Origin of the sequence: Sphingomonas sp., from assembly GCF_019635515.1 — a bacterium.
In the GTDB taxonomy this organism is placed as follows: Bacteria; Pseudomonadota; Alphaproteobacteria; order Sphingomonadales; family Sphingomonadaceae; genus Sphingomonas.
Genome location: NZ_JAHBZI010000002.1, coordinates 809,775 through 866,800 on the forward strand (window position 1 = coordinate 809,775; position 57,026 = coordinate 866,800).

General features: G+C 65.4%; 51 protein-coding genes and 1 tRNA gene (1 of these 52 only partly in view). 32 read left to right on the forward strand and 20 right to left on the reverse strand.

The window, feature by feature from the left end:
- Positions 1–516: 516 nt before the first annotated feature.
- The 3 genes from KF730_RS17810 to KF730_RS16320 all read right to left on the reverse strand — a co-directional run bounded on the left by KF730_RS17810 (position 517) and on the right by KF730_RS16320 (position 2,787).
- Entirely contained in the window at positions 517–2,091 is a 1,575-nt protein-coding gene (locus KF730_RS17810) for a DUF3597 domain-containing protein (protein ID WP_365973835.1), read from the reverse strand.
- A complete protein-coding gene (locus KF730_RS16315) occupies positions 2,088–2,300 on the reverse strand; it encodes a hypothetical protein (protein ID WP_294099210.1) in 213 nt (70 codons plus the stop codon). The genes KF730_RS17810 and KF730_RS16315 overlap by 4 nt, the downstream gene beginning before the upstream one ends.
- 91 nt (positions 2,301–2,391) lie before the next feature.
- Complete coding sequence (locus tag KF730_RS16320) at positions 2,392–2,787, reverse strand: cupin domain-containing protein (protein WP_294099212.1); 396 nt, start codon at positions 2,785–2,787, stop codon at positions 2,392–2,394.
- Positions 2,788–3,009: 222 nt separating this feature from the next.
- On the opposite strand from KF730_RS16320, the gene KF730_RS16325 reads away from it, so the two are divergent.
- Positions 3,010–4,485, forward strand: coding sequence for a hypothetical protein (locus KF730_RS16325; protein WP_294099213.1), 1,476 nt, complete (start codon positions 3,010–3,012; stop codon positions 4,483–4,485).
- 20 nt (positions 4,486–4,505) lie between these two features.
- On the opposite strand, the gene uvrA is transcribed toward KF730_RS16325, so the two are convergent.
- Complete coding sequence (gene uvrA, locus KF730_RS16330; RefSeq protein ID WP_294099214.1) at positions 4,506–7,433, reverse strand: excinuclease ABC subunit UvrA; 2,928 nt, start codon at positions 7,431–7,433, stop codon at positions 4,506–4,508.
- A 175-nt stretch (positions 7,434–7,608) separates the two neighbouring features.
- On the opposite strand from uvrA, the gene KF730_RS16335 reads away from it, so the two are divergent.
- Complete coding sequence (locus KF730_RS16335; protein WP_294099215.1) at positions 7,609–9,213, forward strand: DNA methyltransferase; 1,605 nt, start codon at positions 7,609–7,611, stop codon at positions 9,211–9,213.
- A gap of 1 nt (position 9,214) precedes the next feature.
- Here KF730_RS16335 and KF730_RS16340 read toward each other — a convergent pair whose 3' ends face one another.
- From KF730_RS16340 to KF730_RS16350, 3 genes are all read right to left on the reverse strand, one after another.
- Positions 9,215–9,538: a hypothetical protein gene (locus KF730_RS16340; RefSeq protein ID WP_294099216.1), complete on the reverse strand. Its 324-nt coding sequence runs from the start codon at positions 9,536–9,538 to the stop codon at positions 9,215–9,217.
- A gap of 1 nt (position 9,539) precedes the next feature.
- Positions 9,540–10,610, reverse strand: coding sequence for a hypothetical protein (locus tag KF730_RS16345; protein ID WP_294099217.1), 1,071 nt, complete (start codon positions 10,608–10,610; stop codon positions 9,540–9,542).
- Between the two features lie 143 nt (positions 10,611–10,753).
- On the reverse strand, positions 10,754–11,581 hold the full coding sequence (locus tag KF730_RS16350; protein WP_294099219.1) for an LD-carboxypeptidase: 828 nt from the start codon (positions 11,579–11,581) through the stop codon (positions 10,754–10,756).
- A 41-nt stretch (positions 11,582–11,622) separates the two neighbouring features.
- On the opposite strand from KF730_RS16350, the gene KF730_RS16355 reads away from it, so the two are divergent.
- The 5 genes from KF730_RS16355 to KF730_RS16375 all read left to right on the forward strand — a co-directional run bounded on the left by KF730_RS16355 (position 11,623) and on the right by KF730_RS16375 (position 15,379).
- Positions 11,623–13,014 (forward strand): Mur ligase family protein, encoded by a 1,392-nt coding sequence (locus tag KF730_RS16355; RefSeq protein ID WP_294099222.1) that lies wholly within the window; start codon positions 11,623–11,625, stop codon positions 13,012–13,014.
- A gap of 395 nt (positions 13,015–13,409) precedes the next feature.
- Entirely contained in the window at positions 13,410–13,628 is a 219-nt protein-coding gene (locus KF730_RS16360) for a hypothetical protein (protein WP_294099223.1), read from the forward strand.
- A gap of 176 nt (positions 13,629–13,804) precedes the next feature.
- Positions 13,805–14,224 (forward strand): hypothetical protein, encoded by a 420-nt coding sequence (locus KF730_RS16365; RefSeq protein WP_294099224.1) that lies wholly within the window; start codon positions 13,805–13,807, stop codon positions 14,222–14,224.
- On the forward strand, positions 14,217–14,426 hold the full coding sequence (locus KF730_RS16370) for a helix-turn-helix transcriptional regulator (RefSeq protein ID WP_294099226.1): 210 nt from the start codon (positions 14,217–14,219) through the stop codon (positions 14,424–14,426). The genes KF730_RS16365 and KF730_RS16370 overlap by 8 nt, the downstream gene beginning before the upstream one ends.
- Positions 14,423–15,379 carry an alpha/beta hydrolase gene (locus KF730_RS16375; RefSeq protein ID WP_294099228.1) on the forward strand — a complete coding sequence of 319 codons (957 nt, stop codon included), beginning with the start codon at positions 14,423–14,425 and terminating at the stop codon, positions 15,377–15,379. The genes KF730_RS16370 and KF730_RS16375 overlap by 4 nt, the downstream gene beginning before the upstream one ends.
- Positions 15,380–15,473: 94 nt before the next feature.
- Here KF730_RS16375 and KF730_RS16380 read toward each other — a convergent pair whose 3' ends face one another.
- Positions 15,474–16,298, reverse strand: coding sequence for a DUF2171 domain-containing protein (locus KF730_RS16380; RefSeq protein ID WP_294099231.1), 825 nt, complete (start codon positions 16,296–16,298; stop codon positions 15,474–15,476).
- Between the two features lie 198 nt (positions 16,299–16,496).
- Here KF730_RS16380 and KF730_RS16385 point away from each other — a divergent pair.
- Positions 16,497–16,572: transfer RNA gene (locus KF730_RS16385), tRNA-Ala, on the forward strand.
- 41 nt (positions 16,573–16,613) lie between these two features.
- Here the strand turns inward: KF730_RS16385 and KF730_RS16390 are convergent.
- From KF730_RS16390 to KF730_RS16400, 3 genes are all read right to left on the reverse strand, one after another.
- Positions 16,614–18,596, reverse strand: a complete 1,983-nt coding sequence (locus tag KF730_RS16390; RefSeq protein ID WP_294099233.1) for a phytase — start codon at positions 18,594–18,596, stop codon at positions 16,614–16,616.
- 24 nt (positions 18,597–18,620) lie between these two features.
- Positions 18,621–19,856 (reverse strand): histidine-type phosphatase, encoded by a 1,236-nt coding sequence (locus KF730_RS16395; protein WP_294099235.1) that lies wholly within the window; start codon positions 19,854–19,856, stop codon positions 18,621–18,623.
- Between the two features lie 79 nt (positions 19,857–19,935).
- Positions 19,936–21,951, reverse strand: coding sequence for a TonB-dependent receptor (locus tag KF730_RS16400; protein WP_294099237.1), 2,016 nt, complete (start codon positions 21,949–21,951; stop codon positions 19,936–19,938).
- An 87-nt stretch (positions 21,952–22,038) separates the two neighbouring features.
- Here KF730_RS16400 and KF730_RS16405 point away from each other — a divergent pair, with 87 nt between their 5' ends.
- The 4 genes from KF730_RS16405 to KF730_RS16420 all read left to right on the forward strand — a co-directional run bounded on the left by KF730_RS16405 (position 22,039) and on the right by KF730_RS16420 (position 27,182).
- The gene (locus KF730_RS16405; RefSeq protein ID WP_294099239.1) at positions 22,039–22,353 is read left to right on the forward strand and encodes a PepSY domain-containing protein; all 315 of its coding nucleotides are present in this window, start codon (positions 22,039–22,041) and stop codon (positions 22,351–22,353) included.
- Complete coding sequence (locus KF730_RS16410) at positions 22,354–23,019, forward strand: response regulator transcription factor (RefSeq protein ID WP_294099241.1); 666 nt, start codon at positions 22,354–22,356, stop codon at positions 23,017–23,019.
- Positions 23,016–24,359 carry a sensor histidine kinase gene (locus tag KF730_RS16415; protein ID WP_294099242.1) on the forward strand — a complete coding sequence of 448 codons (1,344 nt, stop codon included), beginning with the start codon at positions 23,016–23,018 and terminating at the stop codon, positions 24,357–24,359. The genes KF730_RS16410 and KF730_RS16415 overlap by 4 nt, the downstream gene beginning before the upstream one ends.
- A 189-nt stretch (positions 24,360–24,548) precedes the next feature.
- Entirely contained in the window at positions 24,549–27,182 is a 2,634-nt protein-coding gene (locus tag KF730_RS16420) for a TonB-dependent receptor (protein WP_294099245.1), read from the forward strand.
- 169 nt (positions 27,183–27,351) lie between these two features.
- Here the strand turns inward: KF730_RS16420 and iolG are convergent, their stop codons facing one another.
- Positions 27,352–28,338 (reverse strand): inositol 2-dehydrogenase, encoded by a 987-nt coding sequence (gene iolG / locus KF730_RS16425; RefSeq protein WP_294099248.1) that lies wholly within the window; start codon positions 28,336–28,338, stop codon positions 27,352–27,354.
- A gap of 121 nt (positions 28,339–28,459) precedes the next feature.
- Here iolG and KF730_RS16430 point away from each other — a divergent pair, with 121 nt between their 5' ends.
- From KF730_RS16430 to KF730_RS16475, 10 genes are all read left to right on the forward strand, one after another.
- A complete protein-coding gene (locus tag KF730_RS16430; RefSeq protein WP_294099251.1) occupies positions 28,460–29,329 on the forward strand; it encodes a MurR/RpiR family transcriptional regulator in 870 nt (289 codons plus the stop codon).
- Between the two features lie 110 nt (positions 29,330–29,439).
- A complete protein-coding gene (gene iolC, locus KF730_RS16435) occupies positions 29,440–31,383 on the forward strand; it encodes a 5-dehydro-2-deoxygluconokinase (RefSeq protein WP_294099258.1) in 1,944 nt (647 codons plus the stop codon).
- Positions 31,384–33,219: a 3D-(3,5/4)-trihydroxycyclohexane-1,2-dione acylhydrolase (decyclizing) gene (gene iolD / locus KF730_RS16440; protein ID WP_294099262.1), complete on the forward strand. Its 1,836-nt coding sequence runs from the start codon at positions 31,384–31,386 to the stop codon at positions 33,217–33,219.
- Entirely contained in the window at positions 33,216–34,109 is an 894-nt protein-coding gene (gene iolE / locus KF730_RS16445) for a myo-inosose-2 dehydratase (protein ID WP_294099264.1), read from the forward strand. Before iolD ends, iolE begins: the two co-directional genes overlap by 4 nt.
- Complete coding sequence (gene iolB, locus KF730_RS16450) at positions 34,109–34,897, forward strand: 5-deoxy-glucuronate isomerase (RefSeq protein ID WP_294099271.1); 789 nt, start codon at positions 34,109–34,111, stop codon at positions 34,895–34,897. Before iolE ends, iolB begins: the two co-directional genes overlap by 1 nt.
- Positions 34,898–34,907: 10 nt before the next feature.
- Complete coding sequence (locus tag KF730_RS16455; protein ID WP_294099273.1) at positions 34,908–36,401, forward strand: CoA-acylating methylmalonate-semialdehyde dehydrogenase; 1,494 nt, start codon at positions 34,908–34,910, stop codon at positions 36,399–36,401.
- Between the two features lie 77 nt (positions 36,402–36,478).
- Positions 36,479–37,825, forward strand: coding sequence for an MFS transporter (locus tag KF730_RS16460; RefSeq protein ID WP_294099275.1), 1,347 nt, complete (start codon positions 36,479–36,481; stop codon positions 37,823–37,825).
- A 9-nt stretch (positions 37,826–37,834) separates the two neighbouring features.
- A complete protein-coding gene (locus KF730_RS16465; RefSeq protein ID WP_294099276.1) occupies positions 37,835–39,244 on the forward strand; it encodes an alkaline phosphatase D family protein in 1,410 nt (469 codons plus the stop codon).
- Entirely contained in the window at positions 39,241–39,456 is a 216-nt protein-coding gene (locus KF730_RS16470; protein ID WP_294099279.1) for a hypothetical protein, read from the forward strand. The genes KF730_RS16465 and KF730_RS16470 overlap by 4 nt, the downstream gene beginning before the upstream one ends.
- Positions 39,453–40,568 carry a Gfo/Idh/MocA family oxidoreductase gene (locus tag KF730_RS16475; RefSeq protein ID WP_294099284.1) on the forward strand — a complete coding sequence of 372 codons (1,116 nt, stop codon included), beginning with the start codon at positions 39,453–39,455 and terminating at the stop codon, positions 40,566–40,568. Before KF730_RS16470 ends, KF730_RS16475 begins: the two co-directional genes overlap by 4 nt.
- Before the next feature lie 98 nt (positions 40,569–40,666).
- On the opposite strand, the gene KF730_RS16480 is transcribed toward KF730_RS16475, so the two are convergent.
- From KF730_RS16480 to purB, 3 genes are read right to left on the reverse strand one after another with little or no spacing between them, the layout of a single operon-like run.
- The gene (locus tag KF730_RS16480; protein ID WP_294099285.1) at positions 40,667–41,458 is read right to left on the reverse strand and encodes an inositol monophosphatase family protein; all 792 of its coding nucleotides are present in this window, start codon (positions 41,456–41,458) and stop codon (positions 40,667–40,669) included.
- Between the two features lie 52 nt (positions 41,459–41,510).
- Positions 41,511–42,317 carry a hypothetical protein gene (locus tag KF730_RS16485; protein ID WP_294099287.1) on the reverse strand — a complete coding sequence of 269 codons (807 nt, stop codon included), beginning with the start codon at positions 42,315–42,317 and terminating at the stop codon, positions 41,511–41,513.
- Positions 42,318–42,370: 53 nt separating this feature from the next.
- Positions 42,371–43,684 (reverse strand): adenylosuccinate lyase, encoded by a 1,314-nt coding sequence (gene purB, locus KF730_RS16490; protein WP_294099291.1) that lies wholly within the window; start codon positions 43,682–43,684, stop codon positions 42,371–42,373.
- Positions 43,685–43,980: 296 nt separating this feature from the next.
- On the opposite strand from purB, the gene KF730_RS16495 reads away from it, so the two are divergent.
- Positions 43,981–44,508: an EF-hand domain-containing protein gene (locus KF730_RS16495; protein WP_294099294.1), complete on the forward strand. Its 528-nt coding sequence runs from the start codon at positions 43,981–43,983 to the stop codon at positions 44,506–44,508.
- A 64-nt stretch (positions 44,509–44,572) separates the two neighbouring features.
- Here KF730_RS16495 and KF730_RS16500 read toward each other — a convergent pair whose 3' ends face one another.
- Both KF730_RS16500 and radC read right to left on the reverse strand, forming a co-directional pair.
- On the reverse strand, positions 44,573–45,268 hold the full coding sequence (locus KF730_RS16500; RefSeq protein ID WP_294099295.1) for a hypothetical protein: 696 nt from the start codon (positions 45,266–45,268) through the stop codon (positions 44,573–44,575).
- 16 nt (positions 45,269–45,284) lie between these two features.
- Positions 45,285–45,965: a DNA repair protein RadC gene (radC, locus tag KF730_RS16505; protein WP_294099296.1), complete on the reverse strand. Its 681-nt coding sequence runs from the start codon at positions 45,963–45,965 to the stop codon at positions 45,285–45,287.
- A gap of 183 nt (positions 45,966–46,148) precedes the next feature.
- On the opposite strand from radC, the gene KF730_RS16510 reads away from it, so the two are divergent.
- From KF730_RS16510 to KF730_RS16530, 5 genes are read left to right on the forward strand one after another with little or no spacing between them, the layout of a single operon-like run.
- Positions 46,149–46,466 (forward strand): AtpZ/AtpI family protein, encoded by a 318-nt coding sequence (locus KF730_RS16510; protein ID WP_294099297.1) that lies wholly within the window; start codon positions 46,149–46,151, stop codon positions 46,464–46,466.
- A 39-nt stretch (positions 46,467–46,505) separates the two neighbouring features.
- Positions 46,506–47,291, forward strand: coding sequence for a F0F1 ATP synthase subunit A (locus tag KF730_RS16515; RefSeq protein ID WP_294099302.1), 786 nt, complete (start codon positions 46,506–46,508; stop codon positions 47,289–47,291).
- A 42-nt stretch (positions 47,292–47,333) separates the two neighbouring features.
- Positions 47,334–47,561, forward strand: a complete 228-nt coding sequence (locus KF730_RS16520; protein WP_044330387.1) for a F0F1 ATP synthase subunit C — start codon at positions 47,334–47,336, stop codon at positions 47,559–47,561.
- A 55-nt stretch (positions 47,562–47,616) separates the two neighbouring features.
- Complete coding sequence (locus KF730_RS16525; RefSeq protein WP_294099323.1) at positions 47,617–48,108, forward strand: ATPase; 492 nt, start codon at positions 47,617–47,619, stop codon at positions 48,106–48,108.
- Positions 48,101–48,748: a F0F1 ATP synthase subunit B gene (locus KF730_RS16530; protein WP_294099325.1), complete on the forward strand. Its 648-nt coding sequence runs from the start codon at positions 48,101–48,103 to the stop codon at positions 48,746–48,748. The genes KF730_RS16525 and KF730_RS16530 overlap by 8 nt, the downstream gene beginning before the upstream one ends.
- A 141-nt stretch (positions 48,749–48,889) precedes the next feature.
- Here KF730_RS16530 and KF730_RS16535 read toward each other — a convergent pair whose 3' ends face one another.
- Together KF730_RS16535 and KF730_RS16540 are read right to left on the reverse strand one after the other, a co-directional pair.
- Positions 48,890–49,513 (reverse strand): DUF2272 domain-containing protein, encoded by a 624-nt coding sequence (locus KF730_RS16535; RefSeq protein WP_294099327.1) that lies wholly within the window; start codon positions 49,511–49,513, stop codon positions 48,890–48,892.
- Positions 49,514–49,560: 47 nt separating this feature from the next.
- A complete protein-coding gene (locus KF730_RS16540; protein WP_294099330.1) occupies positions 49,561–50,016 on the reverse strand; it encodes a surface-adhesin E family protein in 456 nt (151 codons plus the stop codon).
- A 118-nt stretch (positions 50,017–50,134) separates the two neighbouring features.
- On the opposite strand from KF730_RS16540, the gene KF730_RS16545 reads away from it, so the two are divergent.
- Positions 50,135–50,329, forward strand: coding sequence for a hypothetical protein (locus KF730_RS16545; RefSeq protein ID WP_294099333.1), 195 nt, complete (start codon positions 50,135–50,137; stop codon positions 50,327–50,329).
- A gap of 73 nt (positions 50,330–50,402) precedes the next feature.
- Here the strand turns inward: KF730_RS16545 and KF730_RS16550 are convergent, their stop codons facing one another.
- A complete protein-coding gene (locus KF730_RS16550; protein ID WP_294099335.1) occupies positions 50,403–51,140 on the reverse strand; it encodes a methyltransferase in 738 nt (245 codons plus the stop codon).
- A 95-nt stretch (positions 51,141–51,235) separates the two neighbouring features.
- On the opposite strand from KF730_RS16550, the gene uvrC reads away from it, so the two are divergent.
- From uvrC to KF730_RS16565, 3 genes are all read left to right on the forward strand, one after another.
- Complete coding sequence (gene uvrC / locus KF730_RS16555) at positions 51,236–53,158, forward strand: excinuclease ABC subunit UvrC (RefSeq protein ID WP_294099337.1); 1,923 nt, start codon at positions 51,236–51,238, stop codon at positions 53,156–53,158.
- 89 nt (positions 53,159–53,247) lie between these two features.
- Positions 53,248–56,052: a DUF3857 domain-containing protein gene (locus KF730_RS16560; RefSeq protein ID WP_294099339.1), complete on the forward strand. Its 2,805-nt coding sequence runs from the start codon at positions 53,248–53,250 to the stop codon at positions 56,050–56,052.
- A 51-nt stretch (positions 56,053–56,103) separates the two neighbouring features.
- Positions 56,104–57,026, forward strand: the 5' portion of a protein-coding gene (locus KF730_RS16565) for a polysaccharide deacetylase (RefSeq protein ID WP_294099340.1). The gene runs 34 nt beyond the window's last position; the window shows 923 of its 957 coding nt (coding positions 1–923); it begins with the start codon at positions 56,104–56,106; the stop codon falls past the right edge of the window.

Sequence of the window (57,026 nt, forward strand, 5' to 3'; positions counted from 1 at the left end):
CGGTTCGACCGATCAACACCTACGCGGCGGCGCTGTTCCGGGCAATCGTTACGGCGCCATCGTTTTTCGCAGGCCCCTTAGCCCGAGACGGGCTCGCGCGACGGATCGAGCGGGAAGAGGCGGCGATGGAGGGGAACCGCGCGGCGCGGCGCGAGGCGCGGCTGGCGATAGGGTCGTGAAATCTGGGTTTCGTGTACTTGATCGAAAAAATTCATTCGTTTTCCTGTGTTGTTGTTGTGGATCGAGCCGGTTCGGATGCAGGCAAAGGCGCCGCGAAGGGCGGGGTTGCGTGCTGGCGATCGGGCCGGGGCAATGCGCGTTCCGGGATGGAAGCCGCCGCGAGGGCGAGCATTGCCTGGATCCCATATAGCCGATCGGGGTTAAAAATTCAACCTTGCCCCGTCCGCGGCGCCGTCCGCGCCGGTCCGTTCCCCCGCGAAAGCAGGGGGCCCAGAGCCAGGCGGCGTCGCGTTCGCTTGCCCTGGACTCCCGCTTTCGCGGGCGCACAAGATCCGCTCAATCCGTCAGCTTCTCGGGCACCTTGGCGCCGTTGTTGACCAGTTCGAGCATCACCGCGTTGTGCAGCCAGATGTTCATCTCGGCCGAACCATCCTTGGCGCCGGCATAACCGAGCTCGGTGGCGAGCTCCTTGCGGTTCTCGAGGCTGGAATCGAGATCGAGCAGCTTCATCAGATCGACGATCGAGGTGCGCCAGTTGAGATCGGGATTGCCCTTGGCGGCGAGCTTCTCGGTCAGCACCCGCTCGACATCGACCGGCTCGGCGGAGGCGGCCGCCTGGTTCTGCGGCGTCGGCGCGGTCGCGGTCGGCTCGGAGGCGATGGTGTTGGCGGGGGCCTGGCCGGGATCCGGCGCGTCCTTGCCGAAGATGCCGCCGCCACGACCCATGATGGCGTCCTTGATCCTGCTCATGATGCTCATGTCTTCACTCCCTGCCGGGCGCGGAGTGCGCCGTGCGGGGGCTGAACGCTTCGCGGGCGCAGAGGGTTCAGGCGCAGGGGGCTCAGGCGTGGCGAGTTCGGGCAAGGCAGGCGGGGACATCTCGAAATAGGCGTCGCGCTCGGCGGTCTCGGCGGCGCGCCGCTCCTCGAGATCGGCGGCGACATCGGCCTCGATCACCATGCGCTCCGTCGGGCTCAGCTCGCGCGAATAATCGTCGCCGCCATAGTCGCCATTCTCGTCGCCGGTAAAGCCGGCGGGGGGCGGGAAATGGGTGCGCCAATCCTCGGCGCTATCGTCCCACCAGACCGGCGGATGCTCGAACGTCGCGCCATGCGAATGTTGAGGAAGTTTAGTGTTTTCGTCTTCCTCAACTTTCGCGGGCGGGGCGGGCTGAAACAGGCCGGCGGCGTCGGCGCGGCGCCATTGCTCGGCGGTCCAGTCGTCACGCCGGGCGGGATCGAGATCGCTGGTGTCGATCGGTTCGGCGAGATCGGTGCGGGTGCGCAGCCAGTGATCGGCGCGGGCGAGCGCGCGGACCGGGGCGAGATCGTCGGCGCCGGCGGGGGCGGCGCCATCGGCGCGGGCGCCGAGGCGGGTGCCGAGGAACAGGCCGGCGCGGGCCGGGCCGGCACCCTGGGCGATCATCTCCAGATATTGCTCGAAATCGCCGGCGACCAGCCGGGCGGCGGCATGGGTGGCCTCATAGCCGGGCTTGTTGGCGAGGCGATCGGCGCGATTGAGCATCTTGAAGGCGAGGTTGTTGTCATGGCGCTGATAGTGCGTCTCGCTGCCATCGGCGGAGAAATGGACGCAGCGGGTGCCGTTGCGGGCGCGATCCATGAGATCGTCGGCAAGGACTTCGCCGCACAGCATCACCGCCGCCTGCCAGCCGATCGCGAAGCTGGCTCCGCGCGCGGCGCGGCGAAAGGCATAGGCGGATTGCTCGCTGAGCCCGACCAGCTTGCAGGCATGGGCGACGCTGGACCCTTGCGACAGCGCTTCGAGAAAGGCGCGCTGGCGCTCGCCGGTCCAGCCATCGCGGCGGCGCGAGGGGGTGATATCGTGGAGGGGTTCGAGCGCGACGTCGCTGGCGCCGGCGGGCGAGGGCGGGATGATCTCGTGCCTGCTCATGCCGGCTCTCCCCGGCGGATGCGGGCGAAGAGGCGGGCGGTGGCGTCGCGATTGGCGGCGATTTCGGGTTTGGTGCGGACCGGCCTGCCGATGCGGCCGGCGTCGCGGTGCGCCTGCCATGCGTCGGCGATCGCGCTGGTGCGGGGCGCGCCGGGCTCGGCGAAGCGCGCGAGGCGAACGGCGGCGCGGGCGAAGGGGTTGTCGGGCATTGGTTGGTCCTCTCGATCCATGAAAGAGGACGAACCAGTTATAGGGTTCGGGGCGTGTAGGACAGGATTTTGTTCCCGGAGTGTTCCGGTATCAGCGCGGGCGGTGTTGGGTGCCGTGGCCGGCGGTGATGAAGATCGCGGTGGCGGTGACGCCTTCGGGGACATCGGCGGTGTGCCAGGTGCCGGGTGGGTTGATCGCGTAATCGCCGGGGGCGAGGGCGATGGTGTCGGCGGTGCCGTCGGCATGTTCTTGGTGGAGGGTGATCGCGCCGGCGGTGCAGATCACCATCTCGGCGCCGTGCGGGTGGACCTCCCACATCGCCCAGCTCTCGGCGAAGTCATATTGCGAGACGAGGCGGCCCTCGATCCCGTCGGCGGCGTGGCGGGTGGCGTAATCGGCGTACCATTCCATGCCGGTGAAGGGCGGCTCGACGGTGGCGGCGGCGCCGAGGCCGAGATGGGCGGGGGAAGTGGGGAGATGGGGCATGGCACAGCAGATGCTAGGATTTAGCGAAGGCTAAATCCAGCACCGCGCCAAAGGCGCGGGCAAGCCCGGTCGGCGGCGCTGCGAGCGCCGACCGACGACGCGGCTTTGCCGCGGCGGGATGGAGCACTTTGAAGCTTCTGCAACCTTAGCGTTTAGTTGCATCAACGCACAGTTGCCATCCTGTGGTGCGACAGTAAGTTCAAATTTAGGGGAGAGCGCACTATGGCCGATGAGCCATTTGGATTTTTCTTACGTCGCCGGGTCGATGGTAAATTTTCGGGATTTGCCTACGGTACCAAGTTAGATGATCTAAGGAAGATTGGAGATCCTCCAGTAAAGGAGGAAGAAAAACCCAAAGACTCATCGGATGGCGAAGCCGCCCTTCCACAGGATGAGACACACCCTTTAGAAAAATTGATGAAGGAGGCTGTCGCCTCCGGACTTTCTCAATTTGATCTGATTTGGGTATCTGCCGGCGCTAGAACTCTATTCGCTAACGCTTTCATGGAAAATGAAGTCCTTACAAAGGTCGATAACCATTGCAAAAAGTTCGAAGAGACGGAAAAGTATACAATCTGGACGGTGCCTGAGGATACGTATTTCGAAATAGCGGAAAGCCACGACCAACTAAAACAGCTGCGCCGAGGCTTGGAGACGTTGCCGGCGGCAGTGCTAATGAACATGGTTGCCACGTTCGACTCAACAGTTGTTGAGATAATACGGTCTATGTTCACTTTAAAAAGCGAATTATTTAAAGAGTTAGATAGGAGCGTTGACGTAAAGGATATACTTTCAGTAGCCTCATTAGAGGAACTGCAAGGCAAAATTATAGATCAAGAAGTTTACAAGTTCTCTCGTGGCAGCCATGACGAGCAAACGGCCTTTATCGAAAAAAATTTCCACGTTGAAATTAGGAAATCCTGGAAAAGGTGGGCAGATTTTATAGAAATATTTGAAAGACGTAACCTAATAGCTCACGGTGAAAAGGAGTTCAACAATAGGTATTCGTCGATATGTCAATCTAACGGCCATTCTGGATCAGAAAAGCTTCTAGGAGAAAAAATTGAGCTAAGAAGAGAGTATCTGGCTCAGTCTTGTGATATATTAATAGAATTTTCCGTTCTACTTATATTTTCATTGTGGAAAAAGCATTATACTGCTGATGAAGAAAAGGCTTTTGATCAGATCAACGATACTATTTTTAACCTGATCGGTCGAGGCAGGTACATGCTGGCTACCCGCCTTAGCGAGTATGTGCTTTCTTTAAAAGGCACGAAGATGACTGAGCTAGTGAGGCGCATGATAATAGTGAATAATGCCAGTGCATACCGACACGCTGGAAATAGAGACAAGTCCGACAAGGTTCTGAATGAAGTCGATTGGAGCGCGGCCTCGGACAACTTTAAAATTTGCGTGGCAGCCCTTAAGGACGACATGGATGAAGTAGAGCGCGTTATGCCGCTTGTCATCCAAGCGGACTCCATTGAGAAGAGTTCTTTCAGGTCGTGGCCTGTATTCAAGTTCGCTCGTGAAGATAAACGGTTCCAAGACGCGTTTGAAAAAGCATTCGGAGAAGCCCTCTTGCGTGGGAAGATAGAAGCGAAGGATTCCGAGGGAGACGTTGCGCAATCAGATGGCATGAAAGAGGGTCAGCAAGTGTCCGGCGAGACGTCAGAAGACATCAAGACCGTTCATTAGTACGCCGACAATCTTTCTAATCACTCCGCCGCCACCGTCTCGCGCACCCCCTTCCGCTCCAACAACGGCGCCAGATACCGCCCGGTAAAGCTGCGCGGCTCCTTCACCACCGCCTCCGGCGTACCCTCAGCAACGATCTCGCCGCCCTTCACCCCGCCTTCCGGGCCCAGGTCGAGAATCCAGTCCGCGGTCTTGATGACGTCGAGGTTGTGCTCGATCACCACCACGGTGTTGCCCTGTTCGACCAGTGCGTGGAGGACTTCGAGCAGCTTGCGGACGTCCTCGAAGTGGAGGCCGGTGGTGGGTTCGTCGAGGATGTAGAGCGTCTGGCCGGTGGCCCGCCGCGCCAGTTCCTTGGCGAGCTTGACGCGCTGGGCTTCGCCGCCGGAGAGGGTCGTCGCCTGCTGGCCGACCTTGACATAGCCGAGGCCGACCTCCGCCAGCATCGCCATCTTCTCGCGGATGGGCGGCACGGCCTTGAAGAATTCATGGGCGTCCTCGACGGTCATGTTGAGTACGTCGGCGATGCTCTTCCCCTTGAACTTCACTTCCAGCGTCTCGCGATTGTAGCGCGCGCCGTGGCAGACATCGCAGGTGACGTAGACGTCGGGGAGGAAGTGCATCTCGATCTTGAGCAGGCCGTCACCGGTGCAGGCTTCGCAGCGGCCGCCCTTGACGTTGAAGCTGAAGCGGCCGGGCTTGTAGCCGCGCGCCTGGCTTTCGGGGAGGCCGGCGAACCAGTCGCGGATCTGGGTGAAGGCGCCGGTATAGGTGGCGGGGTTCGAGCGCGGGGTGCGGCCGATAGGCGACTGATCGATGTCGATCACCTTGTCGAGATATTCGAGGCCGGTGACCTTGTCATGCTTGCCGGCGAGGATGCGGGCGCCGTTCAACTGGCGCGCGGCGGCGGCGTAGAGCGTGTCGATGGTGAAGCTCGACTTGCCCGAGCCGGAGACGCCGGTGATGCAGGTGAAGGTGCCGAGCGGGATGCTGGCGGTGATGCCGGTGAGGTTGTTGGCGGTGGCGTTGTGGACGGTCAGCTTCCTGCCATTGCCCTTGCGGCGCTTGTCCGGGAGCGGGACCATGCGGCGGCCGGCGAGATAATCGGCGGTGATGCTGGCCGTGTTGGCGAGGACCTGTTCGAACGTGCCTTGCGCGACGACCTCGCCGCCATGGACGCCGGCGCCGGGACCCATATCGATGACGTAATCGGCGGTGCGGATCGCGTCCTCGTCATGCTCGACGACCAGCACAGTGTTGCCGAGATCGCGCAGCCGCCGGAGGGTGGCGAGCAGCATGTCGTTGTCGCGCTGGTGGAGGCCGATGCTCGGCTCGTCGAGGACGTAGAGGACGCCGGACAGGCCGCTGCCGATCTGCGAGGCGAGGCGGATGCGCTGGGACTCGCCGCCCGAGAGGGTGCCGCTGGTGCGGTCGAGATTGAGATAATCGAGGCCGACATTGTTGAGGAAGCCGAGGCGCTCGTCGATCTCCTTGAGGATGGCGCGGGCGATCTCGCGCTGCTGGTCGGTGAGGGTGGCGGGGAGCGCCTTGAACCATTCCAGCGCGTCGACCACCGACAGGCGGGTGGCGTGGCTGATGTCCTCGCCGGCGATCTTGACCGCCAGCGCCTCGGGCTTGAGGCGGGCGCCGTGGCAGGTCTCGCAGGGGTGCGACGCCTGGTACTTCGACAGCTCCTCGCGCATCCACGCGCTCTCGGTGGAGAGCATGCGGCGGTTGAGGTTACCGATCACGCCCTCGAAAGGCTTGCGGACGTCGTAGCTCTTGCGACCGTCGACGAAAGTGAGCGTGACGGGCTTGCCGCGGGTGCCGTGGAGGATGGTGGTGCGATGCTCCTCGGGCAGGTCTTTCCACGCGGTATCGAGGCTGAAGCCGAACTCGCGGGCGAGGGAGCCCAACACCTGCATGTAATAGGGCGAAGGCGGGTTGGACTTGGCCCAGGGCACGATCGCGCCCTTCTTGATGGTCAGCTCGTGATTGGGGACGACGAGATCCTCGTCGAACACCAGCTTCTCGCCAAGGCCGTCGCACGCCGGGCAGGCGCCCTGGGGCGCGTTGAACGAGAACAGGCGCGGCTCGATCTCGGCGATGGTGAAGCCGCTGACCGGGCAGGCGAACTTTTCGGAGAAGACGATGCGATTGGCGGGGACGCCGGCGTTCTTCATCGCGCCGGCGTCCTGCGCCTCATGCTCGCGGCCGGGGGCGATAGCGTCGACCAGATCGACATAGGCCAGCCCCTCGGCGAGCTTGAGTGCCTGCTCGAAGCTTTCCGCCAAACGCGTGCCGATTTCGCCGCCGACCACCAGGCGATCGATCACCACCTCGATGTCATGCTTGTACTTCTTGTCGAGCGCCGGGGCTTCCTCGATCAGATAGGTCTCGCCATCGATGCGGACGCGCTGGAAGCCCATCTTCTGCCATTCGGCGAGTTCCTTGCGATACTCGCCCTTGCGGCCGCGGACGACCGGGGCGAGGAGCAGCAGGCGGGTGCCTTCGGGCAGCGCGAGGACGCGATCGACCATCTGGCTGACGGTCTGCGCGGCGATGGGGAGGCCGGTGACGGGCGAATAGGGCACGCCGACCCGCGCCCAGAGCAGGCGCATATAATCGTAGATCTCGGTGACCGTCGCGACCGTCGAGCGGGGGTTCCGCGAGGTGGTCTTCTGCTCGATCGAGATGGCGGGCGAGAGGCCCTCGATATGATCGACATCGGGCTTCTGCATCAGTTCGAGGAACTGGCGGGCATAGGCGGAGAGGCTCTCCACATAGCGGCGCTGGCCCTCGGCATAGATGGTGTCGAAAGCGAGGCTGGACTTGCCCGAGCCGGACAGGCCGGTGATGACCGTGAGGGTGTCGCGGGGGATGTCGATATCGACGTCCTTGAGGTTATGCTCGCGCGCGCCGCGGACGGAGATCTGGGTAAGGGCCATGCCGGGTGTTCTATCTTCGTTCTTTTGGGGATGCCAGAGGAATTGAAATAGGAACGCGGCTGGCTGGATGCCAGTCGCGGCGTCCCTCCAATTCGGAGGTCCGGAATCGACCAGCTTGTGCGAGCGGCCGCAATCCTGCGCGCTACGCTGCCCGCCTGCTTTGGGGGAGGCGGCGGTGAGCAAGCTCTATTACGGCGACAATCTCGATGTGCTGCGCGAGCGCATCGCCGATGCCAGTGTCGATCTGGTCTATCTGGACCCGCCATTCAATTCGAACGCCGGATACAATGTGCTGTTCAGGGCGGCGGACGGCGTCGGCACGGACGCCAGCATCCAGGCGTTCGACGACACCTGGACCTGGGGCGACGCTTCGAAAAACGCGTTGCTCGACATCGCCTCGGGTACCAATCGCCAGCTCCAGGTGATGATGGAGGCGATGCACGCGGCGATCGGCGAGAACCCGCTAATGGCGTACCTTTCGATGATGGCGGTGCGGCTGGTGGAATTGCACCGGGTGCTGAAGCCGACGGGAAGCCTGTATCTGCACTGCGATCCGACGGCCTCGCACTATCTCAAGCTGGTGCTGGATGCCGTGTTCGGGTCGGAGAATTTCGGAAACGAGATCATCTGGCAGCGACAAAACGCCAAAGGTCTGGCCTCGACAAGATTCGCCCGAAATCACGATGTGATTTTCCGGGTGACCAAATCAGGAAGCTGGATATGGAATCCGCAATATACGCCACATAACGATGGCTATGTAGCGGGATTCTATCGTCATTTGGATGAGGATTCGGGGCGGCGCTACCGGCTCGGCGATCTGACGAATCCGAACAAGAACCGGCCCAATCTCACCTATGAGTTTCTGGGGATCACGCGCGTGTGGCGCTGGACGAGAGAAAGGATGCAGGAGGCGTATGAAGCGGGCCTCGTTGTCCAGACCAAGCCGGGTGCCGTTCCGCAACTGAAGCGATATCTCGATGAGCAGGAAGGCAACCCGGTTGGGGATATCTGGACCGATATTCGACCGGTTCAGGCGCAATCGAAGGAAGATCGTCATCTCGGCTATCCGACGCAAAAGCCCCGCGCGCTGCTCGAACGCATCATATCGGCATCCTCCAATTCCGGCGATGTGATCCTCGATCCATTTTGCGGCTGCGGCACCGCGGTCGATGCCGCGCAGAAGCTCGGGCGCGATTGGATCGGGATCGACGTCACCCATATCGCCATCGGGATGATCGAGGACCGGATGCGCAGCGGCTATCCGGGGATCGAATTCGAGACGATCGGCGTGCCCAAGGACCTGGCCAGCGCCGAGCGGCTGGCCGAGGAGGACCCGCACCAGTTCCAGCAATGGGTGTCGTGGCAGGTCGGCGGCTTCCCGCGCGAAAAGAAGGGCGGGGACCGGGGTGTCGATGGCTGGTTCAACTATCTCGCCGCCAAGGGCCGGATCGAAACCGGCGTGATCAGCGTCAAGGCCGGCGGCAATGTCACGCCGACCATGGTGCGCGATCTCGGGCGGGTGATGGAGCGCGACAAGCACCGCTTCGGGCTGTTCGTGATGAAGGGGGCGCCGACCAAGGGCATGCGCGACGAAGCGGCCTCGCAGCCGGTGATCGAGACCGAATTCGGGCGGTTCCCAGCGTTGCAGTTCGTCACGCTTGAGGAGCTGTTCGACGGCCGCAAGCCGAAACTGCCGCCATTGATCAGCCCGGTGAAGAAGGCGTCGCGGGTCGAGACCCGGGCGTCGCATCAGCCGGGGGCGCAGGGCAGTCTGCTATAGGCTAGGCCGGGTTGGACAGAAGCTGCGACAATGCGTCCAGCCGGTCGCTCGCGGTGCGCAACGCGGCGAGGCGGGCGGCCTTGCTGGTGGCGGTGAAGAGCGCCGCGCGCGCGCCGTCGAGGCCCGATACCAGGGGGCCGTAGGAAGGCAGATTTGGCGGCAGCGCGGCCCAGGCCGATGTGCGCCGCATGATCTGATAGGACTGGCTGTATTCGGCATACCATTCGGTGATGATGCCGGCGACCGTCGCGGGATTGCGCATGCCTTCGCTGAGCGCGTGCATCATGTTCTGCGCGGCGATGCCAAGGTCGGTGCTGCTGGCCATATCAGGCTCCCTTGAACGAGAGGATCAATGCGGCGACGATGTCGAACGCCTTGGTCAGGCGATCGCGCAGGATGCGTGCGAGCTTCGCGCGTTCCTTGGCATCGAGGTTGGGGTGCTCGCCCAGCGTATCGCGGAGCTCCGCATCGGCTTCGGCAAGCGCGGTCAGAGCGGTGTCGAGCGCGGGAAACAGCTTGCCGCTTTCAATCTGCTCGGCGGCGCGATCATAATAGATTTCGGCCAGCTTGCGGCGCACTTCTCCGCTGACCGGGGCATTGTCCTTACCCTTGATGGTGATCATCGCCATATAGGCGCTGGTGGTCCGATGGTCCTGATCGGCATCGCGCGCCCATTCCCATGCGCGCAAATGGGTTATCAGATCCTCGACGAGCTTCTTGCGGTGCGGATCCTTCGCCACCAGCTTGCGCAGCTCCTCGACCTTGTGCTTCTCGTCCGCGAGGGCTTCGAGGAACTTCGCGAGTTCGCCAACCGCGGCAAGCCGCGCATCCTTGTCGTCGGGCACCAGCTTCGCGGCCTTGCCGACGCCGAGCGCCGCGAGCATCTTTTCGCCCGAGCGGAGCAATCCGATGGAATCGGTGAAGTCCTTCGAGAAGTCATCGCCATCATCGGCGAGAATCCTGTCGATCGCGCCGAAATAGGCGCTGAGCCCCTCGATCAGCCGCAGCGTCGGCTGAATTTCGCGCTCGGCCGGCGCCAGGGACAGGATGGCACGATCGCGACGGTCGGCATCGAGCGCCGCCGCTTCCTCGGCCGACAAGCATAGCCAGCCCGCCGCCTGGTCCGTGAAATTCCTGGCCGGGTCGAGCCGGGGCGGATCGCGCAGATACGCGATATCCGGATAGCAGTTGGGATCGAGGCCGATGATCTCGAGATTGGCCGCGCGCCGCGTCTTCGCCGCAGTGCCGAGATAGTCGCGCGCGAGCGTCATCGCCGCCTTGCCCTTGGCCGACACATCGCCCGCATATTCGACGCGAAGCGCGTTGAGCGCGCATCCCGACAGGGCGAATGCCAGCAACGGCAAGGTCGATTTGGCGACGAGCGATCTGGCCAGCATGTCCCGTTCCCGAAAATGGAGAGCGAATGGCGCACGCGACGCGGTACTAGGGCGCCAACAAGGCGAACCCGGCATATCTTCACATTTTCGTATAGATTTCGGCTTTTCGAGGAAATCCCGATTGCCGCCGATTTGGCGGTAATTCAGCCGTGGACGCTGACCCCGAACGGCACCACTCGGTTGAGCGCGACATGGCCGATCTCGCAGCGGCCGAGATAGGGCACGCCCATCTCCTTGCACCAGCGATGCATCATGAACTCGCCGGACTCGCCGAAATCGACGTCGTTGTCGACGACCGCGCTGATCGCGCCGAGGCGGACGCCGGCAAGGCCCTTGAGCTGGGTGGCATGGGCCATGGTGAACAGCATGCGATCGACGCGGTACATCGGCTCGCCGACCTCCTCGATCATCAGCACGTGATCGGTGAGATCGGGCATCCACGGCGTGCCGATCAGCGCGGTGAGGATCGAGAGGTTGAAGGCGGCGGCGGGCTTGCCGTCGAGCAGGCTCGGCTCGAGCCCGCTCTTGTCACGGTCGATCAGCCAGCTCAGCGCCCAGCCGGTATCGGCGCCCTTGTCGTTCTTGCCCATGCCGCTCGCCATCGAGGCGTGGCAGGGAAAACCGATGCGGCGGGCGTAGAGCGCGCCGAGCATGAAGCCCATGTCGGAGAAGCCCATATAGGTCTTGGTCCGCGCCGCCGGGCCGAGGTGCGGCATCACCATTTCGAGAATGCGGTTCGACCCATAGCCGCCGCGCGCGAACCAGATCGCGTCGAAGCCAGGATCGTTGGCGAATTCGAGGAAGGCGGCGGCGCGGACCTTGTCCGATCCGGCGAAGTGATTCTCGGTGACGAAGCATTGCGGGTGGAAGACGATATCATGCTGCGGATAGGTCAGCGCCATGAACGCGGCCATGCGCGCCGCGCTCTCCTGGCTGACCGTCCGTGCCGGTGCGACGACTCCGATGCGCATGTGCTTGCCCCTTCCCTTCAAACTGGCGATAGCGCGAGGGCATGGAACATCGCAAACCTTACTTCTTCGTCGGCATCGGCGGATCGGGCATGTTGCCGCTGGCGATGATCCTGGCGGGGCAGGGGGCGCGGGTTTCGGGTTCGGACCGCAGCCTCGATTCGGGACGGCTGCCGGCGAAGTTCGACGATCTGGCGAAGCGCGGCGTGGCGCTGTTTCCGCAGGACGGCAGCGGGATTTCGGGCGAGCAGATCGTGGTCGCCTCGGCGGCGATCGAGGACACGGTGGCGGACATGGTCGCGGCGGCGGCGGCGGGATGCGCGCGGATGACGCGGGCCGAGCTGCTCGCCAGCCTGTTCAACGCCGCGCCGATGTCGATCGGGGTGGCGGGGACCAGCGGCAAATCGACCGTCACCGGCATGATCGGCTGGATCCTCCATGCCATCGGCCGCGATCCGACGGTAATGAACGGCGCGGTGATGAAGAACTTCGCCAACCCCGAGGCGCCGTTCGCCAGCGCGCTGGTCGGGCAGGGGGCGGATTTCGTCAGCGAGGTGGACGAAAGCGATGGCTCGATCGCGCTCTATTGGCCGAAGGTGGCGGTGCTCAACAATGTCAGCCTCGATCACAAATCGCTGGAGGAGTTGCGCGACCTGTTCGGGGCGTTCGCGGCCAAGGCGGTGACGACGGTGGTCAATGTCGGCGATGCCGAGAGCGCGGCGCTGGCGATGGCGCTCGACCGCAAGCGCTGCCTCACCTTCGCGGTCGAGGCCGAGGCCGATCTCGTCGCGCGGAACCTGACGCCCGAGGCCTATGCGATCGGCTTCGATCTCGAGTACGGGGGCGAGACCCACCGCGTGTCGCTGGGGGTGCCGGGGCGGCACAATGTCGCCAACGCGCTGGCGGCGATCGGCGCGGCGATGGCGGCGGGGGTGCCGCTGGCGCGGGCGGCGAAGGCGATCGAGGGGTTTGCCGGGCTCAAGCGGCGCTTCGAACTGGTCGGCGAGGCGGGCGGTGTCGCCGTGATCGACGATTTCGGCCACAACCCCGACAAGATCGCCGCGACCATCGCGACGCTGCGCGCCTTTCCCGGGCGGCTGCTGCTGCTGTTCCAGCCGCACGGCTATGGGCCATTGAAGGTGATGCGGCGCGAACTGGTCGCGATGTTCGCCGGCAAGCTGGCGGCGGACGACCTGCTGGTGCTGCCCGACCCGGTCTATCATGGCGGGACGACGACGCGCGAAGTGACCAGCGCCGATATCGTCGCGGACGTGGCGGCGACGGGGCGGCAGGCGCTGCATATCCCCGATCGCGCGGCGGCGGCGGCGCATCTGGTGGCGAGCGCCCGACCCGGCGACCGCATCGTCGTGATGGGTGCGCGCGACGACACGCTGAGCCAGTTCGCGGCGGAGATGGCGGACACGCTCGCGCGCTGATTATGTCTGCATTGTTGCGCACGCATGGACTCTGCCACCCGATCGGTCCATTGTGGACTCACTCCATTGGGGAGCGTCACATGAAATTCATGCAGTTGCTGCATTGCATGCGAGGGAAGCATCAGCGGAGTCGCGGACGGGCCTGGCTTGACGGTGACGTGTACCGGTCGTTCTGCCTCGGATGCGGCAAGCCGATGTTGCGCACGTATAAGGGCTGGATCCTGACATCAAACGCCGAAGGCGGCGGCCCTGGGGGGCCGGGAGCGGTGAGTCGGACCTAGCGCGCCAGACGTCTCTGGAGCGAACGAGACAGAGGCGGTCGGCAACACCATATATTGCCGCCATGCGTCGTGCGTCACTTTATACATAGAATCCGAGCGATATGGGAATATTTGATGCATCTTGAACTGTTGCCCATCTGGTTTTTGCCGCTCATCGCCGTGGTGGCCAGCGCATTGTTGGTCTCGTTCGTCTGGGTGCGGGTCAAGGCGCGCCGGCGCAAGCAGCGCCAGCACGAGCGCCGCCGCAAGAACATCGCCCATGCCCGCGCCTGGGACTGGGTCATGGGCCGCCGAGCGCCGCGGCTGACCGATCAGCGCTCGGTTCCCGAATAGCGTTCTTGCATCGTTGCGCTTCGCGCTTCCAGACGTTTCGCCGACGCCCTTGCGACTGGCAATGCCCGGCGTGAGACGCGGTCATGTCTTGCTCGCTTTCCGATATGGAAAGCACCATTGACATAGCGCGATATCGTGCGTAAAGCTCCCTTTACTAATTCGAAAGGGGGCTTGACATGAATACCCGGAATCCCGCCCAACGCCGCTATGTCGCGCGGTTCGTGCCGGCGATGCTGGCCTATGTGATCGTGCTGTTCGCCTGCACCTGGGCGAATCGGGCGTATCAGCCCGAAGGCGCGGCGCTGTATGTGCTGTCGGTGCTGCCGTCATTGCCATTGCTCGCGGTGCTGGTGGTGATGGGGCTGTATCTGCGCGAGGAGCGGGACGAGTTCATCCGCAACCGGCTGGTCACGGCGATGATCGGTGGGATCGGCATCACGCTGGCGATCACATCGGTTTGGGGATTCCTCGAGGAAGGCGCGCATGTCGCGCACTTCCCGACCTTCCTCGCCTTCCCGATCTGGTGCGGTGCGTTCGGTTTCGTCCAATGCCTGGTGAGCCTGCGCGACCGGATGGCGGGAGGCGGCGATGCATAACCGCCTCCGTGTGCTGCGCGCCGAGCGGGCGTGGAGCCAGCAGGATCTGGCCGAGCGGCTCGAGGTGTCGCGCCAGAGCGTCAACGCCATCGAGACCGGCCGCTACGATCCTTCGCTGCCGCTCGCCTTCAAGATCGCCGACCTGTTCGGCATGGCGATCGAGGACATCTTCACCAACCCATCCAAGGGAACACCGCAATGATCCGCCGTCTTCGTACCGCCGCCTGCCGCAAGAGCCGGCTGCCGCTTGTCGCCATCATGGTCGCGATCTGGGCCGCCAATGGTTCGCCCGGAATCGATGGCCGTGCCCGCGCGCAGATCGCTCCCGCCGCCCATGATGCCGGCGCCGCGATGATCCAGACACTGCACATCTCGGTGCAGGTGATCGGCAAGGGCAGCCCGGTGATCCTGATCCCCGGCCTCTCCAGCCCGCGCGAGGTGTGGGACGGGATCGCCCCCGAACTGGCCAAGACGCACACGGTGTATCTGGTGCAGGTCAACGGCTTTGGCGGCGACGATCCGCGCGCCAATCTGAAGCCCGGCGTGATCGACGGGATGGTCGCGGACCTGCACGACCTGATCGTCAGCCGGAAGCTGAAAAAGCCCGCCGTGATCGGCCATTCGCTGGGCGGTCTCGCCACGCTGATGCTGGCCAAGGCGTATCCGGGCGATGTCGGCAAGGCGATGATCGTCGATGCCTTGCCCTTTGTCGGATCGGCATTCTTCCCCGGATCGACCGTGGAAAGCGTCAGGCCGCAGGCCGAAGCGATGCGCGCGCAGATGGCGGGACTGTACGGTCAGCCGGTGCCCGAGGCGGTGCTGAACGCGATCGCCAACCAGAATGCGCTGAAGCCCGCGTCGCGCGAGACGGTGAAGGGCTGGATGGCCAAGACCGACATGCGCGTGTCGGCGCAGGCGATGTACGAGGATCTGCAGATCGATCTGCGCGGACAACTGGCCGCGATCACCGCGCCGGTGACCGTGCTGGTGCCCTGGACCGGCGCCGAGGGCACGACCAAGACCGAGCTCTATCGCGGCGAATATGCCGGGACGGCGAAGCTGAAGATCCAGGGCGTGGCCGATAGCGGGCACTTCATCATGCTCGATCAGCCCGAGGCGTTCCGCGCCGCGCTGACGGCGTTCCTCGCCGGATAGGCAAACGAAGCCCCGGGGCGCTCACAAAACCCCGGGGCTTCGCGCTAAACGAAATGCGGCGCGGGTACCCGAGGGCACCCGCGCCGCATTTCGTTCAATAGGTTCCACGGAAGCTGCGGTCGAGGTTGTGATCGCCGCGCCAGTCGCGGCTGTCGTCGCGTTCATTGCCGAAAAAGGCGCCGGCGCGTTCTTCGTCCTTCCACGCCGCCTGCGCTTCGGCGGCGGTCTTGCGCAGCGTCACCTTGTCGTCGACCGAATCGATCCAGCGCGACGGAATCGAATGGTGATGGCCGCCGGCATTCGCATCGCTCTTGGTCAGCACGATGCGGTCGCCACGGACCTTGTCGACCTTGCCGACATGGCTGCCATCGGAGCCGACGACTTCCATGTGCTCGGCGACGCGGTCCAGGCAATCGCGCTGGCCCTGGCGATCGCTGCGCCAGGTGCTGAACTCGTTGTGGAAGCGCTGGGCGTTCTCGCGGCGATATTCGTCATAGTCGCGGTCGAGCTCGTCGATCCGCTCGCGGCGCCACGCGCCATATTCGCGGTCATGGCCACGGGCGAACCGCTCGTCATAGCGCATGTCGCGCTCGCGGCGGCGCTCGGCCTCGGTATCGCCGAACCACGAGCGGACCTCGTCGCCGGCGCGCTCGAAAAAGCCGCGTTCACCGCGTTCACCGTGTTCACGGCCGCCATAGCCATGGTCGCGTCCGGAACGGGCCGGACGATAGTCGAAATCCTGTCCGCGATCGTAGCGCGTATCGCGGAAGCCGCGGTCCCGGCCCTGACCGATATCGACACCGGCGGCGGCATAGTCGCGCGCGCTCGAATGGCTGGCGGTGCGGGCGCGGGGCGGCCCGCTGACCTGATATTGATCCTCGGGGCCGAAGAAGCGGTCTTCGGAATAGCGGTCTGCCATTTCTGATCTCCAACACTGCAGGGATTTGCCTGTGCGGATTCAGCGGACGAAGCGCGGGTTGGTTCCGGAAAAAACGAGGCTTTTCCAAGCCGTTCGGCGCGTGGCGGATACGGCTCGCCGCGCGCCGCGCAACGCGGTTGCATCGGGCATGACCGCAAGCTAATGGGGGCGCCTCCCGGGGTTCCCGGGACCGGCGGCGGGGCTGTAGCTCAGATGGGAGAGCGCTGCAATCGCACTGCAGAGGTCAGGGGTTCGATTCCCCTCAGCTCCACCAGCCGCCCCGATTTCCTCAGAGGCGGCTGATGAAGCCCGGGCTTATTTGTGGTCGAGCTTGAGCGCTTCGGCCACGGCCGCCCATGGCACCAGCTTGAAATTCTGGTTCTCGGGCGGCGAGACGTTGCGGCCGTCCTGCGCGACCATCAACCCGCCTTCGAAGCCGGGGCCGGCGTTCATGCCGGTGACGTCGAGGCCGTCGGTCTCCGAGACGCCGTCGATGCCGAGGCCGGCATTGGCGCCGATCGCGAAGCTGCCGACATAGGCGTTGTTGCCGTCGCGGCGGAACACCGCATAGCTGTCATTGCCCTGGCTCGAGACGACGAGATAGCCACGGCCGCCGGACAGGCGGACGAGGCCGATGCCTTCCATATCGTCCTTGAGCGCGGGATAGTCCTTGACCGCGGCATACATGAAGCGGGCCGGGCCGCCCTTGGGCTCGGCGCCTTCGCGCCACAGGCCGACATCCTCCTCGTTGGTGTAGAGGATGCCGGTATCGTCATCGGCGACGCAGCCTTCGACCTGGGTGGCGAAGGGGAGGTCGCGGACGAGCTTGGCCTGGACCTTGCCCGCAGGCGTCGCGACCAGCTCCCATTGGCGCATCTTGCCGTCGGTCTGGTTGATGAAGACATAGGTCTTCCGGGTCTTCGCGCTCTTGTACATGCACAGGCCATAAGGGTCGTCGAGGCCGGTCAACTGGACGCCGTCCGCGACATTGGTGAGGCGGCGGGCGACGGGATCCAGCGCGTAGATCGCGATGCTCTTATGGGTGCGATCACTGGCGGTGACGAGCGTCACCTTCTTGCCGCCGAGCGTGAAGCCGTCGCGCAGATCGACATTGTTCATCCGGCCATCGGGCAGGAACTGGAGCACCTTGCCGGCCATGTCGTAGACATAGAGGCCGGACTGTTTCTGGGTGCCGATGATCAGGCTTTGCGCGGGATCGGTCGGGTGGATCCAGATCGCGGGATCGTCGGCCGCGTCGCCGCCGGTCTCCACCGGCTGGGTCTCGACGGTCGCCTGAACCGTGGCGATACGCGCGGGTGCTGCAAGCGCGGCGCGTGCCGGCAATCCGGCGGCGGCGAGGACGGCGTCCCAGCGGACGAGCTTGAAATTGACCGCGTCGGGGGCGTTGTCGTCATCGGCGATGGCGAGCATGCCGCCGCCGATGGCGAGGCCGCCCGGATCGGTGACGGGGTCGTCCGCGCCGGCGGCGACGGTCACCGAGCCGAGATAGGCGTAGTCGGCCTGGGTATCGTAGAGATTGAAGCGGTTGGCCGAGGCATCGGCGACGATCAGGCGGCCATCTGGGGCGATGGCGACGCCCTTGGCTTCCTCGGTGATATGGCCCAGCCGGACCGCGTCGACCAGAACCGGGGCGATCTCCGCTTCGGGCTCGACCGCGAAGTGCCAGACACCGACGGTTTCCTGCGAGATATAGATCGAGCCGCGATCGTCGGCGGCGCAATAGCCGGTTTCCGACGCTTGCGAGAAGCGCCGGGCCAAGCGCGCGGTGAATGCTCCGGCGGCATCGGCGGCGAGCGTGTATTGGGCGATGCCGCCCTGATCGCCGAGCAGGAACAGATAGAGCGAATCGTCACGGTGGCTGCGCGCGAGGCAGAGACCGGCGAGGGTCATGCCGGGGGCGGGGAGATTGAAGGTGAGCGGGCTGAGCGCGCCGCCTTCGCTTGCCGCGAAAAGCTTGACCGTGTTGAGCTTGCCGTCAAGCGCGGCGAGCAACGCCGCGCCGCCGGGGACGGCGTTCGCGCGCAGATCGAGCGCCCGGATATCGCCGGCGGGGACGATCGCGCGGCGCTTGCCGGCCGAGTCATATATCTCGATCCCGCCATTCTTGGCCGCGCCGAAGATATTGCCGCGATGAAAGACCGGCGAATCGATGCCGCGGCCCTGGGTTGGGGTGGTTTCGAGCGCCGCCTGGATCGGCGGGGCATCCTGCGCGACGGCGGGAGCGGCGAGCATGGCTGTGGCGAGCGCTGCGAACGAGCAGCCGAACTTGAATAGCATCAGATATCTCCAGATTCTCAGTGATCAGGGCAGCGCGCGGGCGCGGACCATCTTGGCGAAAGCGGGGAGCGTGCAGGCGCGGGGGTTGAGCGAATTGCCGCAGCCGGGCAGCGGCAGATACTGGCGATAGGCGGGGTTTTTGGCCGTGAGCCGCTGCTGATAGCGGAGCTGGTCCATCGTCTGGGCGCGATAAAATGCGCGGACATAGCGGTTGCCCCTGGCATCGCGGAGCAGCTCGAAACCCAGCGCGCTGCCCGGAGGCACATCGTCGGCGGGGTAGCTCGGCACCTTCCAGTGGACGCGCAGGAAACCGCTGAGGTCGCCGATATTGGTATCGTGCCCTCCCAGCAAAGTGAGCTTCGGGCCATTCCGCTCCTCGAACGCTGCGAGGATCTCGCGGGCGATTGGCGCGGCGGCGACGCGGGCGACGGGATCGGGGCGGTTCGAATATTTGAACTTGAGGGGATGGAAGCGGAGAAGCTGCTCAATCTGGGCGCGCGTGATGCGTCCCCAGCCTACCTGGCTCATCGGCATGCCTTCGAGATATTCGAGCAGGAAGGTCTGGCTGGCGGTCGAGCCGATATCGGCGGGGCCTTCGAGCTCGGGGCGGTCGTGGGGCGAGGCGACCAGTTCGGTCGGCTCGCGCAGCAGCGGGCAGGCGGGGAGCTTGCAGTTGAGCACCTTGGCGAGCAGCAGCAGATCGGCGCGGTAGAGCGCGATGTCGGCGGCAAGGCCGCCCTTGGGGGCGCCGGCGAGCGAGGCGCGGTAGGCGGCCTGACCATCGAACCAGCTGGGGGAATCGTCGAGGCCGTGGAAGATCGGATCCGGGCCGTTCTCCGCCGGATGCGAGACGCTGATGTTGCAGCCGGGCATGAAGCCTTCGCCCCAGCTCTCGGCGGTGCGGATCGCGCGCTGCTTGCTGCTCGCCTTGAGCACGACGCTGCCTGGCGCGGGGCAGCCGCGCGCGAACAGGCCGCGGCTGGCATAATAGGCGCGGTCGGCCTCGCCGAGCAGCTTGACGCCGGCGGCGCCGCGATGGGTGAGCAGGCCGTAATCGACCGGCCAGCTCGGCCAGATTTCCTTCGAGATATTGGCGGGAACCGGCGCGGCCTTGGTCGGCGGACGGATGCCGTGGCGCATCATCATCACGACGCGCTCAAGCTTGAGCGGGGCGGCGGCGGGCGCCTTGCGGCCCTGCGCGGCGGCGGGCGGAGCGAGCATGGTCGCGGCGAGCAACGCGGCGGCGGTGGCGAACTTCATCATCTTCTCCCACATGGCTGATTGCGATTCGTGCGCAATCAATTTTCCAAACAGTATCACACTCAGAATATATGTTCCACTACTTACCGCCGAAATCGCGGCGGACGAGCAGACCGAACAGCGGACGGGTGGCGAGGGTGCGGACCTCGGAATAGCGCAGCGGCTGCGTCGCGCGCGTGCCGGCGTAGATGAAGCGGTCGCGGCGGACGGCGCGGCCGGTGACGTTCTCGGCGAACGCGCGCACCGTCCAATGCGCGGCCGGGCGGTATTCGGCGAACAAGGACAGCCGCGGATCGACCTGATTGCGGCGGATTTCGTTGAAGCGATATTCGGTCTTGGTCTTGGCGAGCAGCAGATCCATGCCCCAGCGAAAGCCGAGGGCGGGGCGGTCCTGGGTGAAGTGGATCTCACCATCGACCGGCCGCTCGTTCGAGATCGGGCGGCGCATGCCGGTGGTCGGATCGATCACCGAGGTCCAGCGATAGCCGGCATCGAGCTTGAGCAGGCCGCCGGCAATGCCGAGCCGGCCGAGCGGCAGGCTGAGGCTGGCCTCGATCTTCGACTTGGCGCCACTGCCGATATTGCCGGGCGCATCGAAGGCGAAGCCGGGGCCGAACACGCCGACGCGATCGATCGTGTGCGAAATCCACTCGCGCCGCGCCGTCAGCACCAATGCGCCTTCGCCCCAGAAGCGGCGCTCCCAGGCCAGCGATGCGGTCCACACCCGCTGGGGTTCGAGATCCTGATTGCCGGCGGTGATCGTGCTCGACGTCAGCGAAGTCGAGCTGACGAAATCGCCGAAATCGAGTTGTGAGGCATCGCGCTCAAGCCCGAAGCGCCACTGGGTGCGCGGGCCCGACGACCAGCTGAGCGCGAGGCGCGGCTTGGGGAAGACGAAGGATTTGGTCAGGCTCGAATCGCCGGTCTGGACGAGGCGGGAGGCTTCGACGCGCAAGCTCGCTTCGACCGAAAGCGCGGGTGAGGGCCGCCACTGCGCGGTGGCGAAACCCTCGGCGCGGCGCTCGGCGACGCGGACATTGGCGGCGGGGAGTGGGATCGCGACATCATTGATGGCGAGCGCGGAGTGGCTGTCGAGATAATTATAGGCGGCCTCCGCGCCACCCTCGATGCTTAGCGCGTACGAATGCCGCCAGCGCAGCAGCGCGCGCATGATGCTCTCGCCGCCGCGCGAATCGGCCGAGACCGCCTGGACCTGGCTGCCGTCGTCCGATCGCTCGCTGGCATCGTCGCGGCTGAAACGCTGGAGGCCGGTCAATTCGAGCGCCCAGCGGGTGCCCAATGGCCGCGACCAGCCGAGCCCCAATTCGGCATTGTCCTTGGTCTCCAGCTCCAGCACTTGTTCAAGGCCGGGTGTGGGCGCCAGGAATTGCAGGTTCGTGTCAGCGCGTTCGCGGGCGCGCTTGAGCGAACCGGTGAGCTGGAGGCGGCCGCCGGCCAGCATCTGCTCGTGCCCCGCCGAAATCTCGCCGCCGCGAAAGCCGTCGCGCTCGTCATAGATTGCGCGCTCGCGCAGCGACCCGTCGGCATTGGTGCGCACACGCGGGCCGCGGCCTTTTTCGTCGTCGATGCTCCGGTAGAGCGTGAATGCCGCTTCGCTCTGGCTGTCGCCGTGGCGGCGCGAAGCGCTGGCGCGGATCGCGGGCGCGGTGCGGCCGTCGCCATAAACCCCGAAGCTGGCTTCGGCCTGTCCGCGCACGGCTGTCTCCTGCTTGCGGACGACATTGGCGAGGAGCGCCGCACCCTGCATGTCCACGCCGTTGGCGCCGCCGCGGATCAGCTCGATCCGCTCGACGCTGGCGGCGGGGATGCGCTTGAGAATCGCATCGAGCGTGTCGCCCTTCGCAGCCGGGCGGCGGCCATCGATCAGCACGTTGCCGCCCGAGCCGGCCAGCCCGCGCACATCCGAATCGCCGGCATCGAAGGCGAAGCCGGGGACGCGCAGGACCATGTCATATGCGGACGCCGGCTGCGCTTCGGCGAAGAAGCTCGCCGGAAACGTCAGCACATCGGCGGTCTGCGCATGTGCCGGCAAAGCGAGCATCGCGGCGAGCGGGAGAAGGGTGTGGCGGATCATGCGACTGCCACTAAGCTGAACAAACTGACAGGAAACCGACGCGGACCGTCAGCGATTTGTCAGCGGGAGGCGTGCATGGGGCAAGACATGAAGACGCTTATCACTTTGCTTACCGCCACGGCGCTGACCGCGACCCCGGCGCTTGCCCAGAACAAGGCCGCGCAGAAGCGCGCCGAACAAAAGGCCGCGAGCGAAGCGCTGGCGCGGGGCGAGATTCTGCCCATCGTCAAGGTGCTCGAGATCGCCACGGGCATCGTCCCGGGCGACGTGCTCAAGGTGAAGCTCGAGCGCGAGCCGTTCGGCTTCAAATATGAAGTGAAGATCCTTGCGAAGAACGGCCGGGTGCGGGAAGTCGAGATCGACGCCCGTAACGGCAAGCTGCTCAAGATCGAGGACGACTAGTTGCGCGCTTTGGTGGTGGAGGACGATCCCGTAGTGGCGGGCGAGCTGGCGCGTGCATTGGGCGCTGCCGGCTTCGTAGTCGATCACGCCGCCGACGGGCAGAGCGCCTGGTTCAATGGCGATGTCGAGGAATATGATGTGGCGGTGGTCGATCTCGGCCTGCCGCGGCTCGACGGGCTTTCGGTGATTCGGCGCTGGCGCGAGGCCGGGCGGGCGTTCCCGATCCTGATCCTCTCGGCGCGCAGCGACTGGACCGACAAGGTGACCGGGATAGAGGCCGGGGCCGACGACTATCTCGCCAAGCCGTGGGAGATGGGCGAGCTGGTGGCGCGAGTGCGTGGACTGGTGCGCCGTGCGGCGGGGCGGGTCTCTTCGACCCTGCGCGTCGGCAATGTCGCGATCGACACCCACCGGATGACCGCGACGCTCAATGGTGCGCCGATACGGCTGTCGCGGCTCGAATTCCGGCTGGTCGATTATCTCGCGCATAATCCCGGCCGCGCGGTCTCGGCGGGCGAACTGGCCGAGCATCTCTATGGCGCGGCGGATACCAGCGATGCCAATGCGATCGAGGCGCTGGTGGCGCGGCTGCGGCGCAAGCTGGGGGCGGAGACGATCGAGACCCGGCGCGGCTTCGGCTATCTGCTTCCGGCGTCGGCGGCATGATCGCCAATTCGCTTCGGCTGCGTTTGCTTGCCGGAGCGGCGGTGGCGATCGCACTGGCGCTGGCTATCGCCTGGGGGGCGATGAGCTGGGTGTTCGACCGCCATATCGAGCACCGCGTGCAGGAGGAACTGACCGCGCAGGCGGTGCCGTTGCTTGCCGGGCTGAGCCTGACCGGCGGCGTTCCGGCGCTGGAGGAAGAGCCGGCCGATCCGCGCTTCGGCGTGCCGGCGAGCGGACTCTATTGGCAGGTCAACGCCGCCAGGGGGCAATTGCGGTCGCGCTCGCTATGGGATTCGCGATTGCCGGTGCCTGCAAAGGCGGCGGCCGATGCATGGGGCGAGCGCAAGGCGGCGGGGCCGTTCGGGCAACGATTGCTGTTCGTCGAGCGGCAGGTGCGGCTTGACCCGGGTCAGCCGGCGGTGACGGTGCAGCTCGCATATGATCTGGCGCGGCTGGCGCCGGCGCAGCGCGAGTTCGGGCGCGAGATGGCGCTATTTCTGGCGCTGTTGTGGCTGGTGCTGGCGATCGCCGCCTGGGTGCAGGTGTCGCTCGGGCTGCGGCCGCTCGCCAATGTCGAGGGCGAGGTGCGGCGGTTGCGGCGTGATGCCTCGGCGCGGCTGGCCGGCGCCTATCCGCGCGAATTGCTGCCGCTGACCCAGGCGATCGATGCGCTTGCCGACGCGCGCGAGGCCGATGTCGCGCGGGCGCGGCGCCGCGCCGCCGATCTGGCGCACGGGATGAAGACACCGCTGGCCGCGCTCGCCGTGCAAAGCGCGCGTGCCCGCGAGGCGGGCGCGGTGGAGGCCGCCGATGGGCTCGATACCGCGATCGCGGCGGTGCGCGGCGCGGTGGACGGCGAATTGGCACGGACGCGGATCGGGCTGGCGCAGCATGACGGGCGCACCACCGCGGCGCTGCCGCTGGCCGAACGGCTGGTGCAGGTGCTCGAAGCGACCGAGGCGGGCGAGCGGGTGGCGTTTTCGGTCGAGGGCGCGGCAAGCGCGATGCTGCCGCTGGCCGGCGACGATGCCGCCGAATTGCTGGGGCCGTTGCTGGAAAACGCCGCCCGGCATGCGAGCCGGCGCGTCGCGGTGACGATCGACGAGGATGCGGGGGGGGTGACGCTGGCGGTGAGCGACGACGGCCCGGGACTCGATGCCGCGCGCCACGGCGACGCGGTGCTGCGCGGCGAGCGACTCGATTCGGGCGGCGACGGGCATGGCCTGGGACTCGCCATCGCGCGCGAGCTGGCGGAGGCCAGCGGCGCCAGTCTGGAACTGGCCACGGGTGCGCTGGGCGGACTCGAAGTCCGGGTCAATTGGCCTCCGCAACTTTCCTGACACCGACCTGTCAACGAAATGTCAGAAACCGCGGCTAGGCGGCGCCTGGGTGAAACGCGTGTGCTGTTTCGGCGTGCAAGATAAATTCTATTCCTGTTGCAATATGGAATTTTTGTTCGTAATGTGAGTCCCAGTTGAAAGACTGGGGCAGGCGAATCTGCATCCGGCGCGTCCTTGGGAGGGAAAGTCATGAAGAAGGTTGGTCGCAAGCTTGGCCGCACGCTGATCGGGGTCAGCGCATCGGCGCTGGCACTCGCATATATCAGCCCGGCAATGGCGCAGGACGCCGCCGCGCAGGATGAAACCGTGCAGGATGAAGCCCAGGACGAAGGCGGCATCGTCGTCACCGGCCAGCGCGCGTCGGACAGGGCAAGCCTGCTCGCCAAGCGCGATTCGGATCGGACGACTGAAGTGGTTTCGGCGAACGATGTCGGCAAGCTGCCCGACCAGAACGTCGCCGAAGCCGTCCGCCGCCTGAGCGGCGTTTCGGTCGCGACCGACAAGGGCGAAGGCCGCTATCTGATCATCCGCGGCATCGAGCCGAACCTCGCCAACGTCACGCTTAACGGCCAGACCTCCGCGGCTCCTGAGCCGAGCGATCGCAACGTCAAGCTCGACGATATTCCTTCGGGCCTGATCGGCAAGGTCACCGTCATCAAGACGCTGACCCCCGATCTCGACGCCAATGCGATCGCCGGCCAGGTCGATATCGACACCGTCTCGGCCTTCGACAAGAAGGGTTCGATCTTCGCGAGCGCGCGCGGCGTGATGGGCTTCTATGAGGACACCGACCGCAGGGCGCGTGAAGGCGACGTTTCGGTCGGTGGCCGGTTCGGCCCAGACCAGCAGTTCGGCCTGGTGATCGCCGGCAATTATTCGAAGCGCCCGTCTTATTCGGAAGACGTGCTTTCCAGCGGCCGCCAGATCGTCGGCGGCATCGACCTGCCGGTCGAAATGGACCAGCGCATCTACGATCCCGCCATCCGCACCCGCAAGGGCGCGGTCGCCAATTTCGACTGGCGGCCTTCGGACGCCGTCAAGCTCTATGCGCGATTCCTCTACTCGCAATTCGACGACAATGAGGTTCGCAACCGCCTGAGGTTCATTTTCCCGACCGCGGCGACGGGCTACAGCAACCTGACCGCCGATGGCGGGACAATCACCAAGACCACTGCCCGCCGCCTGCTGCGCGCGCGCCACGAGACCACCGACACCAAGACCTATTCGGTGGGTGGCGAGTTCGAAGTGGGGCCGGGCAAGCTGGTCGTCCAGGGCACCTATTCGAACGCGAAGAAGACCGATCCGTCGCGCGATGAAATCGAATATCGCGCCCCGGCCGGATCTGGCGCCACGGCGCTCGGCGCGACCTTCACCATGAATGCCGACGGGATGCCGACCAGCTTCACGGCCAACGCCGCCGCGCTCGATCCGGCCAATTACCGGCTCAACAGCTACAAGCAGGCGTCGCGCATTTCGGGCGAGAAGATGAAGCAGGCCCGCTTCGACTATACGTTGCCTATCGGCGGGCTCGACGAAGGCAGCACGATCCAGTTCGGTGCCAAGTATCTGCATCGCGACCGTTTCGAGGACCGCACCGGGCGCACGCTCACGGCCATCACCGCGACTTCGGGGACGCGGACGTTCGCGGACACGCTCGCCACCACCATCCCCACCATCTTCGACGGCGCCTATTCGTTCGGCCCGACGCTGGATATGGCCGCCGCCCGGAACTACGTGTTCTCGAATACGGCCCTGTTCACCATCAACGCGAACGACCAGATCTCGCAGTCCAAGACTTCGGACTACAAGGTGGATGAGACGGTCACCGCGGCTTACGCCATGGCGACGATCAAGTCCGGCGGGCTTACCGTCATTCCCGGTGTCCGCATGGAACATACCAAGGGCAACACCGCCGCGATCGTCTACCGCGCCGGCGTGACCTCGCTGACCAGCACCTACGATTCATTCGGCCATTATTCGTACACCGACTTCTTCCCGGGCGTGAACCTGAAGTACGAGCTCAACCGCAACCTGCAGGCGCGCGCCGCGGTGACCACGGCGATGGGACGGCCTCCGTTCGCCAACCTCGCGCCGACGGTCACGGTCGATGTTCCGTCCAACACCGTTTCGCAGGGTAACCCCAATCTGAAGCCGCAATATTCGTTCAACCTCGATGCGGGCCTTGAATATTACTTCCCGAACGAGGGCGGCGTGTCGGTCGCGGTGTTCTACAAGCACCTGACCAACCCGATCTTCGCCACGACGGCGCTCAATCAGTCGGGCACCTTCGGGGGGGTCGCGTTGACCGGAGCTACGGTCAACTCGTTCGGCAACGGCACGACGGGCTCGGTCAAGGGCATCGAATTCGCGATCCAGAAGCCGTTCACCTTCCTGCCGTCGCCACTCGACGGGCTTGGCGTCAATGCCAATCTGACGTTGACCGATTCGGACCTGAAGGTGATCAATCGCACAATCCATACGCCGCTGGTCGGCCAGGCGAACACCATCGCCAGCGCTCAGCTCTATTACGAGAAGTACGGCATCTCGGCGCGCGTCGCGCTATCGTACCATTCGGCCTATCTCGACACCGATGGCGGGCTGAACGAGGCGGACCCGACCGGGGCTGGCGATGGCTATTTCGGGGCGAACACCACGATCGATGCGCGCATCGGCTATCGTCCGGTCAAGTATCTGGAAGTGTTCGTCGAGGGCAACAACCTCACCGACGCGCAGGACTATTACTACTACCAGACGCCGTCCAGGTGGCGCGAAGGCGAAAAATATGGCCGCTCGGTCCGGGTCGGCCTGACGTTCACCTATTGATGGTCCCGGGCCGGGGTTCGCCCCGGCTCGCTCTCTCTATCCCTGTTGCCTCCTCCGGGGCCGGATCTCGCGATCCGGCCCTGCTTTTATGCGCGCGGCGGACAGGGAGCGGACATGAAAAAGCCGGGCTTCCACGTGGGAAGCCCGGCTGCCGTTAGCTCGCGGCTGGCTAGAGGCGGACGACTTCGTGACGCTCGGCCGAGCGGGCGGCGGCCTCGGCCAGCGCGAGGGCGGCGACGCCGTCGCGGTAGCCGATCAGCGGCTCGGCCTTGCCGTCGATGATGTCGGCGAAATGATCGGCTTCGCGAGCATAGGCGACGGCGTAGCGATCGAGGAAGAAGTTCTGGAGCCTGTCGCCGGTCGATCCGGCTTCGCCCCAGGTCTCGACCGTGGTCTCGAGCTGGTTCTGGGCGCGGATCATGCCCTTGGATCCAAACGCCTCGATGCGCTGGTCATAGCCGTAACCGCTGCGGCGGCTGGAGGAGATGACGCAGAGCCTGCCGGATGCGGTGCGCAGGATCGTCTTGGCGGTGTCGGCATCGCCGGCCTCGCCGATCGCGGGATCGATCAGCACCGAGCTCGATGCGAACACTTCGGTGACTTCTTCTCCCAGCAGCCAGCGGGCCATGTCGAAATCATGGATCACCATGTCCTTGAAGATGCCGCCCGAGACCTTGACGTAGTCGACCGGGGGAGGGCTGGGATCGTGGCTGATGATGTGAAGCGTTTCGAGACTGCCCACTTCGCCGCCGGCGAGGCGCGCCTGGAGTGCCGCGAAATTGGTGTCGAAGCGGCGGTTGAACGCCAGGAAGATGCGGGCGCCCAGCGCGTCGAACTTCGCGGATGCGGCGCTGGCTTTTGCCAGATCCTGATCGAGCGGCTTTTCGCAGAACACCGCCTTGCCGGCTTCGGCCGCGCGCAGGCTGTATTCGAGATGGGTGTCGGTCGAGCTGGCGACGATCACGCCCTTGATCGCCGGATCGGTGAGCGCGTCCTCAAGGCTCGATACCTGCGCGCCATAGCTGGCGGCGAGCGATGCCGCGGCATCGGCGAAAGGATCGACGACGCGCGCGAGGCGCAGGCGCGGATTGGCGGCGGCATTGGCCGCGTGGATCTTGCCGATGCGGCCGGCGCCGATAAGGGCGATATCGTGCATTCTATCCTCTCATGAAATGGAACGAATGTTCTTTAGCCGATGCTTTCGGCAAGCGCGATAGTTGCGTTCCAAAAATCGAACAGATATTCCGCTTTATCGAGCCGGGGAGGATTCTTCATCTATGTCAGACGTTTCGAGTGCCCCGGCGACCGCCGAACAGTTGCGTGCGGAGATCGTGCGGCGTTACGAGACGCTGAGCAAGCGGCTGAAGCAGATCGCGCGCTATATCCTCGACGAGCCCAACGATATCGCGCTGGAGACGCTGGCGGTGATCGCGGCGCGATGCGGCGTCCAGCCCTCCGCCATCGTCCGCTTCGCCAAGAGCTTCGGGTTCGAGGGCGCCAGCCAGATGCAGCGGCTGTTCCGCGACGGGCTGCTCAGCAACAATGCGGCGTTGGGCTATTCGGAGCGCGTGCGCCAATTGGGTGAGACCGCCGATAACAGCCGCGCCGATCCGGCCGGGCTGCTTGGCGAGTTCGTCGAGGGCAACACGCTGGCGCTGCAGAATCTGATGCAGACCGTGAGCGGCGCCGACATGAAGGCGGCGGTCGACGCCATCGCCGCAGCCGAGACCGTGCACGTCGTCGGCTTCCGCCGCTCGTTCCCGATCGCTTCCTATATCGCTTATTCGCTGCTGCAGGCGGGCAAGCGCGCGATCTTCATCGACGGGGTCGCCGGTCTGGCGATGCAGCAGGTCCAGGCGATGGGCGCCGGCGACCTGCTGATCGCGATCAGCTACCAGCCTTATTCCGAAGAGACGGTCGCCATCGTCGAGGCGGTGCGCGCGCAGGGGCATGACGTGCTGGCGATCAGCGACAGCCTGGTCAGTCCGGTCGCCAAGCCGGCGCAGACGGTGCTGCAGGTCCGCGAATCGGAAGTGCGCAAGTTCCGCTCGCTTTCGGCATCGATGTGCCTGGCGCAGGCGCTGGTGATCAATTTCGCCTTCGAGGCGAGCCGCAAGCCCGCGAAACGAGGCGCAAAGTCCAAATAGAACCGGAAAAAATATTCGTTCCAAACGCAGAATTTTCTGAAACAGATGTTGCAAATAGAACAGGGTTGGAATAGACGTTACAGACCACGGAGAGGCGGTCTGAAGAGCAAATGGCTGAGGGCAAAGGGGCATCAGGCGGCGAGCGCCGGCTCGATCTGATCACGCTGGGGCGGTCGGCCATCGACCTGTACGGCGAGCAGATCGGCGGCCGTCTGGAAGACATGGCGAGCTTCGCCAAATATATCGGCGGCAGCCCGACCAACACCGCCATCGGCGCGTCGCGGCTGGGGCTCAACGCCGGGCTGCTGACCCGCGTCGGCGACGATCATTTCGGCCGCTTCATCCGCGAGGAATTGGGGCGCGAGGGCGTCGATACGCGTGGCGTCAAGACCGATCCCGAGCGGCTGACCGCGCTGGCGATTCTCGGCATCCGCGATCCCGACACGTTTCCGCTGATCTTCTACCGCGAGAATTGCGCCGACATGGCGCTGGTCGCCGACGATGTCGACGAGAGCTTCGTCGCGCAGGCCGGGGCGCTGCTGGTCAACGGTACGCATCTGTCGCAACCCGGCGTGTTCGCCGCGAGCATGAAGGCGGCGACGCTGATGAAGGCGCAGGGCGGGCGCGTCGTGTTCGACATCGATTACCGCCCGGTGCTGTGGGGCCTTGCCGGCAAGGCCAATGGCGAGGACCGCTTCGTCGCCAGCGCCTCGGTCACCGCCGAGCTCCAGAAGGTGCTCCCCTTGTGCGACCTGATCGTCGGCACCGAGGAGGAGGTCCATATCCTCGGTGGCACCACTGACACCGTCGCGGCACTGCGCGCGATCCGCGAGAACAGCGATGCGCTGCTGGTGTGCAAGCGCGGGCCCAAGGGGTGCGTGGCGTTCCCGGGCGATGTCCCCGACGACCTCGATGCGGGCATTGTCGGGCGCGGGTTTCCGATTGAGGTGTTCAACGTGCTGGGCGCCGGCGACGCGTTCATGGCCGGATTCCTGCGCGGCTGGCTGCGCGGGATGCCGGTCGATAAATGCTGCGAGATGGCCAATGCCTGTGGCGCGATCGTGGTGTCGCGGCATGGCTGCGCGCCAGCGATGGCGTCGTGGGAGGAATTGCAGGTGTTCCTGCGCGGCACCTGGCCGCATCGCCTCCGCGAAAGCGCGGCGCTGGAGCAACTCCACTGGTCGAGCAACCGGCACGGCGATCATGACGAGATGACCGTGCTGGCGATCGACCATCGCAGCCAGTTCGACGACCTGATCGCCGATCTCGGCACCGGCGATGCCGAGCGGGTCGCGCATTTCAAGGGTCTGGCGCTGAAGGCGGTCGATCGGGTCGCCCAGGGCGAGCCCGGCTATGGCATGCTGCTCGACGGACGTTTCGGCGCGCGGGCGCTGGAGGCGGCCGCCGACCGGCCCTATTGGATGGGGCGGCCGATCGAGCTTCCGGGCTCGCGCCCGATCGAGTTCGAGGGTTCGCCCGATGTCGCGGCGACGCTGCGCGAATGGCCGATCAACCATGTCGTCAAATGCCTGGTCTTCTATCATCCCGACGACGATGCCGAGATGATCGCCCGGCAGGACCGCCAGATCCTGCGCCTGTTCGACGCATGTCGCGCGACGCGGCACGAATTCCTGCTCGAGATCATCGCGTCGAAGCACGGCGCGGTGGACAGCGGCACGATCGCGCGGGTGATCGATCATGTCTACGCGCTCGGCGTCTATCCCGACTGGTGGAAGCTGGAGCCCGCCGAGGACGACGCCACCTGGCGCAACATCGAGGCGGCGATCCTGCGCCACGATCCGCTGTGCCGCGGCATCGTGCTGCTGGGGCTGTCGGCGCCGCAGGAGGAGTTGCTCGCCGGGATCAGCACCGCGGCGCGCTTCGATCTGGTCAAGGGGTTCGCGGTCGGGCGGACGATCTTCCACGATGTCGCGGCGCGCTGGCTCTCGGGCGAGATCGACGACGACAAGGCGGTGGATGCGCTGGCCGAGAATTTACGGATATTGGCGGATGCGTGGCGCGCGGCGCGCCATGTGAAGGAAGTGGCGGCGTAGATGAGCAAGACGGTGCGCCTGACCATGGCGCAGGCCCTGACCCGGTATCTCGCGGCGCAGTCGGTGGAGATCGACGGCGCGGTGGTGCCCTATTTCGCCGGCGTCTGGGCGATCTTCGGGCATGGCAATGTCGCCGGAATGGGCGAGGCGCTTGCGGGCATGACCGGCGAGCTGCCGACGTGGCGCGCGCATAACGAGCAGGGCATGGCGCACGCCGCGATCGCCTTCGCCAAGCAGTCGCGCCGCCAGCGCGCGATGGCCTGCACCACCTCGATCGGCCCGGGCGCGACCAATATGGTGACCGCGGCGGCGCTGGCGCATGTCAACCGGCTGCCGGTGCTGTTCCTGCCCGGCGACGTCTATGCGACGCGGCGGCCCGATCCGGTGCTCCAGCAGATCGAGGATTTCGCCGACGCGACGGTCAGCGCCAACGACTGCTTCAAGCCGGTGTCGCGCTATTTCGACCGGATCACGCGGCCCGAGCAGATCCTCGACGCACTGCCGCGCGCGATGGGCGTGCTGACCGATCCGGCGAACTGCGGACCGGTGACGCTTTGCTTGTGCCAGGACGTGCAGGCTGAGGCCCATGACTATCCCGAGAGCTTCTTCGCGGCGAAAGTCTGGGGTCAGCGCTGGGTTCGCCCGGATGTGGGCGAGCTGGCGAGGCTGGCCGAAGCGATCAAGGGCGCGAAGGCGCCGCTGATCGTCGCGGGTGGCGGCGTGCTATATTCGCGTGCCGAGGGCGTGCTGGCAGATCTTGCTTCGCGCACGGGCATTCCGGTTGCGGAGACGCAGGCGGGCAAGGGTGCGCTGGCATGGGATCATCCACAGGCTCTGGGCTCGATCGGCGTGACGGGGACCAGCGCGGCCAACGAAGCGGCGGAAGCGGCGGATGTCGTGATTGGCGTCGGCACGCGGCTGCAGGATTTCACCACGGGGTCGCGCACGCTCTTTGCAGGCAAGCGGCTGTTCCAGGTCAATGTCGCGCAGCATGATGCCGGCAAGCATGCCGCCGAGCCGGTGCTCGGCGATGCCCGCGCGGTGATCGAGGAACTGGGCGGACTGCTTGGTGAATGGAAGGTTTCCGACGGTTGGCGGGGTGCCAATGCTTCTGCGGTCAACACGTGGAACGCGGCCTGGGACGCGGCGACCGCGCCCGGCAACGCCCTGCCTTCGGACGCGCAGGTGATCGGCGCGGTGTGGCGGCAGGCGGGGGACAACGCCACCGTCGTCTGCGCGGCAGGCGGGCTTCCGGGCGAACTGCACAAGCTTTGGCGGAGCCACCAGCCGGGCGGCTATCACGTCGAATACGGCTTTTCGTGCATGGGCTACGAGATCGCCGGCGGGCTGGGGGTCAAGATGGCCGCGCCCGGCAACGACGTCTATGTCATGGTCGGCGACGGCTCGTACCTGATGCTCAATTCGGAGCTCGCCACCTCGGTGATGCTCGGCCAGAAGATCACGGTCGTGCTGCTCGACAATCGCGGTTACGGCTGCATCAACCGGCTCCAGCAGGGCACCGGCGGGCGGCCGTTCAACAATCTGCTCGCCGACAGCGCGCACGAGACGATGCCCGATGTCGATTTCGCCGGGCACGCCCGCAGCCTCGGCGCGGCGGCGGAGAAGGTCAGCGGCGTTGCCGAGCTGGAAGCGGCTTTGGTCCGCGCCAAGGCGTCGGCCACCAGCTATGTCATCGTCATCGATACCGACCCGATGATCACCACCCAGGCCGGCGGGCATTGGTGGGACGTGGCGGTGCCAGAAGTTTCGAGCCGTGCCGAAGTCCAGGCCGCACGCCGCGAATATGAATCCAGGATATCCGGAGACAGAAAATGACGATCCGCTGGGGCGTTAGCCCGATCGCATGGTGCAACGACGACATGCGCGAGCTGGGCGGCGATACGACGCTCGACGAACTGTTGACCGATGTGAAGGAAATCGGCTTCGACGGCGTCGAGCTGGGCAATAAATTCCCGCGCGATCCCGAGACGCTGGCGCCGATCATGCGCAATTACGGCCTCGATATCGTCGGTGGCTGGTATTCGTCGAACCTGCTGATCCGCGATGCCGATGCCGAGATCGCCGCGCTGGGTAATCATCTCGCGCTGCTCGAATATATGGATTCGTCGGTATTCATCCTCGCCGAGACCAGCAACGCGGTGCATTGCGACCGCTATGGCAGCCGGCTCGACACGCATCCGGTGCTTGCCGCCGGCGACTGGAAGCAGTTCGGCGAGCGGCTCAACACCGTCGCCCGGTTCATCAACGATCGCGGCCTGCGCTTCGCGTACCATCACCATCTCGGCACGATCGTCGAGACCAGGGACGAGCTGGAGCGCTTCTTCGATGCGACCGGCGACCATGTCGGGCTGGTGCTCGATACCGGACACGCGCTGTTCGGCGATATCGAGCCGATCGATGTGATCAAGGCGCGTCCCGAGCGCGTGACGCACGTCCATTGCAAGGATATCCGCCAGGCAAAATATGACGAGTTCCGCGCCGACGGCACGAGCTTCCTCAACGGCGTGGTCGGCGGCATGTTCACCGCGCCGGGCGACGGCGATTATGATTACGCGCCGTTCATGCGGGCGCTGGCCGATATGGACTATTCGGGCTGGATCGTGATCGAGGCCGAGCAGGACCCGGCGATCGCCAATCCACGCGAATATAGCCAGCTGGGGCTCGACACGCTCAAGGCGCTCGCCAAGCAGGCCGAGCTGGCCTGATGTCGCTGCTCGTCCGCTCGCATGCCCCCGATGGCGACGGCATTGTGCTCGAAGTCACGCCGGAGAGCGCGGGATGGGAATATGTCGGGTTCCGCGTGGTCAAGCTGGCGGCGGGCAACGAGTATGCGGGCCGCGAGGCCGGGCGCGAGGCGTGTCTGGTGGTGCTTTCGGGCACCGTCACGGTCGAAGCGGGCGAGCGCTTCGAAGGGCTGGGCGGGCGCAAATCGGTGTTCGAAGGCGCGGCGACGTCAGTCTATCTGCCCGCCGATACCAGCTACACGATCACTGCCTCCAGCGACGCCGAAGTCGCGATCTGTACCGCGCCGGGCACAGGCAAGGGCGAGCCGCGCGTGATCCGTTCGGACGATGTCGAAGTGCGTGGCAAGGGCAGCAATACCCGCCATGTCCGCAACATCCTGTCGGACAAGGACGAAGCCGAGAGCCTGCTCGTGGTCGAGGTGATCACGCCGGGCGGCAACTGGTCGAGCTACCCGCCGCACAAGCATGATCGCGACGCCTTCCCCGAGGAGACCTTCCTCGAGGAAACCTATTACCACCGTCTTTCGCCGCCGCAGGGCTTCGCCTTCCAGCGCGTCTATACCGACGAGCGCGACATCGACGAGACGATGGCGGTCGAGGATGGCGACTGCGTGATGGTGCCGCGCGGCTATCATCCGGTCGGCGCGCCGCATGGCTATGATCTTTATTACCTCAACGTGATGGCGGGCCCCCGCCGCAACTGGGTGTTCCGCAACGACCCCGCGCATGACTGGATCGTGCGCCAATAAGGAAGAAGATGTGAGACAGATCGAGCAGTTCATCGCCGGTGGTGCCGGCGCCGCGGCCACGCGCTTTGGCGACGTGTTCAACCCGAGCACAGGCCAGATCCAGGCGCGCGTGGGCTTCTCGACGACTGCCGATCTCGACCGCGCGGTGGCGAAAGCGCAGGCCGCGCAGCCGGCCTGGGCCGCGACCAACCCACAGCGCCGCGCGCGGGTGATGTTCAACTTCCGCGCGTTGCTCGAAGCCAATATGCAGGAACTCGCCGAATTGCTGGCGAGCGAGCATGGCAAGGTGGTCGCCGACGCCAAGGGCGATATCATGCGCGGGCTCGAAGTGATCGAGTTCGCCGCCGGTATCCCGCATGCGCTGAAGGGCGAATATACCGAAGGCGCGGGGCCGGGGATCGACGTTTATTCGATGCGCCAGGCGCTGGGCGTGGTCGCGGGGATCACCCCGTTCAACTTCCCGGCGATGATCCCGATGTGGATGTTCGGGCCCGCCATCGCCTGCGGCAACGCCTTCATCCTCAAGCCCAGCGAGCGCGATCCGTCGGTGCCGGTGCGTCTGGCCGAATTGATGCTCGAAGCCGGGCTGCCCGAAGGCATCCTGCAAGTGATCCATGGCGACAAGGAGATGGTCGACGCGATCCTCGATCATCCGGCGATCTCGGCGGTGAGCTTCGTTGGCAGCTCCGATATCGCCCATTATGTCTATTCGCGCGGCGTCGCTGCCGGAAAGCGCGTCCAGGCGATGGGCGGGGCCAAGAATCATGGCATCGTCATGCCCGATGCCGATCTCGACCAGACGGTCGCCGATCTGTGCGGAGCCGCGTTCGGTTCGGCGGGCGAGCGCTGCATGGCGCTGCCGATCGTCGTGCCGGTCGGGGACAAGACCGCCGAAGCGCTCCGCGAACGCCTGATCCCGGCGATGGCGGCATTGAAGGTCGGCGTCTCGGCCGACCCCGACGCGCATTACGGCCCGGTGGTCAACGCCGCCCACAAGCAGCGGATCGAGAACTGGATCCAGACCGGCGTCGATGAGGGCGCCGAGCTGGTCGTCGATGGCCGCGGCTTCACGCTGCAGGGCCATGAACAGGGCTTCTTCGTCGGGCCGACGCTGTTCGACCGCGTCACCCCGGAGATGAGCGCATACAAGGAGGAAATCTTCGGCCCGGTTCTCCAGATCGTCCGCGCGCCTGATTTCGAGACGGCGGCGCGACTGCCGAGCGCGCACCAGTATGGCAACGGCGTCTGCATCTTCACCCGCAACGGCCATGCCGCGCGCGAGTTCGCCAGCCGCGTCAATGTCGGCATGGTCGGCATCAACGTGCCGATCCCGGTTCCGGTCGCCTATCATTCGTTCGGCGGCTGGAAGCGCTCGGGATTCGGCGATCACAACCAGTACGGCATGGAAGGCGTGCGCTTCTGGACCAAGCTCAAGACGGTGACCCAACGCTGGCCGGATGGCGGAGCCGGCGACAGCGCCTTCATCATCCCGACCATGGGATAATGCCAGAGTGACGCCGCGTAGATGAAACAATAGGCTCGCAAAGACCGCATAAGCGGCGGCGAGGGGGAGAGGATGCAATGCTGAAGGCTTTCGCGACCGGACCGGATCTGCCGCTCCGCACCGATATCGATGTCGACTCCGCCTATCGCCGGCATCGCACGAGCATCATCGTCGCGATCACCGCCGGCTATGCGATCAGCTATATGTGCCGGCTGGCGATCAATGTGGTGAAGAAGCCGCTGATCGACGGCGGCATCTTCACCCCAGAGGATCTCGGCAATATCGGCTCGGCTTTGTTCTACAGCTACGCCGCCGGCAAGCTGATCAATGGCTTCGTCTCGGACCATGCCAATGCCCGCAAGTTCATGGCGGTGGGGCTGATCCTGTCGGCGCTGTGCAACATCGTCATGGGCTTCTCGACCACGGTGACGGTCGCGGCGGTGGTGTGGGGGCTCAACGGCTGGTTCCAGAGCTATGGCGCGCCGGCCTGTGTGATCAGCCTCGCCAGCTGGTTCTCGAACAAGGAGCGTGGGCGCTATTACGGCATCTGGTCGACCGCGCATTCGATCGGCGAGGGCCTGAACTTCCTCGTCACCGCGTCGCTGGTCGCCGCGCTCGGCTGGCATTGGGGCTTCTGGGGACCGGGCATCGCGACGATGGTCGCGGGCGTCGCCACCTATTTCGCGATGGCGGATCGGCCGCGCGCGCTGGGGCTGCCATCGGTCGCCGACTGGAAGAACGATCACTATGCGGCGACCGAGCCCGAGGCGGTCGCGGCAACGCCGCCCAAGGGCGTGTTCGCGACGCAGCGGACGATCCTGCTGATCCCGGCGATGTGGGTCGTCGCCTTCTCCAGCGCGCTGGTCTACGTCACCCGCTACGCGATCAACAGCTGGGGCGTGCTCTACCTCCAGGAAGCGCGGGGCTATTCGCTGGTCGAGGCCGGAGCGATGCTGACGGTCAACACCATCGCCGGGATCATCGGCGCGGTGGCGTTCGGCTTCATCTCCGACAAGTTTTTCGGCGCGCGCCGGCCGCCGGCGAACCTGCTGTTCGGGATCGTTGAGCTGATCGGGCTGGTGCTGTTCTTCTACGGCCCCACCGGACCCGCATGGACCGCGCTGGCGATGGTGCTGTTCGGGCTGGGCATGACCGGGCTGGTAACCTCGGTCGGTGGGCTGTTCGCCGTCGATATCTGCCCGAAGCGGGTGGCCGGCGCGGCGCTGGGGATGGTCGGCGTGTTCAGCTATCTGGGCGCCGCGATCCAGGAGAATGTCTCGGGCAAGCTGATCACCGCCGGGATGACCACGGTCAACGGCGTCAAACACTATGATTTCAGCAATGTGATCCTGTTCTGGATCGGGGCATCGGTGGCGTCGATCCTGCTGGCCGCAACACTCTGGAACACGCGCCTGCGCGACTGAGGAAAGAAGATGAATCGTCGGAAATTCTTATGGGGCGCAAGTACCCTGACGCTCCTGGCTGGCCTGCCCGCCCGCGTGCTCGCGGCAATCGCTCCGGGCTATCCGCGGCTGCTGGAGGGGCCGATGATCGGCGCCTCGACCACCGATGGCTTCACCGTGTGGAGCCGGGCGAGCGGAACGTTCGGCGTCGCGGTGGAATATGCGACCGATCGCATGTTCAGCGATGCCAGGACCACCGCAGTGGTTCCCGCGAGCGAGGCCGACGATCTGGTGACGCGGATCGCGGTCACCGGGCTCAAGCCCGACACGACCTATTATTACCGGATCAAGACCGACGGTATCAACGACCGCAATCAGCCGATCCCGTTCAAGACGCGCACCGCACCCGCCAAGGCGCGCCCGATCCGCATCGCCTTTGGCTCGTGCTGTCGCGTGCAGATCGATCAGAACCAGCCGGTGTGGGACGCGATCACGGCGATGGAGCCCGATCTGTTCCTGTGGCTGGGCGACAATATCTATGCCGATAGCGATACCGAGGCGGCGTTCACCGACAATTACGCGCGGCAGCGCGCGGTGAACAGCCTCCAGCCTTTGCTGCGCTCGGTGCCGCAACTGGCGACCTGGGACGATCATGATTTCGGCTATAACGACAGCGACGGAGCCAATCCGGTCAAGCCGATGACATTGAAGCTGTTCAAGCGCTGGTGGGCCAATCCCGCCGCCGGCACCGCCGATACGCCGGGCACCTTCTTCCGCCACAGCTTCGGACCCATCGATATCTTCATGCTCGACGGGCGTTATCATCGCGATAGCCCGAACGCGCCCGATGGCCCGGCCAAGACGATGCTGGGGGCGGGGCAGAAGGCCTGGCTTAAGCGCGAACTCAAGGCTTCGAAAGCCACGTTCAAACTGCTGGTCTCGGGCACTGGCTGGTCGAACGCGGAGCGGCCCGGCGACAGCTGGGCGATGTATCTCGACGAGCGCAACGAGCTGCTCGACTTCATCCGCGACAACAAGGTCAGCGGCTGCCTCGGCATTTCGGGCGACGTCCATATGGGCGAGGCCAATTGCGTGCCGTGGAGCGAGAAGGGCGGCTATGATTTCTACGATCTGGTCAGCTCGGGGCTGGCGCAACTGCTCAGCCCGAAGTTCGTCGATCAGCTTCCCGAAGTGCGGCTGCGCGCGCCCTGGGTGGGCAGCGCCAATTTCGGTGTGCTGGATTTCAGCTTCGATCCCGAGCCCAGGGTCGAGATGAGCGTGCGCAACGTGATCGGTTCGCCGGTGTGGGACCCGATCGTCGTCAAGGGCGCTGATCTGGTCAACGGGCGCTCGAGCTGGGCCTCGGCGATCGATCCCAAGGAAAAGAAACGCCGCGACCGCGTGGCCGCGGGCGGCAATTATTATGGAGTGGAAAAGTGAGTCGGTTCGAGATGGTTGCGATTGCCCGCGAGGAATTCGAAGCGATGAAGGCGCGGCTGCCCAAGGCGACGTCGGAGGGCCTGTTCGACACCTATCGGATCAGCCAGAACACCTGGTACAAGCTGCGTGACGGCCTGCCGGTAAAGCGCAAGACCATCGACCAGCTACGCGCGCGCTACGCACAGGTCGCCGCCGAGGCGCAGGGCAAGTGAGCAAGAAGCCGCTTCGCGTCGCCCTGATCGGCTCGGGATTCATGGGCCGCGCCCATGCGATGGCCTTTGCCGCCGCCGGGCGCACCTTCGATCTGCCGGTCGAGCCGGTGCTGGAAATCCAGGCCGACCGCGACGCCGAGACCTCGGCCAGGGCAGCGGCGCAGCTCGGTTTCGCGCGCTCGACCGGGGATTGGCGCGAGGCGGTCAATGATCCCGCTGTCGATCTCGTCGCGATCGCCACGCCCAATCTGCTCCATGCGCCGATCGCGCTGGCGGCATTGGCGGCGGGCAAGCCGGTCTATTGCGAAAAGCCGTTGGCGGCGACGCTGGCCGAATCGCAGGCGATGGCCGATGCCGCCGCCGCTTCGGGCCTGCCGACGGCGGTGGGCTTCACCTATCTCTACAATCCGATGATCGCGGTGGCCCGCGAGCTGATCGCCAGCGGCGAGATCGGCGAAGTCACGGCGTTTCGCGGCATCCATGCCGAGGATTTCATGGCTTCGCCCGATGCGCCGTTCAACTGGCGCTGCGAGCCCGAACAGGCGGGCGGGGCGCTGGCCGATATCGGCAGCCATATCATCGCCATGGCGCGGCATCTGCTCGGCGAGATCGCCGAGGTTTCGGGCGCCCTCCACACCGCGCACCCGATGCGCCGCGATTCCGCCGGCGTCGAGCGGGCGGTGCGCGTGGACGATCAGATGGACGCATTGGTGCGCTTCGCCAACGGCGCGACCGGCACGCTCTCGGCAAGCTGGATCGCCACCGGCCGCAAGATGGGGCTGGGCTTCGAAGTCAGCGGTACCAGGGGCTCGATCAGCTTCACGCAGGAGCGCTTCAACGAGCTTCAGCTCTACCGGACCGGGCCGGGGATCAACAACGGCTTCACGACGATCATGGCCGGGCCCGGACACGGCGCCTATGGCGATTTCTGCCCGGCTTCGGGGCATCAGATCGGCTATAACGACCTCAAGACCATCGAAGTGAAGGCCGCGATCGACGCGGTGCTGGGCGACGGCTCGAACGCCAAGGACTTCGCCGATGCGTTGAAGGTCGAGCGGGTGGCCGACGCGATCCGGCGTTCGCATCGGGATGCGGTCTGGGCGGCGCCCTAGGCAACACCCGTCACCCCGGCGAAAGCCGGGGTCCAAGGTTATTCGGCAATGTCCTGCTTGGTTCTGGGTCCCGGCTTTCGCCGGGATGACGGTAGTGACTAGATCCGCTGAAGTGCCACCAGCAGCTCGGCCTGAATGGCCGGGGTGGAGGCCAGCACGGTCCCGCCCATCAGATCGAGCGGCTCGCCGAGCGTGCCCGTCACCAGTCCGCCGGCTTCGCGCACGATCACCGCGCCCGCGGCCATGTCCCAGGCGCTGACCGCCTGCTCCCAATAGGCATCGTGACGGCCGCAGGCGACCCAGGCCATGTCGATGGCGCCCGCGCCCAGCCGGCGGATGCCGGTGATGCGATCGGTCAGCCGCTCCATCTCGGCATGGAATTGCGCATGATCGGGCTTGGTCGCGAAAGGGATGCCGACGCCGAGCACCGCTTCGCCCAGCGTCGCCCGCGAGGAGATGCGGATCGGGGCATCGTTGAGCCACGCGCCCGCGCCCTCCTCCGCCCAGAACAGCTCGTCGAGTACCGGCACATAAGTGACTCCGGCGATGACATGGCCCGAGCGGGCGAGGGCGATGTTGACCGCGAACAGCGGCGATCCGGTCAGGAAATTGGTGGTGCCGTCGAGGGGATCGACGATCCAGACATGCTCGGTGTCCTCGCCTTTCTGAAGCCCGCCTTCCTCGCCGAGAAAGCCGTAGCTCGGTGCAAACGCCATAAGAGCGGCCTTGACCGTCTCCTCGGCCCGCAGATCCGCCTCGCTGAACATGTCGGCGACACCGGCCTTGTTCTGGATGGTGAGCGAGGCGATACGGGCACGGTCTTCGATCAGGCCGGCCCCGGCACTGCGGGCGGCGGCGATCATGGCGGCGATAGTGGCGGATTGGGTCATGCGCTCATGAACATAAATTTCACTAAAAGATCAAGTTGGAATATTTGTTCGATCATCGACCGTTGTCGCTCCAGTGTGGCGGATCGCTGAGCAGCTTGATGACACCATAGGTCGCGCCGACCTTGTGAAGATCGGTGTTGGCATCGCCGGTGCGCGGGTCGGCAAGCGGCCATTTCTTGCCCGTCCTATCCTTTATCTGGATGGTGCCGGTCCAGCCGATCGTCATATCGACGGCCCGGCCTTCGATGTGGAGCGAGGTCAGCGAGGGCTGGAAGGCGATGCCGAACAGATCGGACATTTCCTTTGCTCCCTTTTTCGATTTGGCGAGGTCGCCATGATCCCAGCGGATCGCGAGCCCGGCCACGGCCGGCACGTCCTTGGGAGCGACTTCGCCGCGCGAGACGCGCCACGAATAATGCATGAGATGCGCGCGGGTGCGGTTGCGGCGGGTGGCCGAGACGGTGACCTTGGCGCCGGCCTCCCTGAGCGCATTGATGAATGCCGCGGCATTGTCACGAAACGGGGCCGCCAGATCGACCAGCTTGTCGCTGTTCGGATATTTGGCCTGATTGGCGTTCCACCATGCCGCACCGCTGAGCGACGCCTGCGATCCTTGGCCGGTCGAGAGCGCGGTCCAGGTCTTGCCGCCGGGTGTTACCAGGCCATCGGGCTTGGGCAGGGCAATGACCTGCGCCTGATAGGCTGTGATCGCGGCGATGGTGCGCGCGCCGCAATCGCCATCGGGGTTGAGCTCGGGCTGGCCGGTGGCGGCGAGCCAGTCGTTGAGAAGATGCTGGACGACAATCACGTCGGCGAGATCGTTGACCCCGCTTTTGCCCACCGATGCGCCGATCGCCATGCCCGCCTCCCCGCTGTGACAAGGGGAGGCGTAATGGGCGATTTCCTACATTGCTAGCCGCCGAACACGCGCGCGAAGATCGTGTCGACCTGCTTGTAGTGATAGCCGAGGTCGAACTTGTCCTCGAGCTCGGCTTCGCTCAGCGCCGCGGTGACTTCGGGGTCGGCCTTGAGCAGTTCGAGCAGCGATAGCTGGCCGTCGCTCTCCCACACCTTCATCGCGTTGCGCTGGACGAGGCGGTAGCTGTCTTCGCGGCTGACGCCGGCCTGGGTGAGCGCCAGCAGCACGCGCTGCGAGTGGATCAGGCCGCCCATGCGATCCATGTTGCGCTGCATGCGCTCGGGATAGACGAGCAGCTTGTCGATCACGCCGGTCAGGCGGGCGAGGGCGAAATCGAGGGTGATCGTCGCGTCCGGGCCGATATAGCGCTCGACGGAGCTGTGGCTGATGTCGCGCTCATGCCATAGCGCCACATTTTCCATCGCGGGCGTGACCGCGCTGCGGACCATGCGGGCGAGGCCGGTGAGGTTCTCGGTCAGCACCGGGTTGCGCTTATGCGGCATCGCCGACGAGCCCTTCTGGCCCGGCGAGAAATACTCCTCGGCTTCGAGGACTTCGGTGCGCTGCAAGTGGCGGACTTCGGTGGCGAGGCGCTCGATCGAGCTGGCGATGACGCCCAGCGTGGCAAAGAACATCGCATGGCGATCGCGCGGGATGACCTGGGTCGAGACCGGCTCGACGGCGAGGCCGAGCTTGGCGGCGACATGTTCCTCGACGCGCGGATCGATATTGGCGAAGGTGCCGACCGCGCCGGAGATGGCGCAGGTGGCGATGTCTTCGCGGGCGGCGATCAGCCGCTTCCTGGCGCGGGCGAACTCGGCATGGGCCTCGGCGAGCTTGAGGCCGAAGGTGACCGGCTCGGCATGGATGCCGTGGCTGCGGCCGATCGTCGGGGTGAGCTTATGCTCCCTTGCCCGGCGCTCGAGGACTTCGAGCAGCTTGTCGAGATCGGCGAGCAGGATGTCGCTAGCGCGGGCGAGCTGAACCGCGAGGCAGGTGTCGAGCACGTCCGAGCTGGTCATGCCCTGATGCATGTAGCGGGCCTCGTCGCCGACCTGTTCGGCGACCCAGGTGAGGAAGGCGATGACGTCATGCTTGGTGACGGCTTCGATGGCGTCGATGGCGGCGACATCGATGGTCGGGTTCGTCGCCCACCACTTCCACAGCGCGTCAGCGGCCGCCTTGGGGACCACGCCCAGTTCCGCCAGCTTTTCGGTGGCGTGCGCCTCGATTTCGAACCAGATGCCGAGGCGCGTCTCGGGCGACCAGATCGCGGTCATTTCGGGGCGGGAGTAGCGCGGGACCATCGGGGAACCTTTCGGGCAGGAGTCGCCGGCGCCCCTAGCAAGCGCTCCCTATACTTGCCAGCGGAAGCGGCCGGTGACCGGCCCGTCGGGCAACGCCTCCACGCGCTCACCGTGGCGCAGGCGCCACAGGGCAATTGAAATGCGATGAACTGCCATTCCACAGGGATGGGTTGAGGCTAGAGGGGGTGAAACCTGGAACAACAGCCCCAAATTATATGTTGTAGGGGGTGAGTTATAAAAGAGAAATTGCTGCAGCCTTTAAATGTTGGCGCGGTAATAATTAAGGAGAGAGTATCGTGCTTAAATCAATTCTTCTTGCGACATCTATGCTTGTTGCTGCTCCTGTCTTTGCACAGGATAAGCCGGCGACTGCGGAATCGCAGCCGGTGCAGACCGCGCCCGCCACTACTACCGAAGCACCTGCGACCGATGACGCTGCGCCGGCCGCGACGGCCGCACCGGCCACGACCGCTGAGGCTTCGCCGCAGACCGCGGCGCCGGCAACGCCCGCGCAGCCCGCACCGGTTGATGCGGCTGCCGCGCAGCCTGCCGCAGCGCAGCCCGCTTCGAGCCAGGAGCAGGTCGCGATGGCCGTGGGCCGCGATTTCGGGACCTACGACACCGATGGCGATGGCACGCTGAATGCCGCCGAGTTTGCCAGCTGGATGAGCGCGCTCCGCAAGGCCGCCGAGCCAAGCTTCATGCCGGATTCGCCCGAAGCCAAGACATGGGCGGCGCAGGCGTTCACCACGGCGGACGCCGATAAGAGCGCTTCGGTCAACAAGCAGGAGCTGACCACGTTCCTGACCCCGAAACCTTCCTAAACGCCGTACGCATGGCGTTACTCCCGACGCCCGCCGGACTTGCCTCCGGCGGGCGTTTGGGCGTTCAGGCGGGACACTTGCCCTTGATGAGCAGCGGTGCCGCGGTGCGCACCCAGGCGATGTCGCGGTCGCGCTGGGGTACCACGTCGCTGCGCAGAATGGGGATGCGGGCGACTTCCTTGCCCGACTGCGTCAACACCAGCGCGCCTTCGCCATTGTCGAACGCGGTGACCAGCGCGTCGAGCTCGTCCTGCGGCCATTCGCTGTCATAGGGATTGGACGATCCGGGTTGTCCGGCCTCGCCGCCGATCAGCGCCAGATCGTAGAAGCCGCTGTTGAGGCGCACCGGTTTGGACAGCATGCTGCCGGCCTGAAGCTGAAGCGCCAGGGATTCGAACGGCGCAAGGCGCGCACCGGCGAAGCGCCCGGTGCTGAGCGATATGCGGGCGATATGCGCACGGCCCGCCGGCGCGCCCGTGGCGTCGAGGAAGAACTCGTAATTGATCCCTAAATAGGCGTGAAGATCGCTCTGCGGGCCGAACAGCTTGGTGCCGCCGGCGGGATAGACCGCATGCTCGGGATCGCCGCGATGCTCGAAGGCAATGTCGGCCTTGTACCGGCCATCGCCGGTCTCGCGCAGATCGACGGTGTTCGCCATGCAATAGAGATGACCTTGATAATCCTTCTTCGCGGCGGTCTGCGCCAGCGCCGGGGATGCGGCGCACAAAGCGGCGGCTAGCAACGTACCTGTGAATTTCATCAATTCCCTCCTATCATCAGATCAGCCCTTGCCCGCGCAGGCTGGAATGGCCTTCGGCACCCATGATGATGTGATCGTGCACCGCGATGCCGAGGCGCTTGCCGGCATCGGCGATATTGCGGGTGATCTCGATATCGGCGCGGCTGGGCGAGGGATCGCCCGAAGGGTGGTTATGGACAAGGATCAATGCCGCCGATTTGAGCTCCATCGCGCGGCGCACAACCTCGCGGACATAGACCGCGGCTTCGTCGATCGAGCCCTCGCTCATCACTTCGTCGCGGATCAGCATGTTCTTCGAATTGAGGTGCAGGACGCGGAAGCGTTCGTTGCCGTGATGCGCCATGTCGGCACGAAGATAATCGAGCAGCGCCTGCCAGTTGGCGAGCACGGGCTTTTCAGCGACCTGGGCCCGGAGCAGGCGCAACGCCGCGGCATGGGCGATCTTGATCGCCGCCGCGCTGGTCTCGCCCATGCCCTTCACCCGCAGCAGATCGGCGGAATCAGCAGTGAGCACCCCGGCGATGCCGCCGAACTCATGAAGCAATGCCTTGGCCAAGGGCTTGGTGTCGATGCGGCGTATGGCCAAGCCGAGGATATATTCGACCAACTCGTGATCGAGCAGCGCGTCCGCGCCGCCTTCGAATAGCCGCTGGCGCAGGCGCTCGCGATGGCCGCTATTGTCGGGGGCGTCGGACATGGCCGAAGGCGTATCGGGAGTGGGGAGGACACGCAATCTCCGCGATCGCCAGAGCGGCTTGGTTGCAGTGCGGCACCGGTGTTGACTCGAAGCCATGCCCTGCTAAAGCGCCCGTGCCTTGGCGGGCTCGCCTTTGGGCACAAGCGCTTGGCCCTGCCGGTGACGGCATCTGGGAGAAGCGAATTGGCCGAAGAAGAGCCCGGACTGGACCCCTTGCCCGAGGATGCACGCCTTAACTCGCTCGACGAGCGATTGCGGCGAGCGAAATCGGACGAGGCGATCAGAAACGGCGGCGGCAGCGATAAGGGCCAGGGGGATTACAACCTGGGCAATCGCGTGCTGGCCGAGCTGGTCGGCGGTATGGCCGGAGGTGCGCTGATCGGGTGGGTACTCGATCGTTTTCTGGGCACTTCCCCCTGGCTCCTGCTCGTCTTGCTCTTCTTGGGCATCGGATCGGCGTTCAGGAACATCATTCGGATTTCGAACCAGCGCTCGAAGTGATTCTTCGGGCGCTTTGGCTAATGAGGCGGACGAACAAGCGTGGCGGCTGAATCAGGCAAGATCGACCCGATGCACCAGTTCCAGATCCAGACGATCTGGGATCCGGGCTTCAGCATCGCGGGTCATCCGATCGTCCTCACCAATTCGGCGGTGTGGATGATCGCGGCGGCGGTGCTGCTCTGGGCGTTCATGCTGATGGGCATGAAGCGCCAGGTGATCCCGACCCGCGGCCAGATGCTGGTGGAGAATTTCACCGGTTTCGTCACCAAGCTGGTAGACGATAATATCGGCCATGGCGGGCGCAAATACACGCCGTACATCTTCTCGCTGTTCATGTTCATCCTGTTCGCCAACCTGATCGGCCTGCTGCCGCTGGGCCTCGTCGGCGTGCATCCCTTCACTTTCACCAGCCACTTCACGGTCACCGGCGTGCTGGCGATCATGAGCTTCGCGATCGTGCTGATCGTCGGCTTCTGGAAGCATGGCATCAAGTTCTTCACCCTGTTCATCCCGCACGGCACGCCGCTGCCGATGGTGCTGGTGATCTTCCCGATCGAGCTGGTCTCGTTCCTGTTCCGCCCGTTCTCGCTGGGTCTGCGACTGTTCGTGGCGATGATCGCCGGGCACATCCTGTTGAAGGTCCTTGCGGGCTTCGTCATCAACGCCGCCAATGCCAGTCCGGTCTGGGGCGGGGTGGTCGGCATTCCCAGCTTCGTGCTGATGATCGGCGTTTCGGCGCTCGAAGTGCTGGTCGCCGGCATCCAGGCCTATGTCTTTGCGCTGCTCACGTCGCTGTACATTCACGACGCCGAGCATCTGCACTGAGTTTTCCGTACCAACCTAAAGATACAAGCAGGAGTTTTTGAAATGGACGCAGAAGCAGCAAAGCTGATCGGTGCAGGTCTTGCCGCCATCGGCGCCGGCATGGCCGCCATCGGTGTGGGCAACGTGTTCGGTTCGTTCCTCGAGGGTGCGCTGCGCAACCCGGGTGCGGCCGATGGCCAGCAGGGCCGCCTCTTCATCGGCTTCGCGGCCGCCGAGCTTCTCGGTCTGCTCGCGTTCGTCGTCGCGATGATCCTGATCTTCGTCGCGTAACTTGTCGCCCAGTTCGGGCCGGGGATGACCCGGCCCGCAACCGGACAGGATTGAAATGCCCCAGATCTCCCAGCTCGCCGAGACGTATGCATCCCAGATCTTCTGGCTGCTGCTGACGTTCGGCTTCGTCTTCTTCGTGGTCGGCAAGATGATGCTGCCCAAGGTGCTGTCGACCGTCGACGCGCGTGACCAGTCGGTCGCGGGCGATCTCGCGGCGGCGGAAGCCGCGCGCGCCGCGGCGGACCAGGCCGAGGAAAATTGGCGGGTTCAGGAGAATGCGGCGCGCGAAGCCGCCCAGAAGCGTATCGCCGAGGCGCGCGCCAAGGGCAGCGCCAAGGCCGAAAAGACCCTCGCCGCGGCTGGCGCCAAGAACGATGCCAAGCTGGCCGATGCCGAAGCGCGCATCGCCGATGCCAGCAAGGCGGCGATGGCCGAAATCGAAGCGGTAGCGGCCGACGCGGCGGCGGACATCGTCGCCCGAATCTCGGGTGCGAAGGTGACATCCGCCGAGGCGAAGACTGCAGTGAAGGCGGCGCTCAATGGCTAATCTCCAGGCACCCGATGCTGGCGACGCCGCGGTCGCGCAGAACCTTTCCGAAGCCAAGCATGGCGAAGGCATGGACGTGCCGCACACCGGCACGGACGCGCTGACCACCGGCACCGAAGCGCATGGCGGCGCGCATGCTCCCGATCCCACGCTGTTCGGTTTCATGGACGCGACCGTCTGGGTATCGGTGGCGATGGCGGTGTTTATCGTGGTGCTGCTGTGGAAGAAGGTGCCGTCGCTGATCACGCGCGGGCTCGACAACCAGATCGCAGCGATCCGCACGCGTCTCGACGAAGCGAAGCAGCTTCGCGCCGAGGCCGAAGCGCTTCGCGACGAATATGCCAGGAAGATCGCCGGCGCCGAAGCCGAGGCAGCGGCGATGATCGCCCATGCCGACGAGGAGGCGAAGGGCGTGCTGGCCAAGGCCGAGGCTGATGCCAAGGACCTGACCAAGCGCCGTGCCAAGATGGCCGAGGACAAGATCGCCGCCGCCGAGCGCGCCGCGCTTTCCGAGATCCGCGCCAAGACCGCCGAGGCCGCCACCAGGGCCGCCGCCGCGATCATCGCGCAGAAGCACGACGCGGGCGCCGACAAGGCGCTGGTCGACAAGACGATCGCGGGTCTGGGCCGGCTCAACTGACGCTGGACTGGCGGTTCGCGATTTGGGAAGCCCCGGCCTGAGCGCCGGGGTTTTTCGTTTGTGCTCGTTCTCCTGCGAAAGCAGGAGTGCAGGGTCGGGCGTTCGTGGCTCCGGGCTCCTGTTTTCGCAGGAGCATAAGAGTCAGAGGTCGTTCTGGATCACGCCGATCCAAACCTTCCGATCATCCGCGATCCGCCCTTCGGCATCGGTGTGCCAGTCCGAGCGCGTGACCGAACCGCCGACCTTCTGGAACCAGACATTGCCGCCGATCGAACTGCACATGCCATTGCCGGCCGCGACGACGATATCGACATGCGAGTCGAAGAAGCGCCGGGCGTCGAGCTGCTCCAGCGCCTCGGCATAGCTGCCCGGAGGGTCGCGTTCGCCGCGCGCGTTCCAGATCAGGTCGCCGACGCGCGGGGAGAATAGTGCCGGATCGTGGAGTATCAGTTTGCCGCTCATCCCGTCATGACGGCGGATGCGATCGACATAGACCGAATGGGTCTCGTCACCCCGGAACGCGCCGCCCGCGCCGGCCTCGGCAAAGCACCAACTGATGAACGCCGCCGACCAGGGCTCGGGGGTCAGCCCGTCCCATGTCGGCCTGCCGACCGCATCCCAATATTCGCCGATCCGCGCCGTCTGCGGCGGTTCATCGAGATTGGCGCCGAGATCCCAGTGATCGTCGAGATGCCGGGTGGTGCGGCGGAAGAAATCCCATTCGCGCGCCGCAACGGCGATCAGCCTTTCGGCAATGTCGCCCATGAGCGCACTCCTTGAGGCGGCGCGCGGGCAGCCCGCGCGCCTGCCGATTATTCCGCCATCAGCGGGATCTGGGCCCGGGCATCGGCGTAGGGATCGCTGATCTGCGTGCCGCCCTTGCGATAGCAGATGAACTCCAGCATGGCTTCGTTGATGCTGTCCTTCCCGGGCACTTTGTGGTCATTGATCGTCAGCGACGCCTCGGTGCTAATATGCTTACCCGACGCGTCGAAATAGCTATATTCGAGCGTGCGGAAATAATTGCCGGGGCAATCATATTCGGAGCGGACTTCGGTGGAGAAAACTCCGGAATTGCCGTTGAGCTGCTCCTTGTAGACGCTCTTGGTGATCGCGATGATCTTGCCGCCGAGGGGGCGCACGCTCGCCAGATCGACATAGCTCATCTGCTTGGCATTGCCGCCGACGCGGTACCAGCTTTGCGCGGAAGCCTGACCAGGCACGGACATGAGCAAGGCGGTCGCCGCCGCAGCGATAATCAGACGCATAAATCGAGCCTCAATATGGAATCTTCCGGCAGTCTGGCACGGCTTTGCCCGCGCGGAAAGATCAGTCTTTCGCGGCACCAGCGTGGCGCCCGGCGCGCCGTCAAGCTAAGGGTCACGAATGACCACGCAACGCTGGCTCAACATCGCCGCGATCCTGACCGCCGCGCTCATTCTGCTCGCGCTCTTCGCGGCGTGGCGCAGCGCGCATCCGCGCCCGCTCACCGCGGAGGAAATCCGCGAACGCACCGCCGCCGAGATCAACCGCATCGAAGCGCGCGCCGCCGAAATGGAGCGCAACGCGTCCACGCCTTGAGGTGGAACTATATTTCTCTTCGTCACCCCGGCTCAAGGCCGGGATGGCGAATATATGGACCAGCGCCGAATCCCTAGGGCTTGCGGAAGCGGTAGACGAACTGGTCGGTCTTGCCGCGGATCGCCTTGTCGAAGACGGTCAGGCTGTGATCGTCGGCAGGATTGCGCAGCACTGGCAGCTCACCGTCATAGACGAAGCCCGCCGATTCCACGTCCGCGCGCGCCGCGGCCGGATCGATGCGGTGGAGCGTATCGGGCGCCTTCATCCCGGGATCGGCATTGGCGACGTGATCGGCGACGATCAGCACGCCGCCGGGTTTGAGTGAATCATAGAGCTTCCTGGCGGCGACCTTGCCGAAATCGGGGGTAGCGAAGGCCGGGGTGTGGAGATCGTGCCAGTTCTCGAAGGTGAAGATTATGTCGAGTGGCTCAGGGAAAGCGAAGTCGGCGCCCGGCACCATCGAGACGGTGACATTGGCATAGGTGTCGCTGAGCGGCTTGGCGTTGGGATCGGCATATTTGGCGAACTCGGCGGGCTGATAGCCATAGACATGGCCGTTGGGTCCGACCGCGGTGGCGACGATGCGCGACCAATAGCCGCCGCCCATCACGAAATCGCCGACCTTGTCGCCCGGCTTGACCCCGGCAAAGGCCAGCACTTCCGCCGGGTGCCGCGAAGCATCGCGAGCGCGGTCGGCTTCGGGGCGGGAGGGATCGGCAAGCCCGGCGGTGATCGCGGATTCGGCCGATTGGGCATGCGCCGCGAAGGGGGTGGCGAGGGCGAGCAAGGCGGTGGCGACGAGCAGCTTCATGGCAATCTCTCCCGGAATTTCGCGGGACTATGGACCGATCCTGGGCGGGATCAAGTTGCCGTGAGTCCGCCGCGCTCCTAGATCACTAGCCGACCATGTCCGACCCCAATTCCCCCAATCGCTTCAACGAGGAAAAGGCGACCTATGCCGTGCGCGGCTCGGAAATGCCGGACCTCGATGCCGGGGTGTCGGCGATCCGCAATGTCGTGAAGACGCTGCCGGCGCGGCCCGGCGTCTACCGGATGCAGGATGCGCGCGGCGACGTGCTGTATGTCGGCAAGGCACGGGCGCTGAAGAACAGGGTGACCAACTACACCCAGGTGTCGCGGCTTTCGAAACGGCTGCAGCGGATGGTGGCGCAGACCCGGTCGATGACGATCGTCACCACCAACAACGAAGCGGAGGCGCTGCTGCTCGAGGCGCAGCTGATCAAGCGCTATCGCCCGCCCTATAATGTGCTGCTGCGCGACGATAAGAGCTTCCCGTTCATCCTGCTGCGCGCCGATCACGCCTTTCCGCGCGTCCAGCTCCATCGCGGCGCGCGGCGGGCCAAGGGGGACTATTTCGGTCCGTTCGCGGGGGCGGGACAGGTGCGTAAGACGCTCAACGCGCTGCAGAAGCTGTTCCTGCTGCGGAGCTGCACCGACGGTTTCTTCGCCACCCGTGACCGGCCATGCCTGCTCTATCAGATCCGCCGCTGCTCGGCGCCGTGCGTCGGGCGGATCGACGAGGCCGGCTATGCCGAGCTGATGGCCGACGCCAGGGACTTTCTGGCCGGCAAATCGACCAAGGTGCAGACCAAGCTGGGCGAGGCGATGACCGCCGCCGCCGAGCGGATGGACTTTGAGCAGGCGGCGGTGCTGCGCGACCGATTGAAGGCGCTGACCTTCATTCAGGGCAGCCAGGCGATCAACGCCGAGGGCGTGGGCGATGCCGATATCTTCGCGATGGCGTGCAAGAGCGGCGTGATGGGCATCCAGGCCTTCTTCATCCGCGGCGGCCAGAATTGGGGGCATCGCAGCTTCTTTCCTACGCACACCCAGGACGTGCCCGAGGACGAGGTGCTGAGCGCCTTCCTGATGCAATTCTATGAGGAGGTGCCGCCACCGCGGAACGTGTTCGTCGACCGCGCGCTGGCCGAGGCCGAGCTGCTGGCTGAAGCGATGGCCGAGCGGGCGGGGCACAAGGTCGAACTGAGCGTGCCGCAGCGGGGTCCAAGGCGGCGGCTGATGGATCAGGCCAAGCGCAACGCCGTCGAGGCGCTCGACCGGCGGATGGCGGAGAGCACGACCCAGGCGCGGCTGCTTGCCGAGATCGCCGATGTGTTCGAGCTGCCCGACAGCCCCGAGCGGATCGAGATCTATGACAACAGCCATATCCAGGGCGCCAATGCCGTGGGGGCGATGGTCGTCGCCGGGCCGGAGGGGTTCCGCAAGGGCCAGTATCGCAAGTTCAACATGAAGCGCCCCGAGACCATCGCCGGCGACGATTACGGGATGATGCGCGAGATGCTGTCGCGCCGCTTCGCCCGCGCGCAGAACGAGGATCCGGACCGCACGCAGGGCGACTGGCCCGATCTGGTGCTGATCGATGGCGGGCGCGGCCAGTTGAGCACGGCGATGGGCGTGCTCGAGGATCTCGGCATCGAGGATGTCTGCATGGTCGGCGTGGCCAAGGGGCCGCACCATGGCCGCGAGGGGCGCGAGGTGTTTCACCTGATGGACGGGCGCGAGCTGATGCTGCCGGTCAATTCACCGACCTTGTTTTTCATCCAGCGGCTGCGCGACGAGGCGCACCGCTTCGCGATTGGCGTCCACCGCGAGAAGCGTGCCAAGGCGATCGGCGCCTCGCCGCTCGACGAGGTGCCGGGAATCGGCCCGGCGCGGAAAAAGGCGCTGCTGATGCATTTCGGGACGGCGCGGGCGGTGCGCGGCGCCAGCCTGGAGGATCTGCAAAAGGCGCCGGGGGTGAGTAAGGCGATGGCGCAGCAGCTCCACGATTATTTCAACGCGCGCTGAGCGGCTTCCCGAAAAGGGCCAATGCGGCCAGACAAGCGCTTGTATGCCGGTTCCCAGCCGTTAGGTTCGGAGAACATCAGGGGGATCGGATGCTGCGGAAATCACTCGTTTTAGTTGCGGCTCTGTGCAGCTGCGCCACCATCGCGCATGCCGGCGACAAGCCATTGTATCAGGCGGCGCCGGCCTGGGTGAAGCCCGCGCCCGCGATCGATGCCGGCAAATTGAGCGATGCCGATCCGATCATGCTGATGCTCGATCAGCAGCAGCGCGTGAGCGAAGGCGCGGTGTGGAGCTATGTCGAGATGGCGATGCGCATGGCTTCGCCACAGGTGCTGATGCAGTCCGGCACGATCCCGCTGGTGTGGGATCCGTCCAAGGGCGATCTGATCGTCCATAGCGTCGAGATCATCCGCGGCACCGAGCGGATCGACGTACTGGCCGGGGGCAAGCGTTTCGAGGTGCTCCAGCGCGAGCAGCAGCTGGAGAACGCCGCGCTGAACGGAATGCTGACGGCGACGTTCGCGGTCGAGGGCATTCGCGTGGGCGACGTGCTCAAGGTTGGCTTCTCGATCACGCGCAAGGACCCCGCGCTCAACGGCCATGTCCAGACGATCGCGCCGCTGATCGCCGAGCCGATACGGTTGCAGTTCGGCCGGGTCCGGGTGATGTGGCCGCAGGCGATGAACCTGCGCTGGCGCTCGTACATGAAGACCGCCGATCTCAAGCCGGTCGACACGCCCGACGGCTTTCGCGAGCTCAATCTCCAGATGCCGGTCGCCAAGCCCGCCGAGGTGCCGAGCGACGCGCCGCTGCGCTACCAGCCGCTGCCGCTGCTCGAAGCGACCGATTATGCCGGCTGGGCCGATGTCTCGAAGGGGATGGCGGTGCATTACCGCACCGAGGGGACGATCGCGCCCGGCAGCCCGCTGGCCGGCGAGGTCGCGAAGATCGTGGCGGCGACCAGCGATCCGCGCCTGCGCGCGGCGATGGCGCTGCAACTGGTGCAGGACAAGGTCCGCTACCTCTTCAAGGGAATGGATACCGGCAATTATGTGCCCCAGGCGCCGTCGCTGACCTGGTCGGTGCGCTATGGCGATTGCAAGGCCAAGTCGATGCTGCTGCTCGCGATGCTGCGGGCGATGGGGATCGAGGCCGAGGCGGTGCTGGTCAGCATGGACGCTGGCGATCTCGTGCCGGCGCGGCTGGAGATGCCGGGCGCGTTCAACCATGTCATCGTTCATGCGACCATCGGCGGAGAGGGCCTGTGGCTCGACGGCACCGGCGCCGGCGCGCGGCTGAGCGATATCGGCGACGTGCCGCCATTCCGTCACGCGCTGCCGCTGCGCGACGGCGGAGCCGAGCTGCTGCCGATGACGCCAAAGCCAAACGCGCGCCCGACCACCGATGCCGAAATCGAAGTCGATGCCAGCGCGGGCGTGCTGTTCCCGGCGCCGTTCAAGGCGCGGTTCACGGTGCGCGGGCAACAGGCGGAGTTGCTCCGCGTGGTCGCCGCGCAATCGGACAAGGACAGCACCAACAAGATGATCGACGCGATCATCGGCGCGCAGGTGGGCACCAGTTCCGAGATCGTCGACCGCAGCTTCAAATATGACGAGGCGACCGCGACCGCGCTCGTGACCGCCAGCGGCATCACCTATCCCGAGTGGAAGAAGGTCGAGGGCCGCTTCAGGGTGAAGCTCGATCCGACGATCGAGGGCATCAGCTTCTCGCCGGACCGAGCGCGCCCGGCGTGGCGCGACATCCCGGTGAGCAGCGGCGCCTATGACGATACGCGCGTGCTGCGGCGCATGCATCTGCCGAACGAAGGCAATGGCTTCACCATCGAGGGCAATCGAATCCTGCCGCCGATGCTCGCCGGGGTGGTGCTCAAGCGCAGCGTCACGCTCGACAGCGGCTGGCTGACGATCGAGGACCGCTCGGTCACCGGCGTCGGCGAAATTGCGCCGGCCGATATTCCGGCGACGCGGGCGCAGGTCGCGCAGGCCAAGGCGCGGATGCTGACGGCGGTGGCGCCGCAGGGATATCCGCCCTTGTTCCGCCAGATCGAAGCGGCGCGGCGGAGCAAGACGCTCGATCCGATCCTCGCGGTCTACGCCAGGCAGATCGCCGAGAATCCGGACGAGGTGGAGGGCTATACCGACCGCGCCTGGTTCCTCGAACGCACCTATGACCGCAAGGCGGCGCTCCGTGACGTCAGCAAGGCGCTGGAACTGGAGCCGACGGCGGCACGCTATCTGTGGCGCGCGCGGCTCTATTCGATGCTGAACGACGACAAGGCCGCGATGGCCGATGCCCGTGCGGCGCTGGAGCTCGAACCGGCATCGGCGCAGGCGACTGGCCTGGTCGCCTCGCTGCTCGCCAGTTCGGGCAAGCGCGACGACGCGATCACGATGATCTCGGAAAAGATCGACGAAGGCGGTGACGACAAGCCGATCTATCAGAACGCGCTTGCCGACCTGCTCGCCGATGGCGGCCGCGTCGATGAAGGGCTGGCGATTCTAGATAACGCGATCGCCGCGGCGCCGGGCAAGCCCGACCTGCTCAATTCGCGCTGCTGGATGAAGGGCACCCGCAACGTCGCGCTGGAATCCGCGCTCAAGGACTGCACCAAGTCGATCGAACTGAGCGACGATCCCGGCGCGGCGCTCGACAGCCGCGGGATGGTCTATTTCCGGATGAACCGGATGGAGGACGCGCTCGCAGATTTCGACGCCGCGCTCGAGGATATGCCGGACCGGGCCGCCAGCCTGTATATGCGCGGCATCATCCGCAAGCGCAGCGGCGCGCCCGATGCCGAGGCGGACCTCGCGGCCGCCCGGCTGATCGCGCCGCGGATCGACGAAGCCTATGGCAAGTATGGGATCAAACCCTAGGCGTCGCACGGATTTGGAGTTTCTTCACTCGCACGCGCTAAGCCACGCAGCATGGCGACGCGCGTCTTCATCACGATCGATACCGAGCTCATGTGGCGGCACCACGTCGCGGGGCTCGATATGGCGACCATCGTCCAGCGGTCGCTGGAGCCGGCGGGCGTGGGCGTGGGTTGGCAGCTTGCCCAGCTCAAGCGCCACAATCTCAAGGCGTGCTTCTTCGTCGATCCGATGCCGGCGCTGGTCTACGGCCTCGATCCGATCAAGCGCGTGGTCGGTGCGATCCTGGAGGCGGGGCAGGAGGTGCAGTTGCACGTCCATCCCAACTGGACCGGGGCACATGCCGGCGACAAGGGCGCGACGCACGGGCCGTTCGAACTGATCGATTACAGTTTCGACGAGCAGGTCGGGCTGTTGCGCGGGGCGAGCGATATGCTGGTCGCGGCGGGTGCGCCCGAGCCGATCGCGTTCCGTTCGGGCAGCTATTCGGCGAGCGACGACACGTTGGGCGCGCTGGCGCAATTGGGCTTCGAATATGACTCCAGCCACAATGGCTCCGAGCATCCCTGGCCGAGCGCGATCTCGCTGCCGGTCACCCAGATCGCCCCGATCGGGCATCGCGGGCTGATCGAAGTGCCGGTGACGCTGATCGAGGACCAGAAAGGGCATTTGCGCCATTTCCAGATCTGCGCGCTGTCGGTCGGCGAGATGCAGGCGGCGCTCGATCATGCCGTGAAGCACGATCATGCCGCGGTGACGGTAGTCAGCCACGGCTTCGAGCTTGCAAATCGCGCAGGGACGCGGCCTAACGCGGTGCATGTGAAGCGCTTCGAGGCGCTATGTGCCATGTTAGCCAATCGCCGGGGGGTATTGGTGACGGAATTTTTCGGCGACCGGCCAAAGCTGGCGTTGGGTCGCGATGACAAGCCGCTGGGGCCGAACACGCTCCGCACGCGCCTGCGCCAGGCCGAGCAGCT

Bases quoted from the DNA above. Each gene is read 5' to 3' on its own strand.
- KF730_RS17810 (WP_365973835.1), bottom strand. From the start codon at position 2,091: ATGAGCAGGCACGAGATCATCCCGCCCTCGCCCGCCGGCGCCAGCGAC.
- KF730_RS16315 (WP_294099210.1), bottom strand. From the start codon at position 2,300: ATGCCCGACAACCCCTTCGCCCGCGCCGCCGTTCGCCTCGCGCGCTTC.
- KF730_RS16320 (WP_294099212.1), bottom strand. From the start codon at position 2,787: ATGCCCCATCTCCCCACTTCCCCCGCCCATCTCGGCCTCGGCGCCGCC.
- KF730_RS16325 (WP_294099213.1), top strand. From the start codon at position 3,010: ATGGCCGATGAGCCATTTGGATTTTTCTTACGTCGCCGGGTCGATGGT.
- uvrA (WP_294099214.1), bottom strand. From the start codon at position 7,433: ATGGCCCTTACCCAGATCTCCGTCCGCGGCGCGCGCGAGCATAACCTC.
- KF730_RS16340 (WP_294099216.1), bottom strand. From the start codon at position 9,538: ATGGCCAGCAGCACCGACCTTGGCATCGCCGCGCAGAACATGATGCAC.
- KF730_RS16345 (WP_294099217.1), bottom strand. From the start codon at position 10,610: ATGCTGGCCAGATCGCTCGTCGCCAAATCGACCTTGCCGTTGCTGGCA.
- KF730_RS16350 (WP_294099219.1), bottom strand. From the start codon at position 11,581: ATGCGCATCGGAGTCGTCGCACCGGCACGGACGGTCAGCCAGGAGAGC.
- KF730_RS16355 (WP_294099222.1), top strand. From the start codon at position 11,623: ATGGAACATCGCAAACCTTACTTCTTCGTCGGCATCGGCGGATCGGGC.
- KF730_RS16360 (WP_294099223.1), top strand. From the start codon at position 13,410: ATGCATCTTGAACTGTTGCCCATCTGGTTTTTGCCGCTCATCGCCGTG.
- KF730_RS16365 (WP_294099224.1), top strand. From the start codon at position 13,805: ATGAATACCCGGAATCCCGCCCAACGCCGCTATGTCGCGCGGTTCGTG.
- KF730_RS16370 (WP_294099226.1), top strand. From the start codon at position 14,217: ATGCATAACCGCCTCCGTGTGCTGCGCGCCGAGCGGGCGTGGAGCCAG.
- KF730_RS16375 (WP_294099228.1), top strand. From the start codon at position 14,423: ATGATCCGCCGTCTTCGTACCGCCGCCTGCCGCAAGAGCCGGCTGCCG.
- KF730_RS16380 (WP_294099231.1), bottom strand. From the start codon at position 16,298: ATGGCAGACCGCTATTCCGAAGACCGCTTCTTCGGCCCCGAGGATCAA.
- KF730_RS16390 (WP_294099233.1), bottom strand. From the start codon at position 18,596: ATGCTATTCAAGTTCGGCTGCTCGTTCGCAGCGCTCGCCACAGCCATG.
- KF730_RS16395 (WP_294099235.1), bottom strand. From the start codon at position 19,856: ATGAAGTTCGCCACCGCCGCCGCGTTGCTCGCCGCGACCATGCTCGCT.
- KF730_RS16400 (WP_294099237.1), bottom strand. From the start codon at position 21,951: ATGATCCGCCACACCCTTCTCCCGCTCGCCGCGATGCTCGCTTTGCCG.
- KF730_RS16405 (WP_294099239.1), top strand. From the start codon at position 22,039: ATGAAGACGCTTATCACTTTGCTTACCGCCACGGCGCTGACCGCGACC.
- KF730_RS16415 (WP_294099242.1), top strand. From the start codon at position 23,016: ATGATCGCCAATTCGCTTCGGCTGCGTTTGCTTGCCGGAGCGGCGGTG.
- KF730_RS16420 (WP_294099245.1), top strand. From the start codon at position 24,549: ATGAAGAAGGTTGGTCGCAAGCTTGGCCGCACGCTGATCGGGGTCAGC.
- iolG (WP_294099248.1), bottom strand. From the start codon at position 28,338: ATGCACGATATCGCCCTTATCGGCGCCGGCCGCATCGGCAAGATCCAC.
- KF730_RS16430 (WP_294099251.1), top strand. From the start codon at position 28,460: ATGTCAGACGTTTCGAGTGCCCCGGCGACCGCCGAACAGTTGCGTGCG.
- iolC (WP_294099258.1), top strand. From the start codon at position 29,440: ATGGCTGAGGGCAAAGGGGCATCAGGCGGCGAGCGCCGGCTCGATCTG.
- iolD (WP_294099262.1), top strand. From the start codon at position 31,384: ATGAGCAAGACGGTGCGCCTGACCATGGCGCAGGCCCTGACCCGGTAT.
- iolE (WP_294099264.1), top strand. From the start codon at position 33,216: ATGACGATCCGCTGGGGCGTTAGCCCGATCGCATGGTGCAACGACGAC.
- iolB (WP_294099271.1), top strand. From the start codon at position 34,109: ATGTCGCTGCTCGTCCGCTCGCATGCCCCCGATGGCGACGGCATTGTG.
- KF730_RS16460 (WP_294099275.1), top strand. From the start codon at position 36,479: ATGCTGAAGGCTTTCGCGACCGGACCGGATCTGCCGCTCCGCACCGAT.
- KF730_RS16465 (WP_294099276.1), top strand. From the start codon at position 37,835: ATGAATCGTCGGAAATTCTTATGGGGCGCAAGTACCCTGACGCTCCTG.
- KF730_RS16480 (WP_294099285.1), bottom strand. From the start codon at position 41,458: ATGACCCAATCCGCCACTATCGCCGCCATGATCGCCGCCGCCCGCAGT.
- KF730_RS16485 (WP_294099287.1), bottom strand. From the start codon at position 42,317: ATGGCGATCGGCGCATCGGTGGGCAAAAGCGGGGTCAACGATCTCGCC.
- purB (WP_294099291.1), bottom strand. From the start codon at position 43,684: ATGGTCCCGCGCTACTCCCGCCCCGAAATGACCGCGATCTGGTCGCCC.
- KF730_RS16500 (WP_294099295.1), bottom strand. From the start codon at position 45,268: ATGAAATTCACAGGTACGTTGCTAGCCGCCGCTTTGTGCGCCGCATCC.
- radC (WP_294099296.1), bottom strand. From the start codon at position 45,965: ATGTCCGACGCCCCCGACAATAGCGGCCATCGCGAGCGCCTGCGCCAG.
- KF730_RS16520 (WP_044330387.1), top strand. From the start codon at position 47,334: ATGGACGCAGAAGCAGCAAAGCTGATCGGTGCAGGTCTTGCCGCCATC.
- KF730_RS16525 (WP_294099323.1), top strand. From the start codon at position 47,617: ATGCCCCAGATCTCCCAGCTCGCCGAGACGTATGCATCCCAGATCTTC.
- KF730_RS16530 (WP_294099325.1), top strand. From the start codon at position 48,101: ATGGCTAATCTCCAGGCACCCGATGCTGGCGACGCCGCGGTCGCGCAG.
- KF730_RS16535 (WP_294099327.1), bottom strand. From the start codon at position 49,513: ATGGGCGACATTGCCGAAAGGCTGATCGCCGTTGCGGCGCGCGAATGG.
- KF730_RS16540 (WP_294099330.1), bottom strand. From the start codon at position 50,016: ATGCGTCTGATTATCGCTGCGGCGGCGACCGCCTTGCTCATGTCCGTG.
- KF730_RS16545 (WP_294099333.1), top strand. From the start codon at position 50,135: ATGACCACGCAACGCTGGCTCAACATCGCCGCGATCCTGACCGCCGCG.
- KF730_RS16550 (WP_294099335.1), bottom strand. From the start codon at position 51,140: ATGAAGCTGCTCGTCGCCACCGCCTTGCTCGCCCTCGCCACCCCCTTC.
- uvrC (WP_294099337.1), top strand. From the start codon at position 51,236: ATGTCCGACCCCAATTCCCCCAATCGCTTCAACGAGGAAAAGGCGACC.
- KF730_RS16560 (WP_294099339.1), top strand. From the start codon at position 53,248: ATGCTGCGGAAATCACTCGTTTTAGTTGCGGCTCTGTGCAGCTGCGCC.